51 protein-coding genes (1 of these 51 running past the window's edge) are annotated in these 57,482 nt (G+C 63.3%); 9 read left to right on the top strand and 42 right to left on the bottom strand.

All coding sequences use genetic code 11. From position 1 onward, the window contains the following. The 5 genes in view from BLR75_RS00255 to BLR75_RS00235 are tightly spaced (at most 2 nt apart) and all read left to right on the top strand, a layout consistent with a single transcriptional unit that may run on beyond the window. Positions 1-220, top strand: the 3' end of a protein-coding gene (locus BLR75_RS00255) for an alkaline phosphatase family protein (RefSeq protein ID WP_084313068.1). The gene continues 590 nt to the left of window position 1, outside the view; the window shows 220 of its 810 coding nt (coding positions 591-810); its start codon lies beyond the left edge, outside the window; it ends in the stop codon at positions 218-220. Continuing rightward, entirely contained in the window at positions 217-1,047 is an 831-nt protein-coding gene (locus tag BLR75_RS00250) for an ABC transporter permease (RefSeq protein WP_084313067.1), read from the top strand. Before BLR75_RS00255 ends, BLR75_RS00250 begins: the two co-directional genes overlap by 4 nt. Continuing rightward, entirely contained in the window at positions 1,034-1,828 is a 795-nt protein-coding gene (locus BLR75_RS00245) for an ABC transporter permease (RefSeq protein WP_084313066.1), read from the top strand. The genes BLR75_RS00250 and BLR75_RS00245 overlap by 14 nt, the downstream gene beginning before the upstream one ends. Positions 1,829-1,830: 2 nt before the next feature. Further along, positions 1,831-2,826: an ABC transporter ATP-binding protein gene (locus BLR75_RS00240; RefSeq protein WP_084313065.1), complete on the top strand. Its 996-nt coding sequence runs from the start codon at positions 1,831-1,833 to the stop codon at positions 2,824-2,826. Continuing rightward, complete coding sequence (locus tag BLR75_RS00235; protein WP_084313064.1) at positions 2,826-3,479, top strand: HAD family hydrolase; 654 nt, start codon at positions 2,826-2,828, stop codon at positions 3,477-3,479. Before BLR75_RS00240 ends, BLR75_RS00235 begins: the two co-directional genes overlap by 1 nt. 64 nt (positions 3,480-3,543) lie before the next feature. Here the strand turns inward: BLR75_RS00235 and BLR75_RS00230 are convergent, their stop codons facing one another. The 38 genes from BLR75_RS00230 to mtnA form a co-directional block, all read right to left on the bottom strand. Further along, complete coding sequence (locus BLR75_RS00230) at positions 3,544-3,876, bottom strand: ComEA family DNA-binding protein (protein WP_084313063.1); 333 nt, start codon at positions 3,874-3,876, stop codon at positions 3,544-3,546. A gap of 177 nt (positions 3,877-4,053) precedes the next feature. Then, on the bottom strand, positions 4,054-6,042 hold the full coding sequence (locus BLR75_RS00225; protein WP_084313062.1) for a polysaccharide biosynthesis protein: 1,989 nt from the start codon (positions 6,040-6,042) through the stop codon (positions 4,054-4,056). A gap of 71 nt (positions 6,043-6,113) precedes the next feature. After that, the gene (locus tag BLR75_RS00220) at positions 6,114-7,139 is read right to left on the bottom strand and encodes an MraY family glycosyltransferase (protein WP_084313061.1); all 1,026 of its coding nucleotides are present in this window, start codon (positions 7,137-7,139) and stop codon (positions 6,114-6,116) included. Further along, positions 7,136-8,095, bottom strand: coding sequence for an NAD-dependent epimerase/dehydratase family protein (locus BLR75_RS00215; RefSeq protein WP_245726081.1), 960 nt, complete (start codon positions 8,093-8,095; stop codon positions 7,136-7,138). The genes BLR75_RS00220 and BLR75_RS00215 overlap by 4 nt, the downstream gene beginning before the upstream one ends. Before the next feature lie 59 nt (positions 8,096-8,154). Continuing rightward, on the bottom strand, positions 8,155-9,300 hold the full coding sequence (locus BLR75_RS00210; protein WP_169720269.1) for a hypothetical protein: 1,146 nt from the start codon (positions 9,298-9,300) through the stop codon (positions 8,155-8,157). A gap of 6 nt (positions 9,301-9,306) precedes the next feature. After that, positions 9,307-9,609, bottom strand: coding sequence for a lipopolysaccharide assembly protein LapA domain-containing protein (locus tag BLR75_RS00205; protein ID WP_084313059.1), 303 nt, complete (start codon positions 9,607-9,609; stop codon positions 9,307-9,309). Between the two features lie 35 nt (positions 9,610-9,644). Then, positions 9,645-9,929 (bottom strand): integration host factor subunit beta, encoded by a 285-nt coding sequence (gene ihfB, locus BLR75_RS00200; protein ID WP_003091441.1) that lies wholly within the window; start codon positions 9,927-9,929, stop codon positions 9,645-9,647. A 134-nt stretch (positions 9,930-10,063) separates the two neighbouring features. Further along, positions 10,064-11,743 carry a 30S ribosomal protein S1 gene (gene rpsA, locus BLR75_RS00195; protein WP_084313058.1) on the bottom strand — a complete coding sequence of 560 codons (1,680 nt, stop codon included), beginning with the start codon at positions 11,741-11,743 and terminating at the stop codon, positions 10,064-10,066. 222 nt (positions 11,744-11,965) lie between these two features. After that, a complete protein-coding gene (locus tag BLR75_RS00190; protein WP_084313057.1) occupies positions 11,966-13,123 on the bottom strand; it encodes a sulfotransferase family protein in 1,158 nt (385 codons plus the stop codon). Then, positions 13,120-14,919 carry a glycosyltransferase family 4 protein gene (locus tag BLR75_RS00185; protein WP_169720268.1) on the bottom strand — a complete coding sequence of 600 codons (1,800 nt, stop codon included), beginning with the start codon at positions 14,917-14,919 and terminating at the stop codon, positions 13,120-13,122. Before BLR75_RS00185 ends, BLR75_RS00190 begins: the two co-directional genes overlap by 4 nt. Then, positions 14,919-16,169: a glycosyltransferase family A protein gene (locus BLR75_RS00180; RefSeq protein WP_084313056.1), complete on the bottom strand. Its 1,251-nt coding sequence runs from the start codon at positions 16,167-16,169 to the stop codon at positions 14,919-14,921. The genes BLR75_RS00185 and BLR75_RS00180 overlap by 1 nt, the downstream gene beginning before the upstream one ends. Further along, the gene (locus BLR75_RS00175) at positions 16,166-17,617 is read right to left on the bottom strand and encodes a glycosyltransferase family 4 protein (RefSeq protein ID WP_084313055.1); all 1,452 of its coding nucleotides are present in this window, start codon (positions 17,615-17,617) and stop codon (positions 16,166-16,168) included. The genes BLR75_RS00180 and BLR75_RS00175 overlap by 4 nt, the downstream gene beginning before the upstream one ends. A gap of 1 nt (position 17,618) precedes the next feature. Next, a complete protein-coding gene (locus BLR75_RS00170; protein WP_084313054.1) occupies positions 17,619-18,359 on the bottom strand; it encodes a glycosyltransferase family 2 protein in 741 nt (246 codons plus the stop codon). Positions 18,360-18,361: 2 nt separating this feature from the next. Continuing rightward, positions 18,362-19,099 carry a glycosyltransferase family A protein gene (locus tag BLR75_RS00165; RefSeq protein ID WP_084313053.1) on the bottom strand — a complete coding sequence of 246 codons (738 nt, stop codon included), beginning with the start codon at positions 19,097-19,099 and terminating at the stop codon, positions 18,362-18,364. Positions 19,100-19,189: 90 nt separating this feature from the next. Further along, entirely contained in the window at positions 19,190-20,887 is a 1,698-nt protein-coding gene (locus BLR75_RS00160; RefSeq protein WP_084313052.1) for a sulfotransferase, read from the bottom strand. Further along, entirely contained in the window at positions 20,884-22,131 is a 1,248-nt protein-coding gene (locus BLR75_RS00155; protein WP_084313051.1) for an ABC transporter ATP-binding protein, read from the bottom strand. The genes BLR75_RS00160 and BLR75_RS00155 overlap by 4 nt, the downstream gene beginning before the upstream one ends. Continuing rightward, positions 22,131-23,285, bottom strand: a complete 1,155-nt coding sequence (locus BLR75_RS00150) for a glycosyltransferase family 4 protein (protein WP_084313050.1) — start codon at positions 23,283-23,285, stop codon at positions 22,131-22,133. Before BLR75_RS00150 ends, BLR75_RS00155 begins: the two co-directional genes overlap by 1 nt. A gap of 18 nt (positions 23,286-23,303) precedes the next feature. Beyond that, complete coding sequence (galE, locus tag BLR75_RS00145) at positions 23,304-24,311, bottom strand: UDP-glucose 4-epimerase GalE (protein ID WP_084313049.1); 1,008 nt, start codon at positions 24,309-24,311, stop codon at positions 23,304-23,306. Between the two features lie 92 nt (positions 24,312-24,403). After that, positions 24,404-26,230 (bottom strand): hypothetical protein, encoded by a 1,827-nt coding sequence (locus BLR75_RS00140; RefSeq protein ID WP_084313048.1) that lies wholly within the window; start codon positions 26,228-26,230, stop codon positions 24,404-24,406. Between the two features lie 659 nt (positions 26,231-26,889). After that, positions 26,890-29,208, bottom strand: coding sequence for a type II secretion system protein GspD (locus BLR75_RS00135; RefSeq protein ID WP_084313047.1), 2,319 nt, complete (start codon positions 29,206-29,208; stop codon positions 26,890-26,892). Next, on the bottom strand, positions 29,192-29,677 hold the full coding sequence (locus BLR75_RS26605) for a hypothetical protein (protein WP_169720267.1): 486 nt from the start codon (positions 29,675-29,677) through the stop codon (positions 29,192-29,194). The genes BLR75_RS00135 and BLR75_RS26605 overlap by 17 nt, the downstream gene beginning before the upstream one ends. 128 nt (positions 29,678-29,805) lie before the next feature. Further along, positions 29,806-30,396, bottom strand: a complete 591-nt coding sequence (locus BLR75_RS00125; protein WP_084313045.1) for a GspMb/PilO family protein — start codon at positions 30,394-30,396, stop codon at positions 29,806-29,808. 12 nt (positions 30,397-30,408) lie between these two features. Then, positions 30,409-31,488, bottom strand: coding sequence for a hypothetical protein (locus tag BLR75_RS00120; protein WP_169720266.1), 1,080 nt, complete (start codon positions 31,486-31,488; stop codon positions 30,409-30,411). Beyond that, the gene (locus BLR75_RS00115; protein ID WP_084313044.1) at positions 31,418-32,458 is read right to left on the bottom strand and encodes a hypothetical protein; all 1,041 of its coding nucleotides are present in this window, start codon (positions 32,456-32,458) and stop codon (positions 31,418-31,420) included. Before BLR75_RS00115 ends, BLR75_RS00120 begins: the two co-directional genes overlap by 71 nt. Continuing rightward, positions 32,448-33,050 (bottom strand): type II secretion system protein, encoded by a 603-nt coding sequence (locus BLR75_RS00110; protein ID WP_084313043.1) that lies wholly within the window; start codon positions 33,048-33,050, stop codon positions 32,448-32,450. Before BLR75_RS00110 ends, BLR75_RS00115 begins: the two co-directional genes overlap by 11 nt. Continuing rightward, entirely contained in the window at positions 33,051-33,470 is a 420-nt protein-coding gene (locus BLR75_RS00105; protein ID WP_084313042.1) for a PulJ/GspJ family protein, read from the bottom strand. It abuts the gene before it with no gap. Continuing rightward, positions 33,470-33,880, bottom strand: coding sequence for a pilus assembly FimT family protein (locus BLR75_RS00100; protein ID WP_084313041.1), 411 nt, complete (start codon positions 33,878-33,880; stop codon positions 33,470-33,472). The genes BLR75_RS00105 and BLR75_RS00100 overlap by 1 nt, the downstream gene beginning before the upstream one ends. Next, positions 33,849-34,244, bottom strand: coding sequence for a type II secretion system major pseudopilin GspG (gene gspG / locus BLR75_RS00095; protein WP_371858132.1), 396 nt, complete (start codon positions 34,242-34,244; stop codon positions 33,849-33,851). Before gspG ends, BLR75_RS00100 begins: the two co-directional genes overlap by 32 nt. Positions 34,245-34,337: 93 nt before the next feature. Further along, the gene (locus BLR75_RS00090) at positions 34,338-35,528 is read right to left on the bottom strand and encodes a type II secretion system F family protein (RefSeq protein ID WP_084313039.1); all 1,191 of its coding nucleotides are present in this window, start codon (positions 35,526-35,528) and stop codon (positions 34,338-34,340) included. A gap of 2 nt (positions 35,529-35,530) precedes the next feature. Continuing rightward, positions 35,531-37,258 carry a GspE/PulE family protein gene (locus BLR75_RS00085; protein WP_084313038.1) on the bottom strand — a complete coding sequence of 576 codons (1,728 nt, stop codon included), beginning with the start codon at positions 37,256-37,258 and terminating at the stop codon, positions 35,531-35,533. After that, entirely contained in the window at positions 37,248-38,048 is an 801-nt protein-coding gene (locus BLR75_RS00080) for an ABC transporter permease (protein ID WP_084313161.1), read from the bottom strand. Before BLR75_RS00080 ends, BLR75_RS00085 begins: the two co-directional genes overlap by 11 nt. Positions 38,049-38,216: 168 nt before the next feature. Then, positions 38,217-38,906, bottom strand: a complete 690-nt coding sequence (gene cmk / locus BLR75_RS00075; RefSeq protein WP_084313037.1) for a (d)CMP kinase — start codon at positions 38,904-38,906, stop codon at positions 38,217-38,219. Then, positions 38,906-41,131, bottom strand: a complete 2,226-nt coding sequence (locus BLR75_RS00070; RefSeq protein WP_084313036.1) for a bifunctional prephenate dehydrogenase/3-phosphoshikimate 1-carboxyvinyltransferase — start codon at positions 41,129-41,131, stop codon at positions 38,906-38,908. Before BLR75_RS00070 ends, cmk begins: the two co-directional genes overlap by 1 nt. Next, positions 41,124-42,236 carry a histidinol-phosphate transaminase gene (gene hisC, locus BLR75_RS00065; protein WP_084313035.1) on the bottom strand — a complete coding sequence of 371 codons (1,113 nt, stop codon included), beginning with the start codon at positions 42,234-42,236 and terminating at the stop codon, positions 41,124-41,126. The genes BLR75_RS00070 and hisC overlap by 8 nt, the downstream gene beginning before the upstream one ends. A gap of 88 nt (positions 42,237-42,324) precedes the next feature. Continuing rightward, the gene (gene pheA, locus BLR75_RS00060; RefSeq protein ID WP_084313034.1) at positions 42,325-43,422 is read right to left on the bottom strand and encodes a prephenate dehydratase; all 1,098 of its coding nucleotides are present in this window, start codon (positions 43,420-43,422) and stop codon (positions 42,325-42,327) included. Continuing rightward, positions 43,422-44,507, bottom strand: a complete 1,086-nt coding sequence (serC, locus tag BLR75_RS00055; RefSeq protein WP_084313033.1) for a 3-phosphoserine/phosphohydroxythreonine transaminase — start codon at positions 44,505-44,507, stop codon at positions 43,422-43,424. Before serC ends, pheA begins: the two co-directional genes overlap by 1 nt. Positions 44,508-44,523: 16 nt before the next feature. Beyond that, positions 44,524-47,280 carry a DNA gyrase subunit A gene (gene gyrA / locus BLR75_RS00050; protein WP_084313032.1) on the bottom strand — a complete coding sequence of 919 codons (2,757 nt, stop codon included), beginning with the start codon at positions 47,278-47,280 and terminating at the stop codon, positions 44,524-44,526. A 220-nt stretch (positions 47,281-47,500) separates the two neighbouring features. After that, positions 47,501-48,577, bottom strand: coding sequence for an S-methyl-5-thioribose-1-phosphate isomerase (mtnA, locus tag BLR75_RS00045; protein ID WP_084313031.1), 1,077 nt, complete (start codon positions 48,575-48,577; stop codon positions 47,501-47,503). A gap of 168 nt (positions 48,578-48,745) precedes the next feature. Between mtnA and BLR75_RS00040 the strand changes: the two genes are divergently transcribed. The 4 genes from BLR75_RS00040 (at position 48,746) to BLR75_RS00025 (ending at position 52,384) form a co-directional block, all read left to right on the top strand. Then, positions 48,746-50,086 carry a TRZ/ATZ family hydrolase gene (locus tag BLR75_RS00040; RefSeq protein WP_084313030.1) on the top strand — a complete coding sequence of 447 codons (1,341 nt, stop codon included), beginning with the start codon at positions 48,746-48,748 and terminating at the stop codon, positions 50,084-50,086. An 88-nt stretch (positions 50,087-50,174) separates the two neighbouring features. Then, positions 50,175-50,873: a bifunctional 2-polyprenyl-6-hydroxyphenol methylase/3-demethylubiquinol 3-O-methyltransferase UbiG gene (gene ubiG / locus BLR75_RS00035; RefSeq protein WP_084313029.1), complete on the top strand. Its 699-nt coding sequence runs from the start codon at positions 50,175-50,177 to the stop codon at positions 50,871-50,873. Next, positions 50,870-51,550: an N-acetylmuramic acid 6-phosphate phosphatase MupP gene (gene mupP / locus BLR75_RS00030; protein WP_090415967.1), complete on the top strand. Its 681-nt coding sequence runs from the start codon at positions 50,870-50,872 to the stop codon at positions 51,548-51,550. The genes ubiG and mupP overlap by 4 nt, the downstream gene beginning before the upstream one ends. Positions 51,551-51,640: 90 nt before the next feature. Then, on the top strand, positions 51,641-52,384 hold the full coding sequence (locus tag BLR75_RS00025; protein ID WP_084313027.1) for a YciK family oxidoreductase: 744 nt from the start codon (positions 51,641-51,643) through the stop codon (positions 52,382-52,384). A gap of 211 nt (positions 52,385-52,595) precedes the next feature. Here the strand turns inward: BLR75_RS00025 and BLR75_RS00020 are convergent, their stop codons facing one another. The 4 genes from BLR75_RS00020 to BLR75_RS00005 are packed head-to-tail and all read right to left on the bottom strand — an operon-like array spanning position 52,596 to position 57,101. After that, a complete protein-coding gene (locus BLR75_RS00020) occupies positions 52,596-53,594 on the bottom strand; it encodes a DUF4340 domain-containing protein (RefSeq protein WP_084313026.1) in 999 nt (332 codons plus the stop codon). 12 nt (positions 53,595-53,606) lie between these two features. Continuing rightward, positions 53,607-55,436 carry a GldG family protein gene (locus tag BLR75_RS00015; RefSeq protein WP_084313025.1) on the bottom strand — a complete coding sequence of 610 codons (1,830 nt, stop codon included), beginning with the start codon at positions 55,434-55,436 and terminating at the stop codon, positions 53,607-53,609. Between the two features lie 13 nt (positions 55,437-55,449). Next, on the bottom strand, positions 55,450-56,184 hold the full coding sequence (locus BLR75_RS00010; RefSeq protein ID WP_084313024.1) for an ABC transporter permease subunit: 735 nt from the start codon (positions 56,182-56,184) through the stop codon (positions 55,450-55,452). Further along, a complete protein-coding gene (locus BLR75_RS00005; RefSeq protein WP_084313023.1) occupies positions 56,181-57,101 on the bottom strand; it encodes an ABC transporter ATP-binding protein in 921 nt (306 codons plus the stop codon). Before BLR75_RS00005 ends, BLR75_RS00010 begins: the two co-directional genes overlap by 4 nt. Positions 57,102-57,482 lie beyond the last annotated feature (381 nt).

Raw genomic sequence — 57,482 nt, 5'->3', positions numbered from 1 at the left:
CTACCAGGTGCTGGTCGTCTCCGACCATGGCATGAACGACGACTGCAGCCACGGCGGCATCCTGCCCGAGGAGCGCGAGGTGCCGCTGTTCACCTTCGGCGCGGCATTCAGCCTCGACGACCAGGCGCGCCCGCGGCAGGTGGAGATCTGCGGCACGCTCTGCGAAATCCTCGGCGTCGCCCACGACAAGCCGGTCTGCCGGGAGCTGCTGAAGGCATGAAGTCGCGTCTGCCCGCCCTGCTCTGCCTGCTGCCGTTCGCGCTGTTCTTCCTCGCCTTCCAGCTCGCCCCGCTGTTCTGGGTAGCGCTGCACAGCGTGCAGGCTGGCGGTAGCTGGGGACTGGGCAACTTCAGCGAAATCTTCTCCTCGCCCTTCTACCGCCAGGCGATCCGCCACAGCCTGGAGATTTCCCTCTGGTCGAGCCTGATCGGCCTGTTCGTCGCCGTTCTCGGCAGCCATTCGCTGCGCCAGGTGGACAGCCGCCTGCGCGACTTCGTCATGGCCTTCGCCAACATGACCAGCAACTTCGCCGGAGTGCCGCTGGCCTTCGCCTTCATCATCATCCTCGGCTTCAACGGTGCCATCACCCTGCTGCTCAAGCAGGCGGGGCTGATCGAGGACTTCAACCTGTACTCGAAGACCGGCCTGATCATCCTCTACACCTATTTCCAGATTCCCCTCGGCGTGCTGCTGCTCTACCCGGCGTTCGACGCCCTGCGCGAGGACTGGCGGGAGTCCGCGGCACTGCTCGGCGCCAGCCCGTGGCAGTTCTGGCGGCACATCGGCCTCCCGGTGCTGACCCCGGCGCTGCTAGGCACCTTCGTCATCCTCATGGCCAACGCGCTGGGCGCCTATGCCACGGTCTACGCGCTGACCACCGGCAACTTCAACGTGCTGACCATCCGCATCGCCGGACTGGTGGCCGGCGACATCTTCCTCGACCCGAACATGGCCAGCGCGCTGGCGATGATCCTGGTCGGCCTGATGACGCTGATCACCATTGTCCACCAGTGGCTGCTGCGCCGGAGCCACCATGCACAGCGCTGAGCGCCGTGGCGGCCTGTACCACCGCCTGGTGGTCTACGGCCTGTTCTTCATCCTGCTGCTGCCGCTGGCGGCCACGCTGGTGTACTCGCTGGCCACGCAATGGTCGGCCAGCGTGCTGCCGGACGGCCTGACGCTGAAGTGGTACCTGCAACTGTGGAGCGACCCGCGCTTCCTGCTCGCCTTCGGCCAGTCGCTGCTGGTGTGCTTCGGCGCGCTGCTGCTCAGCGTGCTGCTGGTGCTGCCGCTGATGTTCGTCGTGCACTATCACTTCCCGCGCCTGGATGCGCTGATGAACGTGCTGATCCTGCTGCCCTTCGCCGTGCCGCCAGTGGTGTCCTCGGTCGGCCTGCTGCAGCTCTATGCCGGCGGACCACTGCCGCTGGTGGGCACGCCGTGGATACTGGTCGGCTGCTACTTCAGCATCGCCCTGCCCTTCATGTACCGGGCGATCAGCAACAACCTGCAGGCGATCAACCTGCACGACCTGATGGACGCCGCCCACCTGCTCGGCGCCAGCACCTGGCAGGCTGCGCTGCTGGTGGTGCTGCCGAACCTGCGCAAGGGGCTGCTGGTGGCGCTGTTCCTGTCGTTCTCCTTCCTGATCGGCGAATTCGTCTTCGCCAACCTGCTGGTCGGCACCCGCTACGAGACGCTGCAGGTGTTCCTCAACAACATGCGCAACAGCAGCGGCCACTACACCAGCGCGATCGTCATTTCCTACTTCGCTTTCGTCCTGCTGTTCACCTGGGCGGCCAACCGCCTGAACCGGGACAGGGATTGAGCATGGCCTTCCTCAGCGTCGAGCGACTGAACAAGAGCTTCGGCAGCACCCGGGTGTTCAACGACATCGACTTCTCCGCCGAACGCGGCGAATTCGTCACCCTGCTCGGCCCAAGCGGGTGCGGCAAGTCCACACTGCTGCGCTGCATTTCCGGCCTGACCGCGGTGGACAGCGGGCACATCCTCATCGACGGCCATGACGTGGTGCCGGTGAGCCCGCAGAAGCGCGGCATCGCCATGGTGTTCCAGAGCTATGCGCTGTTCCCCAACATGACCGTGCAGCAGAACGTCGCCTTCGGCCTGCGCATGCAGAAGGTGCCCGCCGAAGAGGCGCGCCGGCGAGTCGCCGAGACCCTGGAGCTGGTCGAGCTGGGCGACCTGAGCGGGCGCTATCCGCACCAGCTCTCCGGCGGCCAGTGCCAGCGGGTGGCGCTGGCCCGCTCGCTGATCACCCGTCCGCGCCTGCTGCTGCTCGACGAACCGCTGTCGGCGCTGGACGCGCGCATCCGCAAGCACCTGCGCGAGCAGATCCGCCGCATCCAGCAGGAGCTTCGACTGACCACGGTGTTCGTCACCCACGACCAGGAGGAGGCACTGGTGCTTTCCGACCGCATCGTCCTGATGAACGCCGGGCGGATCGTGCAGAGTGGCGACGCACAAACCCTGTACACTGCGCCGCAGAACGCCTTCGCCGCCGGCTTCATCGGCAACTACAACCTGCTCGACGCCACGCAGGCCAGCCGCCTGCTGGGGCGGACCTGCGAACGGCAGGTGGCGATCCGGCCGGAGTCGTTGAGCCTGAATCCCGAGCCCGGCAACGGCATCGAGGTGCGCGTACTGTCCCACAGCCTGCTGGGCAACGTGATCCGCTACCGGGTCGAGGCGGCAGGCATCGAACTGACGGTGGACGTGCTGAACCGCGGCGCCGAACGACTCTACCCGGCCGGGAGCCGGCTGGGACTGCAAATCGACCATGAAAGCATTCGAGAGGTAACCTGATGGCCCTGGTAATTTTCGATCTCGACGAAACCCTGATCGCCGGCGATTGCGCCAGCCTGTGGAGCAGGCGCATGGGTGACCTGGGCTGGGTGGATGCCGAGTCCTTCGTCCGCCGCGACGCCGAACTGATGGCGCTGTACGGCGACGGCAAGCTGTCGATGGAGGACTACATGGCCTTCAGCCTGGAGCCGCTGAGCGGGCGCAGCGTCGAGGAAGTCGAACGCGAGGTCGAGGCCTACGTCGAGGATGTGATCGAGCCGCTGATCTACAGCGACGCCTGCACCACCATCGCCCGCCATCACCAGGCCGGTGACCGCACTCTGGTGATTTCCGCTTCGGGCGTGCATCTGGTCGCGCCCATCGCCGCGCGCATCGGTATCGACAACGTGCTGGCCATCGACCTGGAAGTGCTGGAGGGCTGCTACACCGGCCGTACCCTTGGCACCCTCACCTACCGCGAAGGCAAGGTCCTCCGCCTGCGCGACTGGCTGCAGGGCGACGACAGCCACCTGGCCGGCGCGTACTTCTATTCGGACTCGCGCAACGACCTGCCGCTGCTCGGCCTGGTGGGCAATCCGCACACGGTCAACCCCGATCCGGTGCTGCGCGCCCATGCGGAAAAATCCGGCTGGGAAATCCTCGCCTGGAGCTGATTGCCCCGGAAACGAAAAGGCTCTTCACGTCGCCGTGAAGAGCCTTTTTTAGTTGCTGCAGAAATTACTTGATGGTCAGTTTCTCGCGGTTCTTGTCCAGCGTAGCCTTGCCGATGCCCTTGACCTCCAGCAGTTGATCGACCGAAGTGAAGGGACCGTTGGCCTCGCGATACTGGACGATGGCTTCGGCCTTCTTCTCGCCGATACCCTTCAGTTCGCTCTGCAACTGGGCCACGTCGGCGGTATTGAGATTCACCAGGGCCACGTTTTCGGCCGGCGCCTGCTGTACCGCTGCAGGTTTCGCCGCCTCGCCCTTGGTTGCGGCGGAAGCGACATCGGTGAAGGACACACAGGACAGCAGGAGCATCAACAATGCAGAAAAGCGGATTTTCTTCATGGGTCAGTCCCTTGAAAGGTTGGTGGTAGGGAACCCGCAATCGGGCCCGCCACAAACCTTATCGCCAGGAACGTCCACGGAAAGAGCGGCACCGGCGCCAGAACCTAATTCAGTAACTTCCCCATCCTGTCAGAGAAATTTCAGTGCCGGGCGCGGAAGCACCCGACACTCGCAGGCTCAGGGTTCGACCCGCCGATGCTGGTGGATCAGGTCGACGATCTCGCCCTCGGGACTGTAGCCGTTGACCATTTCGCGCAGCAGCAGGCGCACCCGCGCATAGTCACCCAGTTCGACAGCCTTCAGCAGTTCGGCCAGGGCGATCTTGAAGGTCTCCCACGGCAGCAGCTCTTCGTTGGCCTTCATGATCATGGGATGGTCGGTGGCGCTGACGTTGTCGCCGATCAGCAGCTCTTCGTAGAGCTTCTCGCCCGGGCGCAAGCCACTGAACTCGATGGCGATGTCGCCATGCGGCAACTGTTCGGAACGCACGCTCAGGCCGGACAGGCGGATCATCCGTTCGGCCAGTTCGAGAATCCGCACCGGCTGCCCCATGTCGAGCACGAACACGTCGCCGCCGCGCCCCATGGAGCCCGCCTGGATGACCAGCTGCGCCGCCTCGGGGATGGTCATGAAATAGCGGGTGATTCCCGGATGGGTGACCGTCACCGGACCACCGCGGCGGATCTGCTCGCGGAACAGCGGAATGACCGACCCGGACGAACCCAGCACGTTGCCGAAACGCACCATGGTGAAGCGGGTCTTGTTCACCTGGTGCACGCCGGAGCGATCGCCGAACAGCACCGGTGCGGGTTCCTGGCTCAACGCCTGCAGGATCATCTCGGCCAGGCGCTTGGTACTGCCCATGACATTGGTCGGCCGGACGGCCTTGTCGGTGGAGATCAGGACGAAATTCTGCACCCCGGCCTGAATCGCCACCTGGGCGGTATACAGGGTGCCGAGCACATTGTTCAGCACCCCTTCGGAAATATTGTGCTCGACAATCGGCACATGCTTGTACGCCGCTGCATGGTAGACGGTGGCGACCTTCCAGGTGCGCATCACGTCGAGCAGACGCTCGGCATTGCGCACGGTGCCCAGAATGGGGATCAGTTGCACCGGCAGGGATTCGCGCTTCACGCGCAGCTCCAGCTCCTGGTGCACGCGGTACAGGTTGTATTCGCAATGTTCGAAGAGGATGAGCGTCGTCGCGCCGCAGGCGAGAATCTGCCGGCACAGTTCCGACCCGATCGATCCGCCGGCCCCGGTGACCATCACCACCTGGCCACGGATGCAGTGCTCCAGCAGCTCCTTGCGCGGCGCCACCGGATCGCGCCCCAGCAGGTCGGCGATGTCGACCTCCTGGATATCGTCGACGCGTACCCGGCCGTTGGCCAGATCGATGAATCCCGGAACGCTGCGCACGTGCAGCGGATATGGCTCGAGCAGGCCGAGGATTTCACGGCGACGCGCCCGTGACGCCGAGGGTATCGCCAGGAGTATCTCCTGCGCGCCCGTCTCGTCGATCATCTGCTGGATATGCCTGGGCTTGTACACCCGCAGGCCGGCAATGACCCGGTCGGCGATTCCCTCGTCGTCGTCGAGGAAGGCCACCGGACGCATCGCCCGCCCCATGCGCAGGGCAGCCACCAGTTGGTTGCCCGCCGAACCGGCGCCATACACGGCAACCTTCGGCAGTCCTTCATCCTTGTTGCTCAGGAACGGTACCGCCTGCACGCCATACCAACCGCCCATGAAGTACTGGCGCATAGCCAGCCGCAAGCCGCCAACCATCAGCAGGGTGATCCACCAATAGTTGAATACCAGCGAACGCGGCACTACCTCGGTCACTGCGCGGTTCCAATAGACCACCAGGGAGAGCACCAGCGCCGAAACGGTCACCGCCTTCAGGATAGTGATGAGTGCGTCGTTACCGAAATAGCGCATCACCGCACGATACAGGCCGAAGCGGATGAACAGCGGAATGGCGATGGCCGGAGCGGCGATGAACAGCCAGGTATGGGCGGTGAATGGATAGGACAGGTTATCCATTCCAAGGCGTACCACGAAGGACAGCCACAGGGCAGTCCAGACCAGGATGACGTCAGTCGTGACCTGCAGCAATCGCTTGTAACGTCGCGGAAGCTTTAACAGGCGTTCTCGGAGCATTGATTTCGATTCCTTTTCGACCCGGGGAAAACAATCCCCCGAGTTACATTGACCACCGATTCCGTTGGAGTTCAGCTCACTACCCGATTATCCGGACGACCAGCCCCTGCATAAGCGACAACCAATACCAATGGAGCATAGGCAATAATCAGCCCGAGCAAGCCATCGACCTTCTCCAGACTGACCAGTAGTGCCCAGGGCATCAGCCAGCCCAGATTGATCCCAGCCACCGTCAGGCTGACCGGCAGGTGCCCGCCCCATTGCCGGGCGATGCGCTGGTAGGCGTGGCTGCGATGCGCCTCGTAGACACGCTCCCCGCGCAGCAGCCGATGCAGGAGCGTCCAGGTGGCGTCGACGACGAATACGCCCAGCAGGATCAACCAGCTCCAGAGCAACTGCGGCGCCACCCATGCGGCGTACACGGACAACCCGCCCAGCATCAGCCCGAGGAAGCCGCTGCCGGCATCGCCCATGAAGATTCGCGCAGGCGGGAAGTTCCAAACCAGGAATCCCGCCGCCGCCGCTCCCAGGGCCAGAGGCAGCCAGGCCAGGTCGCCCTGCCCTACCAGCACGAAACAGATCGCCCCGGCCAGACAGACGGTAACGGCCTCCAGGCCGGCAATCCCATCGATGCCATCCATGAAGTTGTACAGATTCAGCAGCCAGACGAGATAGACCAGCGCCAGCAGGTCGCCGAACAGGCCAAGATCGAGAACGGCGCCCAGGAAGCTCAGGGCCGGCAATCCTCCACTGAAGGCCAGAAGCCAGGCCGCGCCAAGGAAATGCCCCAGCAGCCGCCAGCGCGCAGGAATGTGCCGGTGATCGTCGATGAACCCCACCGCAGCGACCCAGATCCCCGGAAGCATGAAGGCAAGCACCACGCTGCCGCCGATGATTCCCAACCCCCAGGCCAGCGGCAGCGATAGCAGGAAGGCCAGCACGATCGCCACGCCGCCGCCACGGGGAGTGGGAACCGCATGGGAACTGCGCTCGTTCGGCACGTCCATCAGGCTTCGAGCCAGGGCATAGCGACGAACCGCCCCGGTCAACCAGAGCGATGCCAGGAAGATGCAGAGCAATGTCAGCCAGGCGCTCATTGGCGGTGCTCCCGATGCCAGCGCGCTGTCGCTGCAAGGGCTTCATCAACATTCACGGGAGGCTTCCATCCCAGCAGCCGTTCGGTCTTGCCCATATCCACCTGCAGAGAACCGAGCAGACGCACCCGCGCGGCCCCCTTGCCCAGGATTCCAAGCAGAAACCCCAGCAACGACGGCGGGATCGGCAGCAGTCGCGGCTTGACGCCCAGTGCCCGGCTCAGCCGGCGGCACAGCTCCGCGGTCGACAGATCCTCGCCATCGCTCACCAGGAACACCTGGTTGGCAGCGGCCGGATGCTGCGTGCACAGCAGCACCAGATCGACGAGATTGTCCCGTGCCACCAGGCTGCGACGGTTATCGACCCTGGCAAAAGGCAATGGCAGTCTTCGCTCGAGCACGCTCATCAGGCTGGCGAAGTTCGCCCGCACCCCAGGCCCGTAGACCAGCGGCGGCCGAATGATCACGACTTCCAGCCCGCTGTCCCTGGCGATGTCGAGCAGGCCCTGTTCAGCTTCCAGCTTGGATTGACCGTAAGGATCGAGCGGAGCGGGCCGGCTCTCGGCGGTGAAAGGCTGACCAGCGGCAGTCTGCTCGCCATTCACCTTGATCGTACTGATGAAGATGAAACGCCGGACGCCCGCCCCGACCGCCTGTCGCGCCAGATCGAGGGTCGCCTCGACGTTGACGGCGCGGAACGCAGCTAGAGGATCCACGGCTGATTCATGCAGCACATGCACACGGGCTGCCGAATGAATGACGACATCCATTCCCTGCAAGGCCGGCGTCCAGTCCGGAACCTCGGTCAGATCAGAAATCGCGAACACTTCACAGCCCTTGGGAAACCCGGCAGGAACCGAGCGCAGGGCCACTCGCACCTGTATATTCGTCACACCCAGCAACCGCTGCAGGATGCCGTTGCCGACAAACCCCGTTGCACCCGTCAGAAGAACCTTCAACGTCTTACTCGCAAGCCTGGGCGCTCCATGCGCCCGCAATGAATCGAACCGCCCCGGGATCACCAGGGAGAGGTGAGCGGCCGCAGGGTATCCCAGGCATGACAGCCAGGACATTGCCAGTGCAGCTCGCGTCCGAAGAAACCGCAACCGGTGCAGCGATAGCGCGGCATCCCCTTGTGCAGCGCCGAGATGATCGGCCGGATGTTCGGGAAGAAGGCCGGATCGCCATCGGCACCTTCGGAAACATCCAGGCAGCCGATCATGCCGGGCCATGAAGGCTGCTCCCGCACCCGCTCCAGCAGACGCGCCTGCCACCGGTCGGCGTTGGTCGCATCGAGACGTGCGAGCAACGCCAACAGCGAGGGGGAAGCTCCGCTCTCTTCGGCCAGCCGGCGAAGCAGCCCCAGGACGGCCGGGTCGCCCTGTGCGTCATGGCGAGCCAGGATCGGCACCATCTCGCGAATGAATCCTTCCTTGTTTCGCACCAGTTCGTTCAGCAGAGCCGCTGCGGCATTCAGGTTACGCACGCCAAGTTCCAGATCCAGGCACATCAGCACCGCGCGAATGCAATGCGGATCCGTTCGCCGGGCCTGCAACAGCAAATCCCTGGCCATCTCGGGTTTTTCCCGGGATTTTTCCTGGGCGAGTTCGCAGCAGTAATTCGCCAGGGTCGACTTCAGTTTTGGGTTGGACTCCGTCAGGCGCTCGGTCAGTTCTATCGCACGGGACCAGTCCTTTTCCCGCTCACAGATGCGCCGCAACTCCTCGAGGGCCGCGAACGAGACCGACGGCTCTTCCGACCGCGCCACCTCATCGAGAAGCTGCTCGGCACGATCGACCAATCCGGCAGCAAGGAAGTCCCGCGCAAGCTCAAGACGCAACCGGGCTATCTCGGCTAAATCGTTCCCGACCTTGTCGAGCAGTTCCTGGTGAATCTGGATGGCACTTTCGATATCGCCGCGCCGACGGTAGAGATTGCCGATCTGGGCATGGCTCGTCAGGGTTTCCCCGGTGAGGGCAAGCCCCTGCGAAAGCCTCGCCAGTTCCTCGTCAGGCTGTTTGTCGAGAACCTCGTGGATCCGACGGATGCGCTCGCGCAGTGCCTGGCTGGAATCCTGCCCGGGATAACGCCGTGATCGGCGGCCCATCCACCAGCCAACCAACAATGCGAGGAGGAACAGAACGCCTCCGAGAACACCGGGCATCCCGCGTCACTGCTCTTTCAGGGATTTTTCGCGTAAAGCCTGGTTTTCCTTGCGGAAACGAGACACTTCGGAACGCAGGCCCGCCATGTGGAAGCGCGCACGCGCGCGGAACGGCAGCCCAAGCAGCAGACCGATCAGGCCACCCAGGATGAAGGAAAGGGAAACGAAGACGACCAGCGGCCACTCATCCGACTGCCAGCCGAGGAAGGCCAGACGTGCAGGCTGCAGGTTCTCCAGCACGAACACGACTACAGAAATGGAAAGCACCACGGCTGCCAGGATAACCAGAAAACGCTTTACCCAAAGCATGAATACTCCTTGGCGGTATGTCCTCGGGACGTGTGTCACTCAGGCTCGTTGACGCGATCACGCAGTTCTTTGCCCGGCTTGAAGTGCGGCACGAACTTTCCGTCGAGGCGGACAGACTCTCCCGTTTTGGGATTGCGGCCGACGCGCGGCGCGCGATAGTGCAGCGAAAAACTACCGAAACCACGGATCTCGATCCGATCCCCGGTCGCCAGAGCCTGGGACATCTGCTCAAGCATGGTCTTGATCGCCAGCTCCACATCCTTTGCGGAAAGCTGCCCCTGATGGGTGACTATTCTCTCGATCAACTCCGACTTGGTCATGGTTTTCCCTTCGTTTTCAAGCGGCTAGATCAGCTCATGGTTCTTTTAGCATGCTGATCAGGCTTTGAACAGCCCGAATGGGAAAACAAAAAAGGGCGACCGAAGTCGCCCTTTTTGCTGGAAAGCCTGGGGGATTAGCCCTGGTTCTCCATTTGCGCACGAATCAGATCGCCGATGGTGGTCGGACCGGTGCTCTCGGTCTCCTGCTTGCGCAGTTCCTTCATGGCTTCTTTTTCGTCGTCAACGTCTTTCGACTTGACCGACAGGCTGATTACGCGGCTCTTGCGGTCGATGCTGATGATCTTGGCTTCGACTTCTTCGCCTTCCTTCAGCACGTTGCGCGCGTCTTCAACGCGGTCACGGCTGATTTCGGAGGCCTTCAGGATGCCTTCGATATCGCCACCCAGGCTGATCACAGCGCCCTTGGCATCAACTTCCTTCACGGTGCCACGAACGATGGTGCCTTTTTCGTGCAGCGAGGCGTAGTTGGAGAACGGATCGTCTTCCAGCTGCTTGATACCCAGGGAGATGCGCTCGCGCTCCGGATCAACGGACAGGATGACGGTTTCCAGCTCGTCGCCCTTCTTGAAGCGACGCACGGCTTCTTCGCCAGCTTCGTTCCAGGAGATGTCGGACAGGTGAACCAGACCGTCGATGCCGCCTTCCAGACCGATGAAGATACCGAAATCGGTGATCGACTTGATGGTGCCGGAGATGCGGTCGCCCTTGTTGAAGCGGCCGGAGAAGTCTTCCCACGGGTTGGACTTGCACTGCTTGATGCCCAGGGAGATACGACGACGCTCCTCGTCGATGTCCAGAACCTGAACTTCCACTTCGTCGCCAACCTGAACGACTTTCGACGGATGGATGTTCTTGTTGGTCCAGTCCATTTCGGAGACGTGCACCAGGCCTTCCACGCCCTCTTCCAGCTCGGCGAAGCAGCCGTAGTCGGTGAGGTTGGTAACGCGAGCCATGACGCGGGTGCCTTCCGGGTAACGGGCCTTGATGGCAACCCACGGGTCTTCGCCCAGTTGCTTCAGACCCAGGGATACGCGGTTGCGCTCGCGGTCGAACTTCAGGACCTTGACATCGATCTCGTCGCCAACGTTGACGATCTCGGACGGATGCTTGATGCGCTTCCAGGCCATGTCGGTGATGTGCAGCAGGCCGTCTACGCCGCCCAGGTCAACGAACGCACCGTAGTCGGTGAGGTTCTTGACGATACCCTTGACCTGTTGGCCTTCCTGCAGGGATTCCAGCAGGGCTTCGCGCTCGGCGCTGTTCTCGGCTTCCAGGACGCTGCGGCGAGAAACGACAACGTTGTTGCGCTTCTGGTCCAGCTTGATGACCTTGAACTCGAGCTCTTTGCCTTCCAGGTGAGTGGTGTCGCGCACCGGACGCACGTCGACCAGGGAACCCGGCAGGAACGCGCGAATGCCGCTGACGTCAACGGTGAAGCCACCCTTGACCTTGCCGTTGATGACGCCCTTGACCACTTCGTCGGCAGCGAAAGCTGCTTCCAGAACAATCCAGCATTCTGCACGCTTGGCCTTTTCGCGGGACAGCTTGGTCTCACCGAAGCCATCTTCAACCGCGTCCAGCGCAACGTGAACTTCGTCACCCACACTGATGGTCAGCTCGCCCTGTTCGTTGTAGAACTGCTCGACCGGGATGACGCCCTCGGACTTCAGGCCGGCATGTACGGTAACCCAGTCACCGTCGATGTCGACCACGATGCCGGTGATGATCGCACCCGGCTGCATGTCGAGGGATTTCAGACTTTCTTCAAAGAGTTCTGCGAAGCTTTCGCTCATGTTTATACCTGTAGTCAAAGGCCTGTAGGCCCGCTTCCGCATTACCAGCAAACGCGGTCAAGTCATGAAATAGAAGCCACCAGGATCGAGACTGGTATCCTGCTGGCCCCCGGCCGTGCCCAAGGACGAGCACTCCATCGTTCAATTCATCGGGCTCTCGTCGGACAAGACGAAAGAGTCCCAATACAAGGTCTGGAATGTTAGCAACCGACGGCACTACCGTCAAATATCCTGACCGATCCCCCTGCCGGCCAGCAGGCGCTTCCCCCATCGCAATGGGGCGGTGATCTTCCACGACGTGCTGGCATGAAGCAAATCAAGACGTCGGAGCGCCCGGGCATGGGCATCATTGGCCTGGCGCAGCTCCTCTTCGGTGCAGCGCATCCGGCCCCGAAGCCCTTCCAACTCTCGCCTGGCCGCCAGGAATTGCTCCTCCAGAGCGACGCGTCTCCCCTGCATTTCATTCTCGCGGGCAGCAAAGTCCTCGCGCTCGCGAATACCACGTTGCCAGGAGCTCCAGAGTTCAACGTCCTGCCTGCCGCAATGACGCAGCAAGGACCATAGCGCGGAAAAGTCGTCCTCGACCGCAGCCATCTCCCGAACCTTGTCAGCAGGGCCGACCTCATCCCTCGCCAGCCTGCACAACAGGTCGTGCAATCGAAGCAGTGCAGAAAAACTGCTCTCATGGGCGCGCAATGCTGCCCCATCGAACTGCGCATGGCGCAGTTCACGATCCAGCACGCCGCCAAGGAAACGCTGGTATGCCGCTTCGTCGAAGGTCAACCCGAGGCGATCGGCCATTCTGAGCAATGTCTCGCGAGGATGCTCCAGGAGCCCATCGTAATCGACGACGACCATCCGCCTCGCCCCGGCAAAGTGGAGCGCCCGGTACATGTGCTCGTACCAGAGCAACAGACTTTTGCCAGTCGGGAAATCTTCGCGCCTGGCCAGCGAAGCGGCCACGCTCAACGGGTTGCGGACGGGAATGACGAACGCGCTTTCCACGTCTTGCGCCTCGAAGACCTGCGACCAGACGTTCATGAGCCGCGGCAGGCGCGGGTCCTTCATCCCAAAAAGCACGCGATCGTTCAGGCGCTGCTCGAGCAACTGATCGATCCTTGCCTGAAGTTCCGCGCACTCCGGCATGCCCAGCAATCGCTGCTCGTCGAAACCCAGAGCCGAGGAGAAACTTCCCAGTACGGCGTACAACTGGTCGTTGAGTTCGACGATGGCCTCGTCTTCCCAGAACCCCTTGGGATTATCCGGGCGTGGCGAGATCAGATTATCGCCGAAGTCCACCCCCAGGCATTCCAGTGCGGCAGACAGGAGACTGGTGCCGGATCGATGCATTCCCAGCGTAACGATGATTCTCTTTTTCATTCGTCCGTGATCCCTTGCTTCCGGTGTCTCGCCCAGGTCCGAGCCAGTCCGAACGCCTTCATATGGAACGCTGCCTTGACCGCCCTCCTGACTGGAGGGCTATTGGCAATGACTTGCCCAGGCTTCCAACGACCGAACGCAGCCAGAAGCCGTCGGCTGTTCCATTGCCACTGCAACTGCGCTACAGCCGTGCGGCTCGCCTCATCATCCAAGCCCCGGGCATTCGGCACGGACACCCATTCGGCCTCCCCCAGCAAATGCAGGAGACGCTCAGTGAAATACCCCGTATCGAACTTCTCGATGATGCGCCGCCTGGCTGCCCTTCCCATGTCTCGAAGAGCCTCGCGATTGCAGACCAGTTGCTCCAACGCATCTGCGTAGGCAGCGACCAGGTTGTTCGTCATGGGGGCGATCAGATGGCCACACTCCGGACTCACCAGTTCCGCCTGGCCGCCGACATCTGCCGCGACCACTGCCAGGCCGCATGCCATGGCCTCATACAGGACGAGGGCGATGCCTTCCGATTCCGAGGGCAGGAAAAACAGGTCTGCCGCCTGGAACGCCTGTCTGAGGCCTTCATCATCCAGCCAGCCGAGCATATGCACCCGTTCGGTCAATCCTTCGCGTCGCAACGCGGACCGTAGCTGGCCTGCCAGCTCCCCGTCACCAATGACCAATGCAGCGAAATCGCAGCCCTTGTCGGCCAGTTCGCGAAGACTCCGGACGAAAAGGTCCGGCCGCTTTTGTTGGCAAAGACGCCCGGCATAGGCGATAACCGGGGTTCGCATGTCTATTCCCAACTGACGGCGCAGTCGCAATCGGACATCCTGGTCAGGTCGCCAGAAGCAGGAATCCGCAAACCAGTGAAGGACGTCGATTCGCGACATCGGCACGCCCCGGGCATGCATCCAGCGCTGCAGGTGCTGCGAAACGACCCAGTGCCGACCGAGCGCAGCGTCGTAACGACATGCCATGCCGGGAAATCCACCCGCCTCCCAATCTTCCTCCATGTGGTTGAGATCGATCACCGGCACACCCGGTCGAAGGCGGTGAATCAGGTCCAGGGATTCATAGGCGAAACGGCAGTTCGACAGCAGCACCAGGTCAGGTGACCTTGTTTCGAGCAGACGGGCCAGGAACTCGGTCGATGCCTCGGCAGCAAGGAAGGACGGCAGCACCAGGATATCGTCTGTCAGTTCACGGAAACGCGGGGCCCAACGATGTGCGGCTTCCAGAGTAGCTGCGACTGTCAGCGTCCAGCCTTGTGCGATCAGGCGAGTGGCAATATCCAGATTGCAACGATCGGCGCCGCCCGGTTCAAGCCAGGGCAACAGCATCAGCAGATGCTTGCTACCACGCGGGAGGTGCCAGTTGGGCGCCCGGGAGAAACCTCCCTGTCCACGCATCCAATAGCAACCAGAACCCGGTCGCCTACGAGCCTCAAGACGCCCCACACCAGCATCTTCGCCAAGGGCGGCATAAGGAATCCGGGGGTGCGAACGAAAAAACCACCATGCCTGTTCGAACGCCTGCGGAGCATGAATTGGCGGAAGCTGATCGAGGAATAGCCAGGCATCCGCGGCACCACAGTGCTCGGAAAGTCTGGCATCGCTCAAGTTGCCATCGAAACTGACGATCCGGGGATCGCTGGCCAGATCGGCGGGTAAATCGGACGCACAGACCAGCCAGAGCCATTCATCCACAGATTGGACATAGACATATTCGGCAATGGCGCGCAGCGTCGTTTCGTCAGCGCACGCCAAGGTGACAACCACCACCACAGGATCGCGCTGCATCACCGTTTCCCTGCGCATACGCTCAGACGCCGGACAACATTGCGAGTCTTCAGGAAGTTTTCCACGAATGCCGGCCACTGGCTTCTGTCCAGGAGCGCGGGTAGCCGGTAGATCAGCTCGGCATTCCGGCACAACCAATCAGGCAGTTTTTCATCATGCTCGACGATCACCTGCAGCGATTGGCCAGGAGGCAACTCCCGAAGCGCCTGCCGGTAGTCGGACGAAATCTCGCCAGGATCCCCCACATGAAGTAGCGACACGCCGTTCGGGTAATGGCGGTACTGCTGCGGGCGCGACAGGTTGCTCATTGGCGTGCTGACCAGGCGCCTGGAATAGCCCCTGACGAGGTTTCGGCGCCAAGGCGCATCGGTGTAAAACGCGTCATGGGCATGTCGGAGAAACTGGTAGCCCTGGAAAGCTCGCCTATTCGCGTCATGCAGCCGGGTTTCGCCATGTCGCCGGTAGTACAGCAGAGCTTCTTCCAGGACTCGCCCCCGAATCCCCAGGCTGGCCAGCCGAATCCAGAAATCCCAGTCCTCGTACAGGCATTCGCGCGCCTCGGAGAAACCACCGGCGGCCAGCCAATCGGAGCGGTGGAATACCGCCGCAACCCCCAGATGATTGACGTAGCGAAGCAACTCGACGTCCAGATTCAACGTCCTGCCCAGTCGGCGCTCCTCGCCGAACAACTGCATCCAGCTGTGCGCCAGTCGCACACCGGAATCTCCTTCCAGCACCACTACGCACTTTTCCAGGTAGTCAGGAGCCAGATAATCATCCGCATCCAGACAGCAGACATAACGGCCACTCGCGTGGGCAATGCCGTAGTTGCGCGCAGCTCCCGGGCCGGCGTTGTTCTGCCGCAGCAGCGACAGCCCCTGGCAATGCTCGAGTCGCGCCAGCAGCCTGAGCGTTAGCGGGTCGTGGGAGCCATCGTCGACCACGATGACCTCGAAATCCCGGAAAGTCTGCCGCCCCAGGCTACGCAGAGCCTGGAGCAGATAAGAGCCCCCATTGAAACAGGGGATGATCACGCTGAGCAGGGGTCTGTCAGGCCACCATGGCTCGGACGCACATGCCTCGACGGGGAGGTTTTCGTCGATGACGCGTCCGCCGAGCAGGGCCTGCAGCGAGGCCCGGCCGGCATGACCGAGCAGATTCCGAAGCATCGGCCGGAGGAAGAACGCCAGGCGCTCGATGGCCCCCCATGAATGAAGCGACTTGTATGCTCGCCCCTCAGCGGTACTCACCGGGACAGGTCCTGGGGCAGATATCCCGCTATTGCAGCCGTATCCCTGTCGAAGGACTCCCAGCTGTGTTGCAAGCGTAGGAGCGCCTGTGCGCTAGCCACCCGCTCATGCGCCTGGGCCGGATTGTCCAGCACGCGACGGATGGCCTCGATGTAGGCCAGCGGCCCTGCCTTGGCATCGAGTGGAAAGCCTGTCTTCTCGCTCAGCAGTTCACCGATTCCGCCAACAGTGGCGGCGACGACCGGTAGTCCTGCCAACGTTGCCTCCAGCAGGACATTGGGCAGCCCGTCATAGCGGGACGTATAGAGAAACAAGGCATGACGCCCATTGCCGGTCAATTCTGCGAAATCATCGAAACGGCCGTGCATCGCGACATTGGCCAGCGAGCCCAGGCGCTGCAATACATCCATGTCGTAATAGGGATCGGGCTCGCCATGCACGTCGAAGTACACGTCGGGCATGGCCCGGGCAATGTCGTAAAGGAGTTCCGGGCGTTTTTGCGTAGCGATCCGGCCTGCCCATAGTACCCGTTTGCCACGCACCGGCTGCCTCATACACGCTATGTCAGCCGGGAAGTACAGGGCATGCAGGCGCTCACCGGGCAGCCCATCCCGCTGCCGTATTTCCTCGAGGAAAGTGCGGTTGTCGGAAAATACTCCCTCCAGATGCATCCAGGTCCTGGGCAGATAGTCGGTGGCATAGCCACAGCGCACGCCATTGCGGTCCATATCGTCGCAATAGACGCTGGCGAAGAGCTTCTTGCCGATGCTGACCAAAGGTTTGCCAAACTGCTCGAATATCTGCCATCCCAATTGGGAATTGATCAGGTGGATAGTCTGCGCCGGGCTTTGCAGCAACAGGCGCAACAGCACCAGGCGCCGATCTTCCTCGCTGGCAAGCCTCGTCAGTTGGCCGAACTCGACCACCCGAACCTGGGCCGGGAAGCGGTTCACCCAAGGGGACTGCACATCGCGAGTCAACACCACGGTTACCCGCAAACCACGGTCTATGCAGAACTGGACATGATGCAAGGTGCCCAGGTCCGCTCCGCCGCGCATCATGTGCGGTATCAGGAATATCACCTGGGGAGCCGACTCGACGAAGTCATGGAGAAACCCTTTGTACAGGACGGCCGGATAAGGATCGGCCGGCGGGTACCAGGTGTGGAATCCACCAAGCATTTCTGGCGTCGGGTAAAGCGCAGGCTCTATCGCCGACAGCTCCTTCAACTCGTCGATGATCCAGTTCGGCATACGGGGCGGCATCACACCTGAATGCGCCGCTGGCACCACAACCATTTCCCGGAAATATCGATACTTCAGACGGTCACAGAACAATACGAAGCGCTGCACCTGATCGTCGCTGAGGAAGCGCCGCAGCACCGGGACGACCTTGTGATACGAGCGTCGTGCCAACTGCGCAAACTGCGGTTTGTACTTGGCCAACATGTTAATCAGATCCTCTTTTCGTCCATGATTCGGCGGCAAAGAAGGGGCCAGGGCGCAACACGGCCTGCTCGCGCACTGCCTCGACCTGCCGCGACTCCATCGATTTCTGTCGATAGAACAGCGCGGTATTCGGCGCCGTCGTATGCGACACTCCACCGGCAATGACTGCCAGGCTCCAGTCCCAGTCTTCATAGCCGAAACCACTCCATGACATCCCCGTTTCCCGGTAAGGAAAACGAAGGAACAGATCGCGGCTGGCAAACACGGTCGATCCCCACAGATGGTGCTTGAAACAGGTTTCCAGACACCCGTCTTCGGCCAACTGGTCAGTCTGTCGAGCCCACGCCCGCACAGCGCCAAACAACACCAGGTATTCAGGATGTACGACCCGTTCAGGCCCCGCGTCCAGAACCTCCAGCGCTGCCGCGATCCAGTTCGCCGAGCAATAGTCGTCACCGTCGAGGATGCCCAGATATTGCCCGTCAGCCGCAGCTATCCCCGCGTTGCGGGCAAGTCCGGGATCACGGCAATCCACCTTGAGCACCTGGTCCGATGGACGCAGCACGGGATGCGACTCGACCAATCGATCGGTCAGGGGATCGGCACTGTCCAGGATGGCGACCAGTTGGACGGATATTCCCTGGCGCTCCGAATGCACGCGCATGCGTTCGAAGCCGAACAGCGACCATTGCGCCAACGTTCGCTCGGCATGAAACGTCATCACCATGCTTGCCCGCTTCATGACTATCGCTGAGTCGGCCCAGCCATGCCGTCGGTGAAAAAGCGCCCGGGACGCACCACCGCCTTGCATGCATCCATCTCGATGAGCATCGACTCCTGCTTGCGGCGATAGAAGAAGGCAGTACCGGGAGCGACCGTATGCAACCGCCCGGAAGCCATGATCTCCAGGCCCCAATGCCAGTCTTCATAACCAAAGCCGGTTTCCCTTACCCGTGTCTCCTGGTACGGGACTTCCTCGAAAACGGATTTCCTGGCAAACACCGCCGAACCCCAGGGATGGGACTTGAAGCAGTTGGCCGCGCTGTAATTCCCGTGCAATTGATCGGCTACACAACCAACGGCGCGGATAGCGCCATGACTGACGATGTACTCGGGATGGACAACCACGCGGTCACCGCAGCAACGTGCCATTTCGAGCGCCTCCACCAGCCAGTTGCCGCTGCAGTAATCGTCGCCATCAAGGAATCCCAGGTAATCGCCACGCGCATGTGCCACTCCGTCGTTGCGCGAAAGGCCAAGGTCGGCATTGCTCACTTCCACCACTACGTCAGCCTGCTCGAGAGAGGGGTGCCCGGAGACGATACGGCGAGTGGCAAGATCGGCCCGATCCAGTACCGCCACCAACTGCACGGACAGGCCTCGGAAAGCTGCATACCGCCGCATGCGTTGGAAGCCCCAGAGACTCCATTGGGCAAGCACGCCCTCGGCATGAAAATTCATTACCAGACTGATTTCGCACATTGCATCGTTTCCGCTCACTGAGAATTCAGGCCGCCGTTTCCTGCTTGGGCCCGCCCTGACAGGTCCAGCTTTCGCCGCAGGGCAATTGGTTCAGAGGATGTACTGCAGACGCTCGGCGACCTCGCATACCACTGCTGCCACGAGGTCTCTTTCCTGCTCGTCCATCTCCCCACGCCAATGCAGGGGGGATGGTTCCGGCAAGTCGCCGTCGGTAAGCAGCAGATTGGTTATTCCATGCGGGTCGGTGAGCAAATCCTCGTACCGCAACCAACGGACTTCCTCACCAGCATCGAGCAACTGCAAGGCGAGGTATCGCCACCACAACGCCCGGCGTACTGGCAGGCAATCGGTCGCTTCGATCTGACGCAGAGCCCTGCGCTGCCAACCAGTCAGGTTGGGGTCATCAGGATGGCCGATGGGTTGGTCCTGCACCGCCGCGGTCCGCAGATGCTCGAATGTCCGCGCCCATGAAGCCAGGCTGTCGTAGGGGTGACGGATCAGCCCGATGAAGCGGGCCTCGGGCATCACCTTGCGAATCGAGGCCAGGCGGGAGAGGTACGCCAGGGTGTTCTTGGTGCCGAGCGTAAAGGTCGCATCGCGCACATCCGCCTGATATGGCGAGGCCATATCCCCATCGCGAGCCGTATCGTCAACCAGCCTTCCACCGTTGTGCTTGTTCAGTACCGGCCGACCGGCCAACAGATCACGACGCAACTCGGCGTAAAAGCGAGGAAGCCCCCATGGCTCCGCCACGCCCGCCAGCAATGGGAATATTTGCGAAGGCTCGTTGATGATCACCGTATCCGCATGCTCGGATAGCAGCCTGCACAGGTAACTGGTACCGCTGCGCGGCAGTCCGGTAATGATCAGGTCACGACCTCTGGCTTCCGTTGCGCCAGTATCGGTCCCAATTGCTGCGACCTCTTGTGCAAACCTCGACTCCTTACGCAGGACCTCGCCAAGATCAGGCCAACGCCGCATGAGCTCACGCAGGTCCTGCAGCAACCGAGGCTCGCGGGCAAAGGAGAAAAAGTCGTGGTAATGGCAGAGCACCTGGTCAGCGCCTGCCGACATGGGCTTCAGGTGTAACGGGAAGTTGTACCGCTCCGTCAGGACACGTGTCCGGTAGCGGAGTTTGCCCAACGCCAACGGCAGGCTCAGCTGGTCCAACCATGGCCATTTGCATTCGATTTCAGGATCTCGGCGGAGACGCTCGGCGATATCGAACCAGCATTCGGCAAACCGCGGTGCATCATGGACCCAGATGAAACCCGCATTGAAATATGCAGGCATGGTGTCGCTGGAACAGCTGGTCACGATCTGCCACTCAGGAAGATCACTTTCGATCACCGAATAAAGACGCTGCCAGTACTCGCGGTTTACCGGCACCAATGCCATGTCGGCAGGCTTGAGGGCAGCCTCGAAATTCGTCAGGACAGAGAAGTCGAGCGGGCGCAGGCAATACATGTCGCTGTCGAGGAACAAGGTGTGCTCCCCAGCCTTTCCGAGTGCCAGGGCGGCAAACTTGTTGCCGATTGGATAGTCGTCACCGAACGGGTTCTCGATCGGCAGCACGGATATGCCCAGGCTTCGGTAAAGATTGCGTGAAGCATCGCCAAGCTCGCCCCACCTGGAGACCGGAGTTGCCTGCGCGGCGACAATACGGGCCTGCGCGCCCAGTCTGTCCCGCAGGGAGGTGGCAAGCATGGCGGACTTGATCTCGAGCTCGCCGCCATGCACAACGAACACCACGGTTAACCGCTCTACGGACTTGGACGGGGAATTCATGAGCAAGAAAGCGCCTCGAACGCGCCATGCAGATTGACTACGGCGTCAAAACGCTTACGTGGATTGAGAATTCGGAAGGTTGCGGCGTTGACCTGCTTATCCAGAAGTTCGCAACAGTTATCAGAGCGCGCGTCATCCAGGCGCAACGTCAGCGCATACTCCCCCGCCTGCAAATCCCCCGCGAACGTGATCCGCGTGCGCAGCATTCCTTCATCATCTGGCTCCAAGTCCAGATTCGCCTGCGTATTATTCACCGCGTACAGGTTGTAACCACGCAGATCACGCACAACGAGGGTTATTCGAGGCGTGCCCACCGGCTCGAATATCTGCGCAGCTACTTCGACGGCGATCCTTTCACCACTTTCGAAAAAGTCTCGCGGCTCATCGGGACCTGCCATACGCAACCAGAGAATGCGCCCCTTGCCGTTGCCGTATGCCAGCCCATCCCGCCCCAGCGTACGCTCGGCAGGCATACCGGCCAATGCGGACTCCCGGTGCTGCGCCGCGATGCTATCGCGCAGGTACAACTCGCATGCCGTCTCGCAGTCGCCGTCGAACGCCACTCCACCGTTTTCGAGATAAATCGCTCTGTCGCAGTAACCCTTGATCAGTTGGGCATCGTGGGAAACCAAAAGCACAGTAGTCCCCTGTTTCAGCAACGCATCCATCCGACTCAGGCATCTGAACTGGAAGGCAGCATCCCCCACCGCCAGCGCTTCATCGACGATGAGCAGATCCGCATCGACATGCGCGCTGATAGCGAAGGCAAGCCGGACATACATGCCACTCGAATAGGTTTTCACCGGTTGATCGATGAAGTCTCCGATATCGGCGAAGTCGATGATTTCCTCCAGCCGGTGAGCGATCTCGTCATGCGACATACCAAGCAGCAACGCATTGAAGATCACATTGTTTCTGCCGGTCTGCTCCGGATCGAAACCGGCGCCCAGTTCCAGCAGTGCTGCGATCCGCCCACCTGTCCGAACCCTGCCTAGAGACGGGCGCAAGGTGCCGGCCACAATCTGCAGAAGCGTGGACTTGCCGGAGCCGTTACGGCCTATGATGCCGACCACCTCCCCTGCGCGGATCTCGAGATTGATATCGCGCAGAGCCCAGAATTCCCGATAAAAGTCGAAACGCTTACCGAACAGGGCCTGCAGAAAGCGTTTGGCAGGATGGTCAAACATGCGAAAGCACTTGCCGACGCCCTCGACCTGAATCAGTGGCCGTCTTTCATCGTTCATTACGGAACCCTATGCGGCGTCGAATACATGCCGGCCAGCACTTTCTTGTTGATTTCTCGGACATCGAAGCGAATCTCTGCGATGCGGCGACTCTCATATCCCATCCGCACAATAAGTTCAGGCTCGGCAATAAATCGTCTCATCGCATTGGCTATGCTTGCCGGGCTGCGCACCGGTACGAGGAAACCATTCACACCATTTTCGATGGACTCCCGGCAGCCGACCCAGTCCGTTGTGATCACAGGCCTGCCCAGGGCCATTGCCTCCTGGGTGCTTCTGGGCAGCCCTTCGCGATAGTAGGAAGGCAGAACAAAGACACTGGCGCGAGCAAGCCAGACACGGACATCCGCGACGTGGCCGACCCACCGCACTAATCCTTCCGTGGCCCATGCCTGTATTTCTTCGTGCCGGAGGGAATCCGGATTGGCATCCGTATCGCCGACAATGACGAAGTCTGCTTGCGGAAAGTCCTGTTTCACCAACCTCGCCGCAGCCACAAAATCCTCTACCCCCTTCTCGCGCAGCAGCCGGCCGACGAATACGAATACGATTGGGCTCAATATCGGTGGGGACAAACGAAAGTGCTCCAGGTTGAGCCCGATTCCGGGCAGCATCATGACCTTGCCCGGTGCCACTAACCCCCTCCCGACGAAGAGAGCCCGGTCGTCATCGTTGAGCAGAAACACACAAGTGGAGAAACGCAGGCTCGCCCGGTACAACAGGCCGACCAGACAGCGCAGCAACATCCTTGATGGCGTGTACCTACCTGCGTCCGAATAGACGTACCCTGCACCTTCGATCATCGAATACACGCTGCGAATTCCGGCAAGGCGTGCAGCAAAACCGGCATAGATCACTGGTTTGGCGAAGTAGCTGAACACTGCGTCGACACTCAGCGCCCTGAACATCCGGGCCAGTTTCTGGACGACTCTCAGCGCTGAAAACGGATTCATCCCCATACGGTCAATGGGACAGTCCACCGGTATCGCACCGAGAGCACGAAGCTGTCGCTCAGAGTTCGAATCATGATCGGGAGCAAAGGCGTATACCTGAGCTCCCTGAGCAACCAGATCCCGGATCAACTCGCCACGGAAATTCAGAAGAGAAAACGCCTGGTTGGAGACCACTGCCAGCCTCTGGAAGTTGAGTGACATAATCACGTGCTCCCAGAACTACGCGTCAGGATTCAGGGACTGCCAGCGCCAGGCATCTTCCACCATGCGCTCGATACCCTTGTCAGAACGCCAGCCCAACTCGCGCTCAGCCTTGCTCACATCGGCATAGCATTCAGCTACATCTCCAGGACGCCGATTCGATATCTCATAGGGAATGGCTTTGCCACATACATCCTGGAAGGCCTTCAGCACTTCCAGAACCGAATAGCCCCTTCCAGTCCCCATGTTCCACGCATGTACGCCATTTTTTTCCGAGATGAACTCGAGGGCCTGGACATGACCACGGGCAAGATCACAGACATGCAGGTAGTCACGTACTCCTGTGCCATCAACAGTGGGATAGTCGCCACCATAAACGGCGACTTTAGGCAGTCTGCCAAGTGCAACCCGGCTGAGTATCGGCAGAAGGTTGTTCGGTATGCCCTGTGGACTTTCACCAATGGCCCCACTGGAGTGGGCACCCGCGGGATTGAAATAACGCAGGATCGCTATCGACCAACGTCCGTCTGCACCAGCCAGATCCTTGAGGGTTTCCTCGATGAAAAACTTGCTCCGACCATATGGACTGGCAGCACGACCGACAGGATGCGTCTCGGGGATAGGAGTGAATTCGGGAATTCCATAGACGGTGGCCGATGAGCTGAACACCAGCCGATATATGCCTTGATCGGACATCGCTCTGAGCAGTGATAAAGTTCCAGCCACGTTGGTTTCGTAGTAGGACAAGGGAAGGCGGACGCTTTCGGCGACAGATTTGCGGGCAGCAAGATGAATGACGGCGTCGATCTCTTGTTCCGACAACACACTGCGCACAAAATCTGTGTCGCGGACGTCGCCTTTCACAAAATTCACATTGGAAGTGGTCAGCGACTCGATCCTGGCGATAGTCTCGTATGAACTATTTTCAAGATTATCCAGAACAACCACTTCGGAACCCTGTTCCAGGAGGTCCACCGCAACATGGGAGCCAATAAAGCCGCTTCCGCCCGTTACCAGTACTTTCATCGATTCACCAATCCATTGGATTGACCACTGCGAATTGACAGGGAAAGAGGTGGCTTGCACCACCTCTTTCCAATTTCATGGCATTGCCATGATTAGTTGCGGTTGTTACCTGCCTTGTGGTTGGTAACGGTGGACGGACCGCTATCGCCGTTGAAGTTGCCCTGAGTAGTAGAAGTCATGTTGACCAGAGTGCCGTTCGGCGTACGGATCAGCCCCAGCGCCTCACAGGTCGGGAATTCGCCTTCCAGTACCAGGCGAGCACGCCCGCCTACTCCGTTCCAGTCACTGCCGTTCACGCCGAAGGCCTGCGCAACCTCGGTAACGCTGTAAACGCCAGTTTCGTGGGCTTTCAGAACCGACTTGCCAGACTGGTCGGTAATGTAGGCACTGCCGGAGTCCGGATAGCGCTTGCCGTTCTGGTCAAACAGAACACCACGCACCTTGCCTATGCGGCCGTTGTCGCTGGTGTTGGTCAGGCGGATGAAGAATGCGTCCTGGTTGTTTCCACCCGGCAGGTTGAAGAGGCTGGCGACGCAACTGCTCTTCCAGAAGTGATCCAGCTCACCGCCATTGATTACGCGGTCAACGTAACGCACGTTACCGAAATCGACTTTCAGCGGACCGACAGCGAAGCTCTGCTGAGCCACCATCGGGTTGACGCCATCTGCCTTCACGCAGATGTTGTAGACCTGATTGATGTCGGCATTTTTCAGATTGAGCGCCAGCTTGGCGATACCGTCACTCCCGGTAGCGCCGGCAATAGCCGCAGCATCCCAGGAATAAGCCACGGCCGCGGACCCGGAAGCATAGGTCTGGCAGTTGTCAGTGGTGAGACCTACCGACTGCAGGCCGGCGAAATTGCCGCTGATGTAACTCGTCAGGGTGTCGCTACCGTTGAAGCCGAAGACGGTACGCCCCTCTTCGTTCAGCACGTCCGGATTGACGCCAAGACGCACGGCGCCCAGGCGGGCGTAGTTCGCGCCGTAGTTCTGCGGAGAAGTCAGGCCCGGTTGAGTGGAGACGGCAGGATCGAATGCCTTGTCCTGATTGGCAAGATCCAGCGAATGCAGTACCTGGTACTGGCCATAGTTGTTGGTATTCAGCACATCCCAGTAGACGGCGGGAAGCGAGGTGAACACCATGAGCGGCTGAGCGGAATCGTTGTTCTTCGCGTCGCCTGCATTCGGGCCGGTAGTGGTATCCAGTTGTGCGGACATGGTTACCTGGAAGCGACGCTCGTTCAGCGAATCGTTCAGCAGGCTGACTTTCGGATTCCAGGATTGGCCGACGAAGGTCGCATCACCTTGGAGCGGAGCGCGCAAGTGGTCGACGCGCGCAGGCTGTCCATTGGAAGTGTTATTGGTGCGGAACATGAAGTGCACCACTGCCTTGCCCGGCTCCGCAGCCGTGGCGGACGCAATTTCGGCGGCACCGGCGGCATCGAGGGTCAGCGCCAGGGTGTTCACGCCGGTACCGCTGGTGATGGTGAAGCCCTGGCCAGCAGGCAGCGTGCCGATCTTGATCTGGTTGGCAGTCACTGCGTTGGCGTACTGGGCCACCGTGCGATCAAGCGTCAGTTTGATGGTATGACCAAGGGAGGCATTTACAGCCTTGTTCAGATCGATCGCATAATCGACGTCCGGAAGATCGAACTGGGTCGATTCGGACAGGTTACCGAAAATCTCCTGCGCGATAGTGATGTTGGCCGCGCGACTGCCATAGTTGGCGCCAGTCTCGATACTGGTACCAGCCTTGTAGTTGCCTTGCCCCGGAGCGTACTGATCCACATCACCGGGCGAGTTCTGGGTTACGGTCGCGTTCGAGCTTTGGCCAACGATGATGCTGATCACACCAGCGTTCGCAGCGCTGGCAAACATGACGGAAGCAATCGCTGCGCCCAGCAGTGTCCTTTTCAACATTTAGTTAACTCCTGTTAATTGAATTGCAATTTCCATTTCTGCCCTGCGGGAATTGGCAGAGCAATAAGTACTGGCCACTACGAGATACTTCGATTACGCACCCGACATCACGATGGTGCGCCGTCATCCCAGACCTAGTTTCAATTTCCCCTTGACCGAATACCCACTCGAAATTCAAGAAATTTTCTCTTGGTCTCCAGCTGATATTCAGCCAACAACTTCATCAGCGTCGGATAAATTTTCGACAAACAGCTGAAGCACCGGACTTTTTGCCTGAAAACCAGCAAAGCCCCCGGAACGCTTTATACATTCACACTGGGGATACGAATAGCAATGAAACCTGCAAAAACAGTCAAACCAATAGAACTCGGAACTTACCTACATGCCTTGTAAGAAATAACCCACATACGAAGAAAATGTTCCATTCAGAAATCGCTCCCCGAACATTTCGGAAAGAAGAGGTCACAGCCCAAGATCAGAAAAAATTGCACGGGATAACGATCCCCCTCGATTCATCCCGTCTGAAATATCCGAGAAATCAATGTGAAAAATTTCTATCTTTCGGAACTGAATATCTCAGCAGAGCGTCGTGGGGAGTTGTTTTTAGCTATCAGAGATCGCGAGATACTACGGAACCCACGGAGGCATCGGGTACCTATTCAGGAACAGGCTCCGGGAGCCTTGGCACAGGCCAACGAGGGCTCGATCATCTGACGGAGCTTTTCGGTGATTTCCTTGGCGTATTCCCCGCTTTCGATCACATACGGCTGAATCAGCATGACTACTTCATCCTGACTCTTTTCCAGAGACCGACTGCCGAACAGATAACCCAGCCCGGGAATATCCTTGAGCCATGGAATGCCACTGTTGGCGTCCGTTGTAGTCTCGCGAATGAGCCCCCCCATGAAGATCGAGCCCCCGCTCTGCAAGGTAAGGGCGGTTTCCAGGGAGGTACGACTGATGATCGGACTGGAAGCACCACCACTGCCGCCCGACGAGTCAGTGCCTGACGAAGAGTCGCTCCCGCCCCCCGCATTACTGACCTCCTGGCTGACGGTGAGATCGACCCTGTTGTTCGAATACACCACTGGAGACACGTTCAGGATGATGCCGGTGGAGCGGTAGGAAATGCTCTGCAGCAGATTGGAGGTTCCACCGGTACTGCTGCCATCGGTCTGCTGTCCCGTGACTACCGGGATATCCGAGCCGACGTTGATATTTGCCTGCTCGCCGCTTTTGACCAGAACACGCGGAGTCGCCAGGATTCGTACTCTCTGGTCGTTGGCAAGGGCCGAAAGCGTCGCCTTGGTCCCGCCTGCCGTATTGATCACATAGCTGAAACCCTTGTCTCCCAGACCGAATGCACGCGCGAAGTCCTTGTCGATGTTGGCCTTGCCACTCCGGAAGGACCAGTTGAGGCCGATGCTCTTGCTGTCTCCGCGGTTGACGCTCGCCACCGTCACCTCGATCAGAACCTGGCGCGCCGGCTTGTCCATCTGCCGGAGCAATGGTTGCAGTTGTTGCCAGGTGCGCGCGGGTCCACGGAAAAGGATGGCGTTGCGATTCTCGTCTTCCACTATGCTGCCGCTGCCTGCAAAGCCGGAGGTCAGGCTTTCCAAGGCACCACTACCACCACCGAGCAAGGCCTGAGTCCCGGCCAACTGCAGCAACGGCGAGAGGCCCGGGCGGTTGTTGCTCATATCGTTCTGCGTACGCTCCTGGCCTGGATGCGTGAAGGCCGGGCTATCGGCCGCCGCACGCCGGCTGGCGCTATTACCGAGATCGGGCGTCAGCCCATAGGCACCCGCCGACGGCAAGCCGGAAACCAGCGAGCGGAGCGATTTGGCCAACTCCGATGCCCTGGTGTTGCGCACCTCGTAGAAGAACAGCCCCTCGTTTTCCGCACCCGGCCCTTGATCCATGGTGGCAGCCAGGGGGATGCGGTCTACCTGCCCTGCCCACTCGCGTACCTTGCCCAGCAGTTCCGGCTGACTGGTAAAGACAATCAAACCGTTGGAGCTCTCCAGCGGCACCATCACTATGCTGCCGGATGGCTCGCCGATGCTCGCGCTGTATCCCTGCGCCGCCAGGAGCGTCTTCAACTGCTTGGCCAGATCGGCGGAGCTGATGAAGGCCGGATCGATCCGCAGGCTGTACTGGCCACGCATGAACGGTTGGTCCAGCAGACGCACGGCTTCTGCAGCCTGGCGAACGATGGCGGCCATGCCCTTGAGCATCAGTCCGCCACGGGGGTTGTCGGCAGTGGCGCTCAATCCGGACTTCTCATAGGCGCTGTTCAGCCACGGGATGACATCCTTGGGGTCGACGTTGTTCAGCGGGACGAACTGGAACACCGGCCGATAGGCGATCGGCACGTCAGGCCGGGCATCGCCGCTGATGAGGATGGGCGGCTCCTCCGGGCTCAGGCCGATCTGCTTGATCTGGAAGCGCAGGACGTTGCCCTGGCGAAGAATTTCCACTCCGTAGTTGGCAAGGACCTGCGACGCGACATCGTAGATGGTCTGTTTGCTTTGCGGCTGCTCAAGGCGCAAGGTGACGCGCTCGTTGCGGGTCTTCAACGCGCTGTCGATCTCGAACGGCAATCCCAACAGGTTGCCAAAGACTTCATTCACGAAGGCAGGCAGATCAACGTCTTCCAGATTGACCCGAATGTCCGCGGACTTGTCGTCGAGCGTGAGGCGATCATCACGATCGACCCTGCCACCGGACGGGGTCGCCAGGGGCGCTGGCGTGGCACTGATGCTCGGGCCTTTCGGCTCCGCGGCCGTGTTCATTCCGGAATCGATTGCGGAGGCGCCTTGGGCAGGCTGGTCGGGCCCGGTCTGCTTCTGTTGATCCAGCAGGGGCTCGGGAATCTGCAAGGCCCCGGAAGAACAGCCCCCAACCGCTCCCAGGCAGATGGCGAGGAACAGCGGGCGACAGGGAAAGGGGACGAACGACTTAATCGAGTGGAGCATAGAGTTTCCTTTCGAATTCTCTGCCTTCGCCATCCTCCGATAGCGAGAAGCGAATACCTTGAACATCGATCTGCTCCAGATGCTCTCCACCCGGGAGCGAGGCGCCCAGGGGATAACGCAGGACCGGCGAAGCTGCATCCTTGGCTATCAGGGCAAAGCGGCCTTTGGGTTCATCGATCACACCGCGGAACAGCCAGTCCACCTTGATCCTGGCAACTCCCCCGCTATCCACGCTGATTCGCTCGTCCTTGCCCTGCCCGTCCGCAGGCTCCGAGCCCCACAGGTGCATGCTTGCGATCCGAGCGGGAACGCTTTCGTCCAGAGCCACGAAGTTCGGCGTCGGCGGAGCCCATTCAGCACCGCCGCCAGGGGAAGGAGGTTCATCGAAAGCCGGTCTGGACAGCACACCGGCGAGGGCGCCCAACACGCCCAGGAGGAGGTACCAACGAAGGTTTTTGTAGGAAGTCATCAGAGGCCAGAAGCTGATTCACGGGAGCAACCCACGAAACGGGCAGTGATTCTGGCATCGAACTACTTCGGCATTTTCCTGCCCGGATGAAGGACGTTTCCGCATCGGTGAAACGCCTGGGTCCTCGCTCACCGACGCGGGTCAGGCAGGAAGTGGAAGGACAGTTGCAGGTTGATCGAAGGGGATACCCGATTGCCGATCTCGATAGCGTCGATGCTCACCCATTGGGGAGCCCCCTCCACCGCATACAGCAATCGGCCAAAACTCTCTGCATCGAAGCGTGCGCGCAACTGCGCCTCGATCCTCGCAGTACGCTTGCCATCCTCGAAATCCAGGGGCTGCAGGACGTTCACCCTGGCTTCCTGCAGCCCGGTTTTCTTCACCAGGGCATCCAGCCAGGCCTGCACGTCGGCCCTGGCGAGAGCAGGATTCTGCGCCCGCCATAGGCGGGTGCGGAAATTCGCCAGGACGTCTTCGGCCTGAACAGCACGTTCCGGCCAGTAGCCCTGCCCCGCCAGTTCCTGCAGCTTCGCCAGATTTTTTGCCGACTCGATGAAATCCAACCTGCGGGCCTCCCGCCAATCGCTGCACAGCATGACGAGATTGAGCGCCAGCAGCGCGAGGATCAGCCAGCCCGCCATCCTCAGCCTGGCCTGGTCCTGCCATTGCGCCAGCAAGCGGAACCAGTGGGTACGCGCACCTTCCAACAGATCAACCATGACGTGCAGTCCTCAGCGCAGGCTCATCGCGAGTTGCAGGCCGTCGCCCTGAGGCGAGGGCTCGACCCTGACATCGTGGAATCCGCCCTCATCCTGGAAACGTTGGACGAAGAAGCGCGGGTCCATCCGCTGTGTCGCGACGAGCAGTTCCAGTTCGTTTTCGTGAAAGCGCCACTTCAGCACCTGGCTGTCATTCGGCAGCAGATTCGCCAACCGCCGCAGCAGTTCGACCTGCGAAGGCTGTTGCATCATCCGCTGCCACTCTGCCGCCTCCGCGCTGGCCTGCTGCGCCCGGTTTCGGGCCGACAACAATGGCTCGACCTGTGCCGCAAGCACCTCCTGCCGGGCATCCAGGTCACGTTCGCCCCACCACCAGGATGCGCCCTGTGCCAGATGGAAACCGCACAGCACCAGCAGCATCGCCAGCATCCCGCGGGATAGCCAGAACTCCCACTCGGCAGCCCGGGTCAATCCCGCCGACGCCGCCCAGGGAGCTGGCAGCAGCGCCAATCGTTCGACAGGCAAGGCGACCGGCATGTCCAATCCCTGGATGCCCCGCAGCAGATTGCGGACCTGTTCGGGCGATGGTGCGGCGGCATGGTGAATGCTGAGCAACAGCACGCCATCCTTCCAGACCTGCAGATCCAGCCCGGTCCTGACTTCGATCAGGCGGACACAAGGCATCGCCGTCGCAGGAGCCTGCAACAGCGTCTCCGGAATGCAGCGGTAATGCCGGACCGGCTCGCTGAAATCTTCCGCAGCCTGGACTCGCGCCTGCTCGTCCCATAGCCACAACTGCACCAGCCCTCCCCGCCAGACCGCGTAGTGGCCCGTCTGGCGGTACGGCGACAGACCTGGCAGCTTCAGCGCCAGGGCCTGCGCACGGCCAGCCCGAGGCACATGGGACATGTCCAGACAGCGATAGATGCATTGCGAACGTTCGATCACCCATTGGGTAGCAGCCTTGCGCCCCAGGCCCCGGGGGCGCTCCGACCACTCCAGACGCGGTCGCCCCTCGTCGTCACGGACTTGCCACAAGCGGGGCGGCGAGAACGCCAGGAGTGTCGTGAACGATTCGTTGATTCGTGGCATCGGGAACATTGGCTTGCAAAGACCTTCGCTGGAGGAACTGCCAGGGCGACTGATGCAGTTCATCCGCCCCGAAGTTGAGTTGATATTCGTAGCGCGCGACGGCGTTCGCCGGTCGCAGGCGTATCAGCAGAATCGAACTGGCCAGGCGCGACCACCCGTCCTCGGGCAGGTTGCCGGCATGGATGCCGAACACCGCGGCGACATCGCTGCTCATCATGATCGGGTGGTCGGTACGTATCGCCAGCAGCCGCGAGGCACTCTCCGCAGGGAATCCGAAGGCCAGGCTCAGAAGCGCCGGATCGACGGTGTTCAAATTCAATCCCGCTTCATTCACCGACACGAAATCGCACCAGCCCCGCGCTACCAGCAGATCCTCCCAACGTCTCCAGGACGGCAGGACGAAGACCTCCATGGGGCTGCGCAGAAGCCGCGCCGAAATCGCGCCCTCTCCTCCGAATGCCGCCCGCGCCCGCATGTACAGGCCGAGGTCCAGCAGCATCTGCGGCGTGCTTTCCGCGGGCACTCCCAGGCCCACCAGCAACGAGGTCAGCGTGGCGGGAGTGCCTGCGCTCAGGCTGAGGCGCGCGGCATGGTCCATGAGGGTGAAGCACCAGCCGTTGGCCAGGCAGTATTCCCGGCCGTCCAGCGGCAGTTCCGCCCCCACCGGCAGGCTCGACGCATCCATGTCGGTCGTTTGCGAAGCGACACTGTCCGGCGTGGTCTGCCCGGCGACAGTCAAGCGGTTGGTGGAGATCAGCCAGGTCAGCCGGCTGAGCATCGATCGTTCGCCGATCTCCCGCTGCAGCAGTTGCCGCTCCGCCTCGACGCCATCCAGGCCCCGCTCGATCCACAGTACAGCGCCGCCCACCACCAGGGCCATGACGGCCAGGAACCAGATCACCCCGACCAGCACGAACCCTCCACTGGCTTCGGGACGGCGTATGCAGGCGATGCCCCGGTCAACGGTCATCGAGGTTCAACCCCAGCCTGGGAGTCAGCACACTGGCCAGCACGAACAGGCTGCCTTCGGTGGATGACAGAGCCACGGCCTCCGGCAGGCGGTCCGCCAGCGCCGGTTCGGGAGGCCAGTCCTCATGCCAGCCGCCATGGGCATCCTGGTACTGGAACCGGGCATCGCCCGGAAGCTTCATGAGCGGCCAGCGACTGCCTTGCGCCATGCGCACGTAGATGAATTCCGCGGACGAGGATTTCTCTTGCGCGTCAGCCTCGATGCGGTAGGCGAACGGCACGGGAATGCCCGCTCGACGGTCGGCGGCCAGCGTCGTCACCCCTTCGAAACTTCGTGAATCGCCGCGAAAACGAGCGGACGTGTCGGCGTTCACCGGCGCGGCCAGATGCGATACCGCATCCGAGAACCAGCCAAATGCGAGCTCGCGAACCTGGCGCCCCTCTCCCTGCCGCAGGAAACGGTCGTTCACCTGCGCCACGTAGAACATCCCCTGCATCAGCAGGGTAGTGATGAAGGCGACCAGCACCAGCACCACGATCATCTCCAGCAGAGTGAAACCGGACTGGCGGGCAGCAGCTCGACTTTCCGTCATCTATTCGCTGCCTCTGCGGGCCAGCCGGAATCCTGCCAGCTCCAGTGAAATCGGCACATCCGCAGCGCCAGTGCTGCGGACAAGCGCTTCGACCCGGAACAACTCCGCATCGAAGGCTCCCGGGTTGCCGCTGTAGCGGCCCACGACCGGCCGCGGCGCGGTCAACGCCTGGCTGTTCCAGTCCAGCCGATAAGGTCCCAGCACCACACTTCCTGCCGGGTTGATCATGGGGTTGATGCGCTCCAGGTACGCCAGGGCGGTACGCGTGGCCTCTATCCGCTGCTGTGCTGCCGAGATGCGCTCCAGGCTGATGAACCCGCTGTTCAGCCAGGACAGCAACGCCCCGCCGACCAGCACCAGCAGCGTCATGGCCACCACGGCTTCCAGCAGGGTGAAGCCGGCCTGCCTGGATACGGCCATCAGCGCTGCTCCATCCGGCACAGTGGCGCATCCAGTTGCAGAACTTCGGTACGTCCTGCGTGGCTTAGATCGACCTGTCCCCCCAGGCACACACCATTCTGCCAATAGATGACAGGCTCCCGTGCCGACAGGCTCCAGCCATCGGGCAGAAGCAGTCGACCCGCGGGAACGACACCGGCGGGGCCGATCACCGTTTCCACCGCGTCGAGCCGCGTCCGGTATCCCAGCCCTTGCAGCTGATCGAGCACATCCTGGAAGTCGATCCGCCGCCGCCAGGCTTCATGCATGTTCATCAGGCTGGGCATCACGATCGCACCGAGCGCCGCCACTATCGCCAGCACCACCACCAGTTCCAGCAAGGTGAAACCGGCGGCCTGCCTATTGCCGGGGCAGGTAGCCAATATCGGCATTTTCCCCCTCGCCTCCCGGTTGGCCGTCAGCGCCCAGGCTGTACAGGGAGAACGGCTGCTCGGCACCGGGCTTGTCGCTGTAGAGATAAGGATGATTCCAGGGATCGAGCGGCACCCCGCCTTCCAGGTAGGGCCCCTTCCAGAACGTCCTGGTCTGCTGGTCGGCTGACGGGGCGTTGAGCAGCGCCAGTCCCTCCTGCTCGGTAGGCAGCCGGCCGATGTCGAGGCGCATGGTCATCAGCGCCCCCTTGAGCATCTTCACCTGGGTCTCCGCAGTCTGGACCTTGGCCTTGTCGGCCTGGGAAAACAGCCGTGGACCGACCAATCCCATCAACAGGCCGATGATCACCAGCACCACGATCATTTCGAGCAGGGTGAATCCCCGCTGCCCTGCCCTTGCCGTCACCTTTCTCACCTCCGCTCCTTCTGTGTTCATGTGCCTGCCTCAGGTCCCGGTTCAGAAAACGATGTCGTTGGCGCTGGTGATCGCCAGCACCACACCAGTGATGATCACGCCGAACACCGCGCCGATCAGCAGGATGGCCAGGGGCTCGATCAACGCCAGGGTCCTGCGCATCCGCGACCGTCCCTGCTCCTCGTAGAGCCCGGCCAGGCTGTCGAGCATTTCGGCGAGACGGCCGGACTTTTCCCCCACCCGGACCAGGTTGCCTCCCGTCGCGGTGATCGCCTGTCGCTCTTCCAGCGCAGAGGACAGCGCCGTCCCGCCCCTGACATCCTGGGTAACCCGCTCGAGCTGCTCCCGCAGGTGGCGGATACGCAGGCTTTCACCGGCAAGACGCAGGGCGTCGACCAGCGCCACGCGGTTACCCAGCAGGGTTCCGAGCACCTTGGCCCAGCGGGCGATCTCCGCCTGCAGCAGCCACTCCCCCATCACCGGCAGACGCAACAGGCCGTTCAGTACCCGCGCCCTGAACTCCGGATGTTTCAGCAGTGGCAACCCCAGGCCGATGACAAGTCCTGCGGCCAGCAGCAGCACAACGGCGTTCTGCCTGCTCCATACACCAAGGCTCAGCACTGCCCAGGCCAGCCAGGGCAACTTGTCGGCGTGCTCCAGCAGGTTGGCGAACTTGGGCACGACGAATATGAACATCAGTGCCACCGCCGCGATGCCGCTGAGCACCAGGATGCACGGGTAGATCAGGGCATTGCGGATGTCCTCGCGGGTGCGCCGCTCGTATTCCATCTGCTCCACGCAATCCCTCAACGCGCCCGCCAGGTTGCCGGTCATTTCGCCGGCGGCGACCAGCTGGTAGGCATAGCGTGGTAGCGGAAGGCTGGCGGCTTCCAGCGCCTGCGGGAAAGAACGCCCCTGGCGCAGGCCATCGCCGATCACCTGCAGCGCCGCGGCTATCCGGGGGTGTTGGGAGGAACGTTCCTGGGCCTCGACCGCATCCGCCAGCCCCACCCCTGCCGAGAGCAGGGTCGCCAGTTCGTACAGGGCCATGTTCAGCTCTTCCGCACGCAGGCGTCGTTGCCGGCCCACGGATGTACGCTGGCTCGATTTCAGCTGGATAGGCGTGAGCCCTTGCGCCTCGAGCTGCCGCACGGCGTCCTGGTACGTAGGCTGGTTCAGTTCACCCTTGCAGCGTTTGCCGTGACGGTCGACCGCCTGATAGTCGAAGCGCATGTTCAGCCCCCCGTGGTCACACGATGGACTTCATCCAGCGATGTCAGGCCCAGCCACGCCTTGAGCAGGCCATCCTCGCGCATGCTGCGGAATCCCTGGCTCGCCGCGAAACTCCGCATCTGTTCGACTGCGCTCCGCTGCATGATCAGTTCCTGCATCTGCGGGCAGACATCGATCATCTCGTAGATACCCAGGCGCCCCCGGTAGCCCATGCCCTGGCACGCCGGGCAGCCACGGGCGCGCAGCCAGTTCGCGGCCTGCCCGGGGAACAGGCGCTTTGCGGCCTGCTCGACGAAGCGCGCGTCTTCCATGCTCAAGGGCGGGGAATAGGACTCCGCACACTGCTTGCAGAGACAGCGCACCAGCCGCTGGGCCTGGACGCCCCGCACCGGCGAAGCCACCAGGAATGGTTCGATGCCCATGTCGATGAGCCGGGTGAAGGCACTCACCGCATCGTTGGTATGCAGGGTGGAGAACACCAGGTGTCCGGTCAGGGAGGACTGCACGGCGATCTCGGCGGTTTCCAGGTCGCGGATCTCGCCGATCATGATCACATCCGGGTCCTGGCGCAGGATCGAGCGCAGCGCGGCGGCGAAGGTCAAACCAATCTCGGCGTGGGCCTGGACCTGGGTGATGGCGGGAATCCGGTATTCGACCGGGTCCTCCACCGTGATGATCTTGCGCACGCCATCGTTGATCGCTTCGAGGGTGGCGTAGAGGGTCGTCGACTTGCCCGAGCCGGTAGGGCCGGTCACCAGGACGATGCCGTGGGGCTCGTTGATCCAGGCATCCATCATTTCCAGGTGATCCGGCAGCAGCCCCAGGCGATCGAGGCGCAGGCCCTCCCGCTCCTTCGGCAGCAGGCGCATGACCACCGACTCGCCATGCACGCCGGGCAGGGTCGATACCCGCACGTCCATGTCCTGGCCGCTGACCCGCGTGCTCATGCGTCCGTCCTGGGGAAGCCGCCGCTCGGCGATGTCGATGCCGGACATCAGCTTGATCCGCGACACGACGGCGGCGAAACGCTCGCGCGGCAATGTCAGGCGGGACTGCAGCACGCCGTCGACACGAAAGCGGATGTGGAAGTTGAATTCCCGCGGCTCGATGTGGATGTCCGAGGCGCGGTGTTCGACGGCCTGCCCCATGACGTTGCCGACCAGTTCGACGATCGGCGCCTCCTCGGCCATTTCCCGCAGATGGCGGATATCGTCATCGGCGAACAGCCGGGAATCGCGCCCTTCCTGCTGCTGCCGTTCACTCAGGTATTCGAGCCAGGCGTCGAGGTCCTGCGAACGGCACAGCACCGGCTGCAACTCCCGTCCCGGATAGAAATAGCGCAGGGTGTCCTGCAGCGGCGCCGCCAGGGGATCGCGGGCTGCGAACAGCAGCCGCGCCTGCGCGTCCTCCCAGATCACCACCTGCTCGGCGACGAACCAGTCGAGCCTGATCGGGGTGCTGTCGAGAAAGCCCGCTATCGCGGCATTGCCCGGCGGTTCCAGGCTCACCCCGAGCAGGGGCATGGCCAACTGCTCGGCCAGCACGTCGAGCAACGCCGTTTCGGAAATGACGCCCGAGCGCATCAGGATCGCCCCCAGCCTGCCGCCCAGCCGGGCCTGCAGTTCCAGCGCCCGCTCCACTTCCTGCGCGCTGGCCAGCCCGCGCTGGATCAGGCGCCGGCCCAGCGGCAAATCCTGTTCCGGCAGTTCGGCGGCAAGTTCAGAGCACATCGGCGAACCCGTCCTGCATGCGCTGGAACCACAGCAGGCCGAGAAGCGATGCCAGCGATGACGCGCCGAGGTAGGCCATGACCTGCCCGGTCGACGGCATGGGCGTGCCGAAGAAGGCGTGACGGATCATCTCCAGCGGAATGGTCAGGGGATTCAGCGCGAGATAGGCGCGCAGATTTTCCGGCAGGGCGGAAAGGGGATAGAGAACCGGGCTGATGAACAGGATCAGCACCAGCAGCAGCTGGATGAACTGGCTGATGTCGCGGAAATAGGCGCCAAGGGCCGCGAAGAACCAGGCAAGACCGCTGGCGCACAGCAGCATGGGTAGCAGCATCAGCGGCACCAGCAGGATTTTCCAGCTGGGCACGTGCCCCAGCAATGGCAGCAGCAGCGCCAGGATGAGGAAGCCGATGATCGCGTTGACCAGCGCCGAGAGCACCAGCGAGAGGGGCAGGATCTCCAGGGGGAAAACCAGCTTCTTCACATAGTTGCCGTGCCCGTGGATGACCGTTGCGGCGCGTGACAGGCTGTCGGCGAGAATGCCGTTGAGCAGCAGGCCGGAATACAGGGTCAGGGCGAACGAAGCGGTGTCCTGGTCGCTGCCCCAGCGCGACTTCAGCACATGGCCGAAGACGAAGGTGTAGACCATCAGCAGCAGGAAGGGCGCGAGCAGCACCCAGAAGCCGCCGAGCAGCGTGCCCTGGTAGCGTGCCGCGACATCGCGGCGAACGAATGCGAGCAGCAGCCGGGCCCGGGAGGAAAGCGATACGGAGCGGGTGGGAGCGGACAGATGGGACAAGGACGGATACCAGCGAATTCAGACCCGTCCATGATGGGCGGGCACTACCGAATGAGCTGGTTATGCTGGCAGTTGGGACCGACTACCGGCAGCAGGAACGCGCCGCGAATCAGGTAGGAAAGCTCCGAACCCCGGAGCTTTCCACACCCGGCTGGAGACTCAGTCCAGCAAACCGCAGCGTGCCATTTCCTCGTGCAGGCGCTGCAGGACTTCCTCAATGGACAAACTGGTGGAATCCACCACTATCGCATCGTCCGCCGGCTTCAGCGGAGCCACGGCGCGCTGGCTGTCGCGTTCGTCGCGCAGACGGATTTCCTCGGTGAGCGCCGCCTGGTCGACTTCCAGGCCCTTGGCCTTGAGCTGCAGGTAGCGGCGGCGGCCACGCTCCTCGGCGGAGGCGGTGAGGAAGATCTTCAGCGGCGCGTCGGGGAACACCACGGTGCCCATGTCGCGGCCATCGGCGACCAGGCCGGGCGCTTCGAGGAATGCGCGCTGGCGCTGCAGCAGTGCCTCGCGCACCGCCGGCAGCGCGGCGACCTGCGAGGCGCCGGCGCCGGCCTGTTCGGTGCGGATGGTGTCGGTGACGTCTTCCCCTTCGAGGATGATGTGCTGCCCCTGCCCGCCCTTGCCGTGGGTGAACTGCACATCGAGGTGCGCCGCAAGAACCTTCAGCGCCTCCTCGTTGGTCAGGTCGATGCCATGGTTACCGGCGGCGAACGCCAGCAGGCGGTACAGCGCGCCGGAATCCAGCAGATTCCAGCCGAGCCGCTTGGCGAGCAGCCCGGCTACCGTGCCCTTGCCGGAACCACTGGGGCCATCGATGGCCACCACCGGCCACTGGGCGGACATCAGTTGCCCTCCACGGCGACGCGAATCCCGGACTGGGAGGCCAGGCCGAGGAAGGTCGGGAAGGACGTGGCGACGTTGGCGCAGTCATGGATGCGGATCGGCGCGCCGGCACGCAGCGAGGCGACGCTGAAGGACATGGCGATGCGGTGGTCGCCGTGGCTCCACACTTCGCCGCCGCCATACGGGCCGCCGTCGATGATGATGCCGTCCGGGGTCGGCTCGCATTTCACGCCCAGGGTCTTCAGGCCATCGGCCATCACCTGGATGCGATCGGATTCCTTCACCCGCAGCTCTTCCGCGCCACGCAGCACGGTGCGGCCGGAGGCAGAGGCGGCGGCGACGAACAGCACCGGGAATTCGTCGATGGCCAGCGGCACCAGGTCTTCCGGAATGTCGATGCCCTTCAGCTTCGCCGAACGCACGCGGAGGTCGGCAACCGGCTCGCCGCCCACTTCACGCTGGTTTTCCAGGGTGATGTCGGCGCCCATCAGCTTGAGGATGTCGATCACGCCGGTGCGGGTCGGGTTGATGCCGACGTGCTCCAGCACCAGGTCGGAACCTTCGGCGATGCTGGCGGCGACCAGGAAGAAGGCGGCGGAGGAAATGTCGGCCGGGACTTCGATCTGGGTGGCGGTCAGCTTGTGGCCGGACTCGACCCTGGCGGTGGCGCCTTCCACGTCAACCGGATAGCCGAAGCCGCGCAGCATGCGCTCGGTGTGGTCGCGGGTCGGGGCCGGCTCGGTGGTGGAGGTTTCACCGGCGGCGTAGAGGCCGGCGAGCAGCAGGCAGGACTTCACCTGGGCACTGGCCATGGGCATGTCGTAGTGCATGCCGGTGAGTTTCTGGCCGCCACGGATGGTCAGCGGCGGACGGCCTTCCGGACCGGTCTCGATCACCGCGCCCATCTCGCGCAGCGGCTTGGCCACGCGGTTCATCGGACGCTTGGACAGCGAGGCGTCGCCGGTCAGGGTGGTGTCGAACGGCTGGGCAGCGAGCAGGCCGCTGAGCAGGCGCATGGAAGTACCGGAGTTGCCCAGGTAGATCGGGCCGGGCGGCGGCTTCAGGCCGTGCAGGCCGACGCCGTGGACGGTCACGCGACCGTGGTGCGGGCCTTCGATGACCACGCCCATGTCGCGGAACGCCTGGATGGTCGCCAGCGCATCCTCGCCTTCGAGGAAGCCTTCGACCTCGGTGGTCCCTTCGGCCAGCGAGCCGAGCATGATCGAGCGGTGGGAAATGGACTTGTCGCCCGGTACGCGAACGCGTCCAGAGAGGCGGCCACCCGGCTGGGCCAGGTAAATCAGGTCATTGTCGTGCATGGCGTCCACATAGGCCCGTTGGGCCAGGATTTTGCTGAAGTGCTCACGGGCAACCCGGGCGCGCGTGAAGACGCCCATCAATTGCTGCCCGTCCCCCTTGTCGACAGCCTCGCGCAGGTCGTCGAGGTCGTCGCGGAATACATCGAGGATGCGCAGCACCGCCTCGCGGTTGGCGAGGAAGATGTCGTGCCACATCACCGGATCGCTGCCGGCGATCCGCGTGAAGTCGCGGAAGCCGCCGGCGGCATAACGGAAGATTTCCAGATTTTCACTGCGCTTGGCCAACGAATCGACCAGCGTGAAGGCCAGCAGGTGCGGCAGGTGGCTGGTGGCGGCCAGCACCTCGTCGTGATGCTCGACCTCCATGTGCTCGACGTCCGCACCGAGCTCGCGCCAGAGGCCGTCGACCAGCGCCACGGCCTCGGCGTCGGTGTCCTCCAGCGGCGTGAGGATCACCTTGTGGCGGCGATAGAGGTCCGCCCTGGCCGCTTCCACCCCGCTCTGCTCGGAGCCGGCGATGGGATGCCCCGGCACGAAGCGCGCCGGCATGCCACCGAAGGCGACCCGCGCGGCGCGCACCACGTTGCCCTTGGCGCTGCCGACATCGGTGAGCACGGCATTGCCGAGGTCGTAGCCGGCGAGTTCGGCCAGCACCCTCTCCATGGCCAGGATCGGCACCGCCAGCTGGATCACGTCGGCGCCGCGGCAGGCGGTCTCCAGCGACTCCTCGCAGCGATCCACCACGCCCAGCTGCACGGCCATGCGGCGCGATTCCGAGTCGCGATCGACGCCGATCACTTCCTCGAACACGCCCTTCTCGCGCAGCCCCTTGGCGAAGGAGCCGCCGATCAGGCCGAGCCCCACCACCACCAGACGGCGCAGTTTCTTCGGCGCCGCCTCAGCCACGGGCAAGCACCTTGGCCAGGGCTTCCAGACAGCGGGCGTTTTCTTCCGGCAGGCCGATGGAGATGCGCAGGTGCTGCGGCATGCCATAGCCGCCCACCGGACGCACGATCACGCCTTCGGCGAGCAGGGCCTGATATACCGGGCCGGCGTCGCGCTTGAGGTCCACGGCGATGAAGTTGCCCTTGGACGGGATCCACTCCAGACCAAGTTCGCGCAGGCCCTTTTCCAGCTGGACCATGCCCTCGTCATTGATGCGCTTGCCCTCGGCGAGGTACTCGGCATCGTCCAGCGCTGCACAAGCGGCGGCCAGGGCCAGGCTGTTGACGTTGAACGGCTGACGCACGCGGTTCAGCACATCGGCGACCTGCGCCGTGGAAATCGCGTAGCCGACCCGCAGCGAGGCCAGGCCGTAGGCCTTGGAGAAGGTGCGGGAAACCAGCAGGTTCGGGTGTGCGGCCAGGTATTTCAGGCCATCGGGCAGTTCCTCACCCTCGGCGTATTCGATGTAGGCCTCGTCCAGCACCACCAGCACGTTTTCCGGCACGCGTTCGAGGAAGCGCGCCAGGGCGTCCGGGCCGAACCAGGTGCCGGTGGGGTTGTTCGGGTTGGCGATGAAGACCACGCGGGTATTGGCGTCGATGGCCGCGAGCATGGCTTCGAGGTCATGCCCCCAGTCCTTCGCCGGCACCACCTTGCCCTGGGCGCCGACGGCCTGGGTGGAGATCGGGTAGACGGCGAAGGCGTACTGGCTGAACACGGCGTTCAGGCCGGGAGCCAGGTAGGCGCGGGCCACCAGATCGAGGATGTCGTTGGAGCCGTTGCCGAGGGTCACCTGGGCCGTCGACACACCGCAACGCCCGGCCAGCTTGCGCTTCAGTTCGAAGCCGTTGCCGTCGGGATAGCGGGTCAGTTCGGCCAGTTCGGCGCGGATCGCTTCGAGGACCTTGGCACTGGGGCCGAGCGGGTTCTCGTTGCTGGCCAGCTTGACGATGCTGGCCGGGTCGAGATCGAGTTCGCGCGCCAGTTCGTCGACCGGCTTGCCGGGAACATAGGGGGACAGCTTTTGCACGCCCGGCTGGGCCAGGGCAAGGAAGTCGCAAGACATATCTGAGGCCTCAGGCTGCAGGCCTCAGGCTGCCGGCATAGACGCTCTTCACCGCCTGTAGCCTGCCGCCTGCAGCCTGCAGCCGCAGTTAAAGTACCGCTTTCGGATAGGAACCCAGCACCTTCAGCGCCACGGCTTCGCTGTTGATCTTTTCCAGCACGTCCTTGATCAGCGGGTCCTTGTGGTGGCCGACGAAGTCGATGAAGAACACGTAGGTCCACTTGCCGCTGCGCGACGGGCGGGTCTCGATGCGGGTCAGGTCGATGCCGTTGGTGTGGAACGGCACCAGCAGCTCGTGCAGCGCGCCCGGCTTGTTGCGCATGGAGACGATGATCGAGGTCTTGTCGTCGCCGGTCGGCGGCACTTCCTGGTTGCCGATGATGAGGAAGCGCGTGGAGTTGTCCGGGCGGTCCTCGATCTTCTCGTACAGCTTCGACAGGCCGTAGAGGCTGGAAGCCATGTCGCCGGCGATGGCCGCGGAGTTCCACTCGCTCTTCACGCGCTTGGCCGCGTCGGCGTTGCTCGACACCGCCACGCGCTCGACGTTCGGGTAGTGCGCGTCCAGCCACTTGCGGCACTGGGCCAGCGACTGGGCATGGGAATAGATGCGGGTGATGTTGTCGGTCTTGGTGTTGTCGCCCACCAGCAGGTGGTGGTGGATGCGCAGCTCGACCTCGCCACAGATCACCATGTCGTGTTCGAGGAAGCTGTCCAGGGTGTGGTTGACCGCGCCTTCGGTGGAGTTCTCCACCGGCACCACGCCGAAGTTCACCGCACCGGCTGCGACTTCGCGGAACACCTCGTCGATCGCCGCCATCGGCGTGCTGATCACCGCATGGCCGAAGTGCTTGAGCGCCGCGGCCTGGGTGAAGGTGCCTTCCGGGCCGAGATAGGCGACCTTGAGCGGCTGCTCCAGGGCCAGGCAGGAGGACATGATCTCGCGGAACAGCCGCGCCATTTCCTCGTTGCCCAGCGGGCCCTTGTTCAGTTCCATGATGTGCTTGAGCACCCAGGCCTCGCGCTCGGGCCGGTAGAACACCGGCTTCTCGCCCTCGGCCAGGGTCGCCATCTTCACCCGCGCCACGTCGGTGGCGCAGCGGGCGCGTTCGCTGATCAGCTCGAGGATCTTCTCGTCGAGGCTGTCGATGCGTACGCGCAAAGCCTTGAGCTGGTCAGCGTCGCTCATCAGCCGCGCTCCTTCTCGAATTCGGCCATGTAGGCCACCAGGGCTTCCACCGCGTCCAGGCCCAGGGCGTTATAGATGGAGGCACGCATGCCGCCCACCGAACGATGGCCCTTGAGGTTGAGCAGGCCGCGCGCTTCGGCGCCTTCGAGGAAGGCCTTGTCGAGCTTCTCGTCGGCCAGGCGGAACGGCACGTTCATCCAGGAGCGGGCAGCCGGCTGGATCGGGTTGGTGTAGAAGTCGCTGCCGTCGATGAAGCCGTACAGCATGTCCTTCTTGGCGCGGTTGCGCTGCTCCATGGCGTCGACGCCGCCCTGCTCCTTCAGCCACTCGAAGACCAGGCCGGAGAGGTACCAGGAGTAGGTCGCCGGAGTGTTGTACATGGAGCCGTTGTCGGCGGCGATCTTGTAGTTGAGCATGGTCGGGCAGTAGCTGCGGGCGTTGCCCAGCAGGTCTTCGCGGACGATGACCACCACCAGGCCGCTCGGACCGATGTTCTTCTGCGCGCCGGCGTAGATCAGGCCGAACTTCGACACGTCGACCGGACGCGAGAGGATGTCCGAGGACATGTCCACCACCAGCGGGACGTCGCCAGTTTCCGGAATCCAGTCGAACTCCAGGCCGCCGATGGTCTCGTTGGACGCGTAGTGCAGGTAGGCGGCGTCCGGCGTCAGGTTCCACTCGTTCTGCCCGGGAATGGCGAAGTATTCGTACCTGGACGCGCTGGCGACCACGTTGACGTTACCGAAGCGGCGGGCCTCTTCGATGGCCTTCTTCGACCAGATACCGGTTTCGACGTAATCGGCCACGCCGTTCTCGGGCAGCAGGTTCAGCGGGATCTCGGCGAACTGCTGGCTGGCGCCGCCCTGCAGGAACAGCACCTTGTAGTTCGACGGCACGCCCATCAGGTCGCGCAGGTCCTGCTCGGCCTTCTCGGCTATGGCGACGTACTCGTCGCTGCGGTGGCTCATTTCCATGACCGACAGGCCACGGCCCTGCCAGTCGAGCATCTCGGCCTGGGCGCGTTCCAGCACAGCGGTGGGCAGCGCCGCGGGACCGGCGCAGAAGTTATAGGCTCGCTTGCTCACATCAAGTCTCGCTCGTTCAGTCGTCGGTCGCCTGCGGTTCTTCCACCGCCGGGGCTTCGTTCACATCGATGATTTCCGCATCCTCGGCTTCCAGGTCCTCGTCGGCGTCGGCAGAAGGCTCCTGCACGCGCTCCAGGCCCACCAGGGTCTCGTCGGAGGCCAGCTTGATGAGGATCACGCCCTGGGTATTGCGGCCCGCGCCACGGACTTCGTCGACACGGGTACGCACCAGGGTGCCCTGGTCGGAAATCAGCATGATCTCCTCGCCGTCCAGCACCTGGACGGCGCCCACCAGCTTGCCGTTGCGCTCGTTGATCACCATGGCGATCACGCCCTGGCCACCACGGCCGCGGCGCGGGTAGTCGGCCAGCGGCGTGCGCTTGCCGTAACCGCGTTCGGAGGCGGTGAGGATCTGCGCCTCGCGGCATTCCGGGATCAGCATGGAGATGATGCGCTGGTCTTCGGCCAGACGCATGCCGCGCACGCCGCGGGCGTTACGGCCCATGATGCGCACCTTGCTTTCCTTGAAGCGGATCACCTTGCCGGCGTCGGAGAACATCATCACGTCCTTCGAACCGTCGGTGATGGCGGCGGCGATCAGCGAGTCGCCCTCCTCCAGCTTCAGCGCGATCAGGCCGTTGGAGCGCGGCTTGGTGAACTGGATCAGCGGGGTCTTCTTCACGGTGCCTTTCATGGTGGCCATGAAGATGTAGGCGCCGGTCGGCTCGTCCTGGCTGAAGTCGGCGTCGTCGCCCTCTTCGGCCTCTTCGGCTTCCACCACTTCGGCGACCTGTTCGGCGACCACGTCGTCGTCATCGCCCTCTTCACCGGCGAACTGGGCGCGCACCGCTTCCAGGTCGATCTGCAGCATCGCGGTGATGCGCTCACCCTCGTCCAGCGGCAGCAGGTTCACCAGCGGACGGCCACGGGCGGTGCGCGAGGCTTCCGGAATCTCGAAGGTGCGCAGCCAGTAGACCTTGCCCTTACTGGAGAACAGCAGCAGCGTCGCGTGGCTGTTGGCGACCAGCAGGTGTTCGATGTAGTCCTCGTCCTTCACGCCGCTCGCCGACTTGCCCTTGCCGCCGCGACGCTGGGCCTCGTAGGCCGCCAGCGGCTGGGACTTGGCATAGCCGCCGTGGGAGATGGTCACCACGCGCTCTTCTTCGGTGATCAGGTCGGCGATGGTCAGGTCGACCTGGGACGCGACGATCTCGGTACGACGGGCATCGCCGAACTCCGCTTTCACCTTCTCCAGTTCTTCGCGGATGACTTCCATCAGGCGCGCCGGGTTGGTCAGGATACGGATCAGCTCGCCGATCAGGGTGAGGATTTCCTGGTATTCGGCCAGCAGCTTGTCGTGCTCCAGGCCGGTCAGGCGGTGCAGACGCAGTTCCAGGATGGCCTGGGCCTGTTCCGGCGACAGGTAGTACTTGCCGTCGCGCAGGCCGTACTGCGGGTCCAGGTCTTCCGGACGGCAGGCATCGGCGCCGGCGCGCTCGACCATGGCTTCCACGGCGCTGGATTCCCAGGCGGTGGCGATCAGGCGCTCCTTGGCTTCGGCGGGAGTCGGCGAGGCCTTGATCAGCTCGATCACCGGGTCGATGTTCGACAGGGCGACGGCCTGGCCTTCGAGGATATGGCCGCGCTCGCGGGCCTTGCGCAGCTCGAAGACGGTCCGCCGGGTCACCACTTCGCGGCGGTGACGGATGAACACTTCGAGCATGTCCTTGAGGTTCATCGTGCGCGGCTGGCCATCGACCAGGGCCACCACGTTGATGCCGAACACGCTCTGCAGCTGGGTCTGGGCGTAGAGGTTGTTGAGGACCACCTCGCCCACTTCGCCGCGGCGCAGCTCGATGACCACGCGCATGCCGTCCTTGTCGGACTCGTCGCGCAGCTCGGTGATGCCTTCGATCTTCTTCTCTTTCACCAGCTCGGCGATCTTCTCGATCAGGCGGGCCTTGTTCAGCTGGTAGGGCAGCTCGGTGATGATGATCTGCTGGCGGTTGCCGCCCTTCTCCATGTCCTCGATTTCGGCGCGGGCACGGATATAGATGCGGCCACGGCCGGTGCGATAGGCCTCGATGATGCCCGCACGGCCGTTGATGATGCCCGCGGTCGGGAAGTCCGGGCCGGGGATGTACTGCATCAGGTCGTCGACGGACAGCTCGGGGTTGTCCATCAGCGCCAGGCAGCCATCGATGACTTCGCCGAGGTTGTGCGGCGGGATGTTGGTCGCCATGCCCACGGCGATACCGCTGGAACCGTTGACCAGCAGGTTGGGGATCTTGGTCGGCATGACCGCCGGGATCTGCTCGGTGCCGTCGTAGTTGGGCACCCAGTCGACGGTTTCCTTGTCGAGGTCGGCGAGCAGCTCATGGGCCAGCTTGGACATGCGCACTTCGGTGTATCGCATGGCCGCGGCGTTGTCGCCGTCCACCGAACCGAAGTTGCCCTGGCCGTCCACCAGCATGTAGCGCAGCGAGAAGGGCTGGGCCATGCGCACGATGGTGTCGTACACCGCGGTGTCGCCGTGCGGGTGGTATTTACCGATCACGTCGCCGACCACACGGGCGGATTTCTTGTAGGGCTTGTTCCAGTCGTTGCCCAGCTCGCTCATGGCGTAGAGCACGCGACGATGCACCGGCTTCAGGCCATCGCGCGCATCGGGAAGGGCACGACCGACGATCACGCTCATCGCGTAATCGAGATAGGACTGTCGGAGTTCGTCTTCGATGTTGACCGGGAGGATTTCTTTGGCCAGTTCGCCCATGAGAAGCCTGGTTCCTTTTACTGGTGGAACTCCGCCTTGCCCGTCCTGGGCCAAGCGGAGTGAGATGGCGCCACTAGAACGCCACCAACTCACAACAAATCAATGACTTGCGTCGCCGACTCGCGCTGCTCCGAGGGCCCGGAAAATGGCCTCCGAAGAACCGTCGGAGCTTATCACAGAGCAAGGGGAAACCCTACCCTGGCGACTCCCCCTGCGGCGATCAGTGCAGGCGCTTGCGGCTCATCAGCTGGGCCATGCGTTCGGCGTCCGGACGCTCGACGACGCCGCGCTCGGTCACGATGGCGTCGATCAGGTCCGCCGGAGTCACGTCGAATACCGGATTGAAGGCATCCACCTCCGCCGCCACGCGCTTGCCGCCGACTTCCAGCAGTTCGCTGCCGTCACGCTCCTCGATCGGGATGTCCTCGCCGCTTTCCAGGCTCATGTCGATGGTCGAGCTGGGCGCCACCACCATGAAGCGCACGCCGTGGTGCATGGCGTTCACCGCCAGCTGGTAGGTGCCGATCTTGTTCGCCACGTCGCCGTTGGCGGTGATGCGGTCGGCGCCGACTATCACCCAGGTGATGGACTGGGTCTTCATCAGGTGGGCGGCCGCCGCATCGGCGTTCAGCGTCACCGGCACGCCCTCGTTGGCCAGCTCCCAGGCGGTCAGGCGGGCGCCCTGCAGCCACGGACGGGTTTCGTCGGCGTAGATGCGCTCGACCAGCCCTTCCAGATGCGCCGCGCGGATCACCCCCAGCGCGGTGCCGAAGCCGCCGGTGGCCAGTGCCCCGGTGTTGCAGTGGGTGAGGATCTTCTGCGGGCCGCTGTGCTGCTTGCGGATCAGCTCGACGCCGAGCTGGGCCATGGTCAGGTTGGCCTCGCGATCGCTTTCGTGGATGGCGATAGCCTCGGCTTCCAGGACGGTCAGTGGGTCGTCGGTCTCTTTCAGACGCTCCAGGCGGTCGCGCATGCGGTTCAGCGCCCAGAACAGGTTGACCGCGGTCGGCCGGGATTCGGCGAGGATCTGGAAATCCGCCTCCAGGGCGGAACGCCAGTTGCCGTTCTCGCGCAGCCGCGCACGCAATCCGAGCACCACGCCATAGGCCGCGGCGATGCCGATGGCCGGCGCACCGCGCACCACCATGGCGCGGATGGCGTCGGCCACCTCGGCGGCGCTTTCGTAGGTGAGCCAGGTTTCCTCCAGCGGCAGGCGCCGCTGGTCCAGCAACCGGAGTGTCCCGTTGCGCCAATCAATGGCCGTGACCCGCTCGGCCGCCAACAGTCGCTCACGCATGGAACACCTCTTCTTCATATTCAGATACGAGCCGCCCGGCGGCCCACTGCCAGCCCCAGCCGGACCGCACCGCAGCCCCGGGGAAAACAGCGGAGTATAACGAGCCGGGGCCGCCAGCGCTCGGGTATACTGCCGGCCACCCGTTCAAGCGCCCAGGAAGCGCCCTCCATGCCCGAAGCCAAAGCTCCTCTCGACCTGCTCCTGCTGCCGACCTGGATAGTCCCGGTGGAGCCCGCCGGCGTCGTCCTCCGCGACCACGGCCTGGGCATCCGCGACGGGCGCATCGCCCTGCTCGCCCCGCGCGACCAGGCGCTGCGCCACCCCGCCGCGGAAACCCGCGAACTGCCGGGCATGCTGCTCGCCCCGGGTCTGGTCAACGCCCACGGCCACGCGGCGATGAGCCTGTTCCGCGGCCTGGCCGACGACCTGCCGCTGATGACCTGGCTGCAGGAACACATCTGGCCGGCCGAAGCCAGGTGGGTCGGCGAGGACTTCGTCCGCGACGGCACCGAGCTGGCCATCGCCGAGCAGCTCAAGGGCGGCATCAGCTGCTATTCCGACATGTATTTCCTGCCGCGGGTAGCCAGCGAGGCCGTGCACAAGGCCGGCATTCGCGCGCAGATCTGCGTGCCGGTGATCGACTTCCCGGTGCCCGGCGCGCGCGATGGCGCCGAGGCGATCCGCCAGGCCGTCGCCCTGCACGACGACTTCAAGCACCACCCGCGCATCCAGGTCGCCTTCGGCCCGCACGCGCCCTACACGGTCAGCGACGACAAGCTGGAAAGCGTCGTCATGCTCGCTGAGGAACTGGACGCGGCGATCCAGATGCACGTCCACGAGACCGCCTTCGAGGTCCAGCAGGCGCTGGAGAAATCCGGCGAACGCCCGCTGGCGCGCCTGCACCGCCTCGGCCTGCTCGGCCCGCGCTTCCAGGCCGTGCACATGACCCAGGTGAGCGACGAGGACGTCGCCATGCTGGTCGAGACCAACAGCTCGGTGATCCACTGCCCGGAATCCAACCTCAAGCTGGCCAGCGGCTTCTGTCCGGTGGAGCGCCTCTGGCAGGCCGGCATCAACGTCGCCATCGGCACCGACGGCGCGGCCAGCAACAACGACCTCGACCTGCTCGGCGAGACCCGCACCGCCGCCCTCCTCGCCAAGGCCGTCGCCGGCCAGGCCACCGCGCTGGATGCCCACAGCGCGCTGCGCATGGCGACCCTGAACGGCGCCCGCGCCATCGGCCTGGAGCAGGAAATCGGCTCGCTGGAGCCGGGCAAGTCCGCCGACATCGTCGCCTTCGACCTCTCCGGGCTGGCCCAGCAGCCGGTCTACGACCCGGTCTCCCAGCTGATCTACGCCAGCGGCCGCGACTGCGTGAAACACCTCTGGGTCGGCGGCAAGCCGCTGCTGGAAGATGGCCGCCTGACGCGCATGGACGAGGAGCGCCTGAAGCGCGTGGCGGGTGAATGGGGCGCGCGCATAGCCGGCGGGCATGCTGTGACAAACTGACATGCCGTAGCCCATCGCAGGCGCGAAGCTGGCATCATATGAGTCTTTGCGCCATTCGTTTCAGCCACGTTTTTCCCAAAGGGGCACCATGAGCAACGTCGACCACGCCGAGATCGCCAAATTCGAGGCGCTCGCCCACCGCTGGTGGGACCGCGAAAGCGAGTTCAAGCCGCTGCACGATATCAACCCGCTGCGGGTCAACTGGATCGACGAGCGCGTCGGCCTGGCCGGCAAGAAGGTCCTCGACGTCGGCTGCGGCGGCGGCATCCTCAGCGAGGCCATGGCCCAGCGCGGAGCCACGGTGCTCGGCATCGACATGGGCGAGGCGCCGCTGGCGGTCGCCCAGCTGCACCAGCTGGAATCCGGCGTACCGGTGGAATACCGCCGCATCACCGCCGAACAGCTGGCCGAGGAAATGCCCGGCGCGTTCGACGTGGTCACCTGCCTGGAGATGCTGGAGCACGTGCCCGACCCGGCCTCGGTGATCCGCGCCTGCTACAGGATGGTCAAGCCGGGCGGCCAGGTGTTCTTCTCCACCATCAACCGCAACCCGAAGGCTTACCTGTACGCCATCGTCGGCGCCGAGTACGTGATGCGCCTGCTGCCCCGCGGCACCCATGACTTCAAGAAGTTCATCCGCCCGTCCGAGCTCGGCGCCTGGTCGCGCGAGGCCGGCCTGAGCGTCAAGGACATCATCGGCCTGACCTACAACCCGCTGACCAAGCACTACAAGCTGGCCGACGACGTCGACGTCAACTACATGATCCAGACCCTGCGCGAGGAATGAAACGCATGCCGATCAAAGCGGTTCTCTTCGACATGGATGGCACCCTGGTGGACTCGGCCCCGGACTTCATCGCCGTCTGCCAGGCCATGCTGGCCGCCCACGGCAAGCCGGCCATCGATCCCCGGAAGGTCCAGGACGTGGTTTCCGGCGGCGCCCGCGCCATGGTCGCCGCGGCCTTCGACATCGCCCCGGAAGACGCCGGCTTCGAAGCCCTGCGCCAGGAATTCCTCGATCGCTACCAGGACCACTGCGCGGTGCTGACCCGCCCCTACGACGGCATTCCCGAGCTGCTCGATCGCATCGAGGAAGCGCGCCTGATCTGGGGCGTGGTGACCAACAAGCCGGTGCGCTTCGCCGAGCCGGTGATGCAGCAGCTCGGCCTTGCCGAACGCTCCGCCGTGCTGATCTGCCCGGACCACGTGAGCCGCAGCAAGCCCGATCCGGAACCGCTGCTGCTGGCCTGCAAGCAGATCGGCGTGGAGCCGTCGCAGGTGCTGTTCATCGGCGACGACCTGCGCGACATCGAATCCGGCCGCGCCGCCGGCACCAAGACCGCCGCCGTGCGCTACGGCTACATCCACCCGGACGACAACCCGGCCCACTGGGGCGCGGACGTGATCGTCGACCGGCCGCTGGACCTGCTCGCCGTTCTCGATCGCGCACTCTGTTCCTGCTGAGCCGGAAGCTGGAAGCCTGAAGCCGGAAGCCTCCCGCCGCTCGACTTCAAGCTTCCAGCTTCAAGCTTCCCGCTCTCCGAAGGAGTTCCCATGTTCCAATATTCCGCCCGCCCCGACCTGCTCAAGGACCGGGTGATCCTGATCACCGGCGCCGGCCGCGGCATCGGCGCCGGCGCCGCGCGCACCTTCGCCGCCCATGGCGCCACCGTGCTGCTGCTGGGCAAGAGCGAAGACCACCTCAACGAGGTGTACGACGAGATCGTCGCTGCCGGCCATCCGCAGCCGGTGGTCATCCCGTTCAACCTGGAAACCGCCCTGGCGCACCAGTACGACGAACTGGCGGCCACCATCGAAGCGGAATTCGGCAAGCTCGACGGCCTGCTGCACAACGCCTCGATCCTCGGCCTGCGCTCGCCGATCGAGCAGATTTCCGGCGACAACTTCACCCGCGTCATGCAGGTGAACGTCAACGCCGTGTTCCTGCTGACCCACGTGATGCTGCCGCTGCTCAAGCTGTCCAGCGATGCCTCGGTGATCTTCACCTCCAGCAGCGTCGGCCGTAAGGGCCGCGCCTACTGGGGCGGCTACGCGGTGTCGAAGTTCGCCAACGAGGGCCTGATGCAGGTGCTCGCCGACGAGTGCGACGGCACCTGCGCGGTGCGCGCCAACAGCGTCAACCCCGGCGCCACCCGCACCGGTATGCGCGCCCAGGCCTACCCGGGCGAGAACCCGTTCAACAACCCGCTGCCGGAAGAGATCATGCCGGTGTACCTGTACCTGATGGGGCCGGACAGCGCCGGGGTGAATGGACAGGCGTTCGATGCGCAGGGTTGATGGCTGCATATAAATAAAGAAGGGCTCCCGAGGGAGCCCTTCTTGTTTGAAGTGCGGTTCGCGGGCATGGCTCGCTCCTACAGAGAGGTCTGGCGCCATGGTTCCCACGCTCCTGCGTGGGAACCATGAATGTAGGGTGGATCAGCTCCACCGATCCACCATGGTCGCGCATGTGGCCCCGCAATGGTGGATGAAAAGAGCCTCATCCACCCTACGGTTCTGGCTGCCCTTCGCGCTGGACGTTTCCGCGGTCCAGCATGTCCGCCAGGTGCCGGGCGATGGCATCGGCCTGGTACGGCTCGATCCGGTATGCCCAGTCCTGGCGCGCCTGGATCTGGCCCTCGGGGAACTGTTCCAGGTGCTCGATGATCAGCCACGGCTGGCCGCCCTGCTCCTGCACGCGCCCTTTCAGCTCGGCGCCGTCCAGGGTCTTCAGGCTCAGGGTCAGGCGCGGGTCGCCCTTGAACTGCACCTGGTCGAGCGGCGCGGCGTCGGTGAAGGTGAGCTGGCCGAACGGCGTCGCCATGCCGTTGGCCGCCGCTTCGTACGCCAACTTGGCGCCCTTCGGCAGCTGGCGGACCTGCAGGTTCGGCTCCTCGGCGTTGTCGCGGAACACCGTCAGCGTCTCCCCCTTCGGATAGCTGACCGATACCTCGCCGATCTGCTCGAACGGGATGCTGGTCACCCGGCGGTCCAGCCAGTCCAGCTCGTTCGGCGGCAGCACCAGGGTCTTGTCCAGCAGCCAGACCTGGTCGTCGCCCGGCTGGCGCACCAGTTGCCCGCCGTGCTGGGCGCTCTTGCCCACCAGGATGTCGATCGGGCCGCCGTTGCTGCGCTCCAGGGTCAGGCGCACGGCGACGCCATCGCCCTTCTCGGCCAGGTCGAGCTGGGCGTGGTTGGCCGGATCGCGGGTCTTGGCCTCGACCTTGCGCGCCTCGGCCAGCTCATGCAGCAGGTCGCCGATCAGCCGGCCGGCCGCCGGGTAGTCGGCCTTGGCCGGCATCACCCAGGCGCCGTCCTTGCGCGCCACGCGGATCACCGGCTGGCTGGGCCGGGCGATCTGCACGCTGGTCACCTGCTGCGCATCGAGACCGGGCAGGTAGCGGGTTTCCTTCTGCGGCGCGACATCCGGCGCCCGCTGCAGCCAGACGTAGATTCCGCCCAGGACCAGCAGCGAGAGAAACAACAGGAACAGACTCTTGCGTTGCATAGCGAAACTCCCTCAGGCGCGGCGGCGGCGCCAGAACCACAGGCCCAGCACACCCACGGTGAGCAGCAGCGGCACCAGTGCGATGTTGATGAACTTCAGCGTGCGCCCCAGCGCCTCGATGTCGGCGTTCAGCTGGAACTGCACGTCGCGCAGTTCCTTGCGGATGCGCACGCGTTCCTGGATGAACTGCTGCACTGCCGTCTGCTGTTCCGGAGTCAGCTCCAGCACCTTGTTCGGGTCCTGGTTCTGCAGCGCGGCGAGCTTCTGCTCGGTCTCGGACAGGCGCTGCTTGAGCGCCTCCTCCTTCTCGCGGAAGCTCGATTCGGCCTGGCGCTGCAGCGCGTCCACCACGGTGAACGGGCGGCTGAAGCGGCCACGGGAACGCACGCTGATCAGCGCGTCGGAACCGGCGAGGTTGTCCAGCGCGTTGACCACGAAGCTGGCGTTCTCCGCCCAGGGCTGCGGGACGCGCTGGCCGAAGAAGTCCTGCACCTGCACCCACATGCGGTCGGTCAGCAGGTCGGTGTCGGCCACCGCGATCACGTTGATGCTGTCAGCCTGCTTGAGGCCGTCCTTGCGCCCTTCGATACCGTTGGGGAAGGCGGTCTGCGCCGGTCCCTGGATGCGCGCGGCGATGGTGTAGTGCTTGCCGGTGGGCTTCAGCTGGCGCAACAGCACCCCCGGGTCGGTCAGCTGGCGCAGGCCCGCGGCGGCGATGGGCATGGCGCTCTGCGAACTCTGGATCAGCGGGGTGAAGCTGGTCCTGGCGCCGTCCAGCGGCTCGAGAATGCCGGCGCTGGCGACGGTGAGGTTGGCCAGCCCGGCGATGCTCACGTCGCTCTGGTCGAGCACGCGCTGGTCCAGGTTCAGCCAGGCCGGATGACGCACCGCCTGGCGGCCCTGCCCCATGCTCACGGTCATCCCGTAGGCGCCGTCGGCGACCACCTCGCCCTGGTCCATCTTCAGGCCCCAGGCCTTGAACAGCGGCTCCAGGCCGGACGACTTGTCCTCCGGCGTCTCGATCGACAGCGGCACGCTGGTATCGGCCTCGCTGTACGGGTCGACGAAGGCCAGCAGCTTGCCGCCGCGCAGCACGAACTGGTCGATGGCGTAGAGGGTCTGCTGCGGCAGGTTCTTCGGATGAACCAGCATGAGTACGCCGACATCGTCGGGAATCTGGTCGATATCGGTCTTCAGGCTGCGCAGATCGAACTGCTGGCGGACTTCCTCCAGCAGCATCCACGGCGGGGTCGGCTGCTGCGACTGCATGTCGAAGCCGCCATTCATCTGCAGGGTGGAAATCAGCCCGACCACCGGCCGCTTCGGATGCGCCAGGCCCTGGATCAGCCGGCTGACGTCGTATTCGAGGAATTCCTCGTGGTCCAGCGGGAAGAACGGGATCACCTGGCTGTCGTCCAGCGCGTTGGTGCCGGCCAGGCCGAAGTACAGCTGGTCGCCGCCCTGCGTCAGCGGCACGCCCTGCAGGCCGAACTCGGCGGCCTTGTCTTCCTCTTCGGAGAACGGCTTCGGATCGATCACGTGCAGGCGGATCTTGCCGCCGGCCTCGCGCTCGTAGGCCTTGAGCAGTTCCTCGACGCGCCGCGCGTAGTTGCGCAGCGAGACCAGCTCCTTGGTGCCGCTGTCGGAATAGAAGAAGTACAGGTTGATCGGCTCCTTGAGGTCGCCAAGGATCTTCTTCGTCCCGTCGGAGATGGTGTACAGGCGCTGCTGGGTCAGGTCCAGGCGCGCGCCGGTGAAGGCCAGCCCGGAGACCATGTTGAAGGCCAGGAACAGCAGGGCGATGACCAGCAGCCCGGCCCCGGAGTACATCAGTTTCTTCATGATTCGGACGTCCTCAGTCGGCTTTCTTCAGGTCGACCACCACCGCCGTGGCGGCCAGCCAGGCGACGATCAGGCTGACGAAATAGAGCAGGTCGCGCAGGTCGATCACGCCCTTGCTGATCGCGTCGAAGCGGATCAGGAAGCTCAGCGAGGCGACCGCGTCGATCAGCGCTTGCGGCGCCCAGGCGCTGAAGGCGTCAAGCACCAGCGGGAAGCCGCTGACGATGAACAGGAAACACACCACCACGGCGAGGATGAAGGCGATCACCTGGTTCTTCGACAGCGCCGACATGCACGAGCCGATCGACAGGTAGGCGCCGGCCAGCAGCCAGCTGCCGATGTAGCCGGTGAGGATGGCGCCGTTGTCCGGCTCGCCCAGGTAGTTCACCGTGATGACGATGGGGAAGGTCAGCAGCAGCGCGATGCCGGCGAACACCCAGGCGGCGAGGAACTTGCCGGCCACCGCTTCGAGGCGGGTGATCGGCAGGGTCATCAGCAGCTCGATGGAGCCGGACTTGCGCTCCTCCGCCCACAGGCGCATGGCGATGGCCGGGATGAGGAACAGGTAGAGCCACGGGTGGAAGCTGAAGAAAGCGTTGAGGTCGGCCTGGTTCCGCTCGTAGAAGTTGCCCAGGTAGAAGGTGAAGACCCCGGACAGCACCAGGAAGATGACGATGAACACATAGGCCAGCGGCGTGGCGAAATAGCTCGCCAGCTCGCGCCTGAAGACGATGGGCAACTGCTTCATGCCGCTTCCCCCCTGGTCAGGCTGCGGAACACCTCGTCGAGGCGGCCGCGCTCCACTTCCAGCTCCCTGATCTGCCAGCCGCGCGCAGTGACCAGCGCGTTGACCTGCGGGAAGATCACCTGCCCCGGCTGCGCCAGTACGGTCAGGCTGTCCTCCAGCGGGTTCTCCTCGACGCCCGCCACGCCCGGCAGTTCGGCCAGCGCGGCCTTGTCCAGCCCGTCGCCGACCAGGGTCACCGCCTGGTGGTAGCGCGAACGGCTCTCCAGCTCGAACGGCGTGCCGTCGGCCAGCAGCCGGCCGTTGGCGATCACCACGGCGCGGGTGCAGAGCGCGGTGACTTCCTCGAGGATGTGGGTGGAAATGATGATGATCTTGTCCTGCGCCAGACCGCGGATCAGCTCGCGCACCTGGTGCTTCTGGTTGGGATCGAGGCCGTCGGTGGGCTCGTCGAGGATCAGCACCCTGGGATCATGGATGATCGCCTGGGCCAGGCCGACGCGGCGCTTGAAGCCCTTGGACAGGGTGTCGATGGACTGTTCGCGGACGCGCTCCAGCTCCAGCTGCGCCACCACCCGCTCGACCCGCTGGCGCTTCTCCGCGCCACGGAAGCCGCGGATGCCGGCGATGAATTCAAGGAAGCCGCGCACCGTCATGTCGCCATAGCAGGGCGCGCCTTCCGGCAGGTAGCCGATCTGCCGCTGGGCCTTGAGGGTCTGGGTCTGGATGTCGAAACCGAGGATGCTCGCGGTGCCGAAGGTCGGCGCGAGGAAACCGGTGAGCATCTTCATGGTGGTGGACTTGCCGGCACCGTTCGGGCCGAGGAACCCCAGCACCTCCCCCTGTTGCACATTGAACGACAGGTCATCGACCGCCGTGTGCTGCGCGAAACGCTTCGTTAGTCGTTTTATCTCGATCATGGTCTCTCACCATTACGACGAAAATCCCTCTCGCTACCCACGAGCACAGCGAGATGGGCATTGGTTTTGAGCCGCCGGACTATAAAAAGAGCTGGAGCGGACGTGCAAGGTAGCGACGTTTCCGGAAGTTGCCGGCCTGGGAGTATGGCGGAAGTGGCGTAGAGGATGGCCTATTCCGCGCATCCACCCTGTAGAAACAACTGTCTTCGCGCCATGGCCAAGCGCTGGTGTAGGGCGCATGAAGCGGAACGCTTCATCCGCCGATGACGCCGAACCTGTAGGAGCGAGCTTGCTGGCGATCCGGACTTACCGGCAGCCACTGGGCCGCCATCTGGCATGGATGATCGCCAGCAAGCTGGCTCCTACGAAGAGCGGCGCTGC

The organism is Pseudomonas jinjuensis, assembly GCF_900103845.1.
GTDB classification, from domain to species: Bacteria; Pseudomonadota; Gammaproteobacteria; order Pseudomonadales; family Pseudomonadaceae; genus Pseudomonas; species Pseudomonas jinjuensis.
This window is presented reverse-complemented; position numbering and strand designations above follow the sequence as displayed.

What these genes read in the sequence shown, in the direction of transcription:
- BLR75_RS00250 (WP_084313067.1), top strand. Translation starts at nt 217, where the DNA reads ATGAAGTCGCGTCTGCCCGCCCTGCTCTGCCTGCTGCCGTTCGCGCTG.
- BLR75_RS00245 (WP_084313066.1), top strand. Translation starts at nt 1,034, where the DNA reads ATGCACAGCGCTGAGCGCCGTGGCGGCCTGTACCACCGCCTGGTGGTC.
- BLR75_RS00240 (WP_084313065.1), top strand. Translation starts at nt 1,831, where the DNA reads ATGGCCTTCCTCAGCGTCGAGCGACTGAACAAGAGCTTCGGCAGCACC.
- BLR75_RS00235 (WP_084313064.1), top strand. Translation starts at nt 2,826, where the DNA reads ATGGCCCTGGTAATTTTCGATCTCGACGAAACCCTGATCGCCGGCGAT.
- BLR75_RS00230 (WP_084313063.1), bottom strand. Translation starts at nt 3,876, where the DNA reads ATGAAGAAAATCCGCTTTTCTGCATTGTTGATGCTCCTGCTGTCCTGT.
- BLR75_RS00225 (WP_084313062.1), bottom strand. Translation starts at nt 6,042, where the DNA reads ATGCTCCGAGAACGCCTGTTAAAGCTTCCGCGACGTTACAAGCGATTG.
- BLR75_RS00220 (WP_084313061.1), bottom strand. Translation starts at nt 7,139, where the DNA reads ATGAGCGCCTGGCTGACATTGCTCTGCATCTTCCTGGCATCGCTCTGG.
- BLR75_RS00210 (WP_169720269.1), bottom strand. Translation starts at nt 9,300, where the DNA reads ATGCCCGGTGTTCTCGGAGGCGTTCTGTTCCTCCTCGCATTGTTGGTT.
- BLR75_RS00205 (WP_084313059.1), bottom strand. Translation starts at nt 9,609, where the DNA reads ATGCTTTGGGTAAAGCGTTTTCTGGTTATCCTGGCAGCCGTGGTGCTT.
- ihfB (WP_003091441.1), bottom strand. Translation starts at nt 9,929, where the DNA reads ATGACCAAGTCGGAGTTGATCGAGAGAATAGTCACCCATCAGGGGCAG.
- rpsA (WP_084313058.1), bottom strand. Translation starts at nt 11,743, where the DNA reads ATGAGCGAAAGCTTCGCAGAACTCTTTGAAGAAAGTCTGAAATCCCTC.
- BLR75_RS00190 (WP_084313057.1), bottom strand. Translation starts at nt 13,123, where the DNA reads ATGAAAAAGAGAATCATCGTTACGCTGGGAATGCATCGATCCGGCACC.
- BLR75_RS00185 (WP_169720268.1), bottom strand. Translation starts at nt 14,919, where the DNA reads ATGCAGCGCGATCCTGTGGTGGTGGTTGTCACCTTGGCGTGCGCTGAC.
- BLR75_RS00175 (WP_084313055.1), bottom strand. Translation starts at nt 17,617, where the DNA reads ATGTTGGCCAAGTACAAACCGCAGTTTGCGCAGTTGGCACGACGCTCG.
- BLR75_RS00170 (WP_084313054.1), bottom strand. Translation starts at nt 18,359, where the DNA reads ATGAAGCGGGCAAGCATGGTGATGACGTTTCATGCCGAGCGAACGTTG.
- BLR75_RS00165 (WP_084313053.1), bottom strand. Translation starts at nt 19,099, where the DNA reads ATGTGCGAAATCAGTCTGGTAATGAATTTTCATGCCGAGGGCGTGCTT.
- BLR75_RS00160 (WP_084313052.1), bottom strand. Translation starts at nt 20,887, where the DNA reads ATGAATTCCCCGTCCAAGTCCGTAGAGCGGTTAACCGTGGTGTTCGTT.
- BLR75_RS00155 (WP_084313051.1), bottom strand. Translation starts at nt 22,131, where the DNA reads ATGAACGATGAAAGACGGCCACTGATTCAGGTCGAGGGCGTCGGCAAG.
- BLR75_RS00150 (WP_084313050.1), bottom strand. Translation starts at nt 23,285, where the DNA reads ATGTCACTCAACTTCCAGAGGCTGGCAGTGGTCTCCAACCAGGCGTTT.
- galE (WP_084313049.1), bottom strand. Translation starts at nt 24,311, where the DNA reads ATGAAAGTACTGGTAACGGGCGGAAGCGGCTTTATTGGCTCCCATGTT.
- BLR75_RS00140 (WP_084313048.1), bottom strand. Translation starts at nt 26,230, where the DNA reads ATGTTGAAAAGGACACTGCTGGGCGCAGCGATTGCTTCCGTCATGTTT.
- BLR75_RS00135 (WP_084313047.1), bottom strand. Translation starts at nt 29,208, where the DNA reads ATGCTCCACTCGATTAAGTCGTTCGTCCCCTTTCCCTGTCGCCCGCTG.
- BLR75_RS26605 (WP_169720267.1), bottom strand. Translation starts at nt 29,677, where the DNA reads ATGACTTCCTACAAAAACCTTCGTTGGTACCTCCTCCTGGGCGTGTTG.
- BLR75_RS00125 (WP_084313045.1), bottom strand. Translation starts at nt 30,396, where the DNA reads ATGGTTGATCTGTTGGAAGGTGCGCGTACCCACTGGTTCCGCTTGCTG.
- BLR75_RS00120 (WP_169720266.1), bottom strand. Translation starts at nt 31,488, where the DNA reads ATGCCACGAATCAACGAATCGTTCACGACACTCCTGGCGTTCTCGCCG.
- BLR75_RS00115 (WP_084313044.1), bottom strand. Translation starts at nt 32,458, where the DNA reads ATGACCGTTGACCGGGGCATCGCCTGCATACGCCGTCCCGAAGCCAGT.
- BLR75_RS00110 (WP_084313043.1), bottom strand. Translation starts at nt 33,050, where the DNA reads ATGACGGAAAGTCGAGCTGCTGCCCGCCAGTCCGGTTTCACTCTGCTG.
- BLR75_RS00105 (WP_084313042.1), bottom strand. Translation starts at nt 33,470, where the DNA reads ATGGCCGTATCCAGGCAGGCCGGCTTCACCCTGCTGGAAGCCGTGGTG.
- BLR75_RS00100 (WP_084313041.1), bottom strand. Translation starts at nt 33,880, where the DNA reads ATGCCGATATTGGCTACCTGCCCCGGCAATAGGCAGGCCGCCGGTTTC.
- gspG (WP_371858132.1), bottom strand. Translation starts at nt 34,244, where the DNA reads ATGATCGTGGTGCTGGTGATCATCGGCCTGTTGATGGGATTGGTCGGT.
- BLR75_RS00090 (WP_084313039.1), bottom strand. Translation starts at nt 35,528, where the DNA reads ATGCGCTTCGACTATCAGGCGGTCGACCGTCACGGCAAACGCTGCAAG.
- BLR75_RS00085 (WP_084313038.1), bottom strand. Translation starts at nt 37,258, where the DNA reads ATGTGCTCTGAACTTGCCGCCGAACTGCCGGAACAGGATTTGCCGCTG.
- cmk (WP_084313037.1), bottom strand. Translation starts at nt 38,906, where the DNA reads ATGTCCGCCCAGTGGCCGGTGGTGGCCATCGATGGCCCCAGTGGTTCC.
- hisC (WP_084313035.1), bottom strand. Translation starts at nt 42,236, where the DNA reads ATGTCTTGCGACTTCCTTGCCCTGGCCCAGCCGGGCGTGCAAAAGCTG.
- pheA (WP_084313034.1), bottom strand. Translation starts at nt 43,422, where the DNA reads ATGAGCGACGCTGACCAGCTCAAGGCTTTGCGCGTACGCATCGACAGC.
- gyrA (WP_084313032.1), bottom strand. Translation starts at nt 47,280, where the DNA reads ATGGGCGAACTGGCCAAAGAAATCCTCCCGGTCAACATCGAAGACGAA.
- mtnA (WP_084313031.1), bottom strand. Translation starts at nt 48,577, where the DNA reads ATGCGTGAGCGACTGTTGGCGGCCGAGCGGGTCACGGCCATTGATTGG.
- BLR75_RS00040 (WP_084313030.1), top strand. Translation starts at nt 48,746, where the DNA reads ATGCCCGAAGCCAAAGCTCCTCTCGACCTGCTCCTGCTGCCGACCTGG.
- ubiG (WP_084313029.1), top strand. Translation starts at nt 50,175, where the DNA reads ATGAGCAACGTCGACCACGCCGAGATCGCCAAATTCGAGGCGCTCGCC.
- mupP (WP_090415967.1), top strand. Translation starts at nt 50,870, where the DNA reads ATGAAACGCATGCCGATCAAAGCGGTTCTCTTCGACATGGATGGCACC.
- BLR75_RS00025 (WP_084313027.1), top strand. Translation starts at nt 51,641, where the DNA reads ATGTTCCAATATTCCGCCCGCCCCGACCTGCTCAAGGACCGGGTGATC.
- BLR75_RS00020 (WP_084313026.1), bottom strand. Translation starts at nt 53,594, where the DNA reads ATGCAACGCAAGAGTCTGTTCCTGTTGTTTCTCTCGCTGCTGGTCCTG.
- BLR75_RS00015 (WP_084313025.1), bottom strand. Translation starts at nt 55,436, where the DNA reads ATGAAGAAACTGATGTACTCCGGGGCCGGGCTGCTGGTCATCGCCCTG.
- BLR75_RS00010 (WP_084313024.1), bottom strand. Translation starts at nt 56,184, where the DNA reads ATGAAGCAGTTGCCCATCGTCTTCAGGCGCGAGCTGGCGAGCTATTTC.
- BLR75_RS00005 (WP_084313023.1), bottom strand. Translation starts at nt 57,101, where the DNA reads ATGATCGAGATAAAACGACTAACGAAGCGTTTCGCGCAGCACACGGCG.